Source organism: Hydrogenophaga sp. PML113, from assembly GCF_001777155.1.
GTDB lineage: Bacteria > Pseudomonadota > Gammaproteobacteria > Burkholderiales > Burkholderiaceae_C > Hydrogenophaga > Hydrogenophaga borbori.
The window spans coordinates 448,458-501,186 of the sequence record NZ_MIYM01000002.1 but is presented as its reverse complement, the minus strand read 5'-3'; the positions used below and the strand labels follow the sequence as shown (position 1 = coordinate 501,186).

58 protein-coding genes, 1 tRNA gene and 3 riboswitches (2 of these 62 only partly in view) are annotated in these 52,729 nt (G+C 69.9%); of the genes, 29 read left to right on the top strand and 30 right to left on the bottom strand.

Features of this window, described 5'->3' with window-relative positions; all coding sequences use genetic code 11:
- From BHU06_RS05735 to BHU06_RS05715, 5 genes are all read right to left on the bottom strand, one after another.
- Positions 1-381: the 5' portion of a dihydrofolate reductase gene (locus tag BHU06_RS05735; protein WP_070398172.1), read on the bottom strand. It extends 141 nt beyond the left edge of the window; 381 of the gene's 522 nt are visible here — the first part of the coding sequence; the start codon lies at positions 379-381; its stop codon lies beyond the left edge, outside the window.
- A 5-nt stretch (positions 382-386) separates the two neighbouring features.
- Positions 387-1,202 (bottom strand): thymidylate synthase, encoded by an 816-nt coding sequence (locus BHU06_RS05730; protein ID WP_070398266.1) that lies wholly within the window; start codon positions 1,200-1,202, stop codon positions 387-389.
- A 63-nt stretch (positions 1,203-1,265) separates the two neighbouring features.
- Positions 1,266-2,264 carry a lytic transglycosylase domain-containing protein gene (locus BHU06_RS05725; protein WP_254668119.1) on the bottom strand — a complete coding sequence of 333 codons (999 nt, stop codon included), beginning with the start codon at positions 2,262-2,264 and terminating at the stop codon, positions 1,266-1,268.
- On the bottom strand, positions 2,261-3,679 hold the full coding sequence (locus tag BHU06_RS05720) for an FAD-binding oxidoreductase (protein WP_070398171.1): 1,419 nt from the start codon (positions 3,677-3,679) through the stop codon (positions 2,261-2,263). Before BHU06_RS05720 ends, BHU06_RS05725 begins: the two co-directional genes overlap by 4 nt.
- A complete protein-coding gene (locus BHU06_RS05715; protein ID WP_070398170.1) occupies positions 3,676-4,119 on the bottom strand; it encodes a DUF2069 domain-containing protein in 444 nt (147 codons plus the stop codon). Before BHU06_RS05715 ends, BHU06_RS05720 begins: the two co-directional genes overlap by 4 nt.
- A gap of 38 nt (positions 4,120-4,157) precedes the next feature.
- Here BHU06_RS05715 and BHU06_RS05710 point away from each other — a divergent pair, with 38 nt between their 5' ends.
- Entirely contained in the window at positions 4,158-5,399 is a 1,242-nt protein-coding gene (locus BHU06_RS05710; protein ID WP_070398169.1) for a YihY family inner membrane protein, read from the top strand.
- A 13-nt stretch (positions 5,400-5,412) separates the two neighbouring features.
- Here the strand turns inward: BHU06_RS05710 and BHU06_RS05705 are convergent, their stop codons facing one another.
- The 3 genes from BHU06_RS05705 to BHU06_RS05695 form a co-directional block, all read right to left on the bottom strand.
- Positions 5,413-6,690 (bottom strand): cytochrome P450, encoded by a 1,278-nt coding sequence (locus tag BHU06_RS05705; RefSeq protein ID WP_070398168.1) that lies wholly within the window; start codon positions 6,688-6,690, stop codon positions 5,413-5,415.
- Positions 6,687-7,505 carry an alpha/beta fold hydrolase gene (locus BHU06_RS05700; RefSeq protein WP_070398167.1) on the bottom strand — a complete coding sequence of 273 codons (819 nt, stop codon included), beginning with the start codon at positions 7,503-7,505 and terminating at the stop codon, positions 6,687-6,689. The genes BHU06_RS05705 and BHU06_RS05700 overlap by 4 nt, the downstream gene beginning before the upstream one ends.
- 90 nt (positions 7,506-7,595) lie before the next feature.
- Positions 7,596-8,906: an O-acetylhomoserine aminocarboxypropyltransferase gene (locus tag BHU06_RS05695; RefSeq protein ID WP_070398166.1), complete on the bottom strand. Its 1,311-nt coding sequence runs from the start codon at positions 8,904-8,906 to the stop codon at positions 7,596-7,598.
- A gap of 183 nt (positions 8,907-9,089) precedes the next feature.
- On the opposite strand from BHU06_RS05695, the gene BHU06_RS05690 reads away from it, so the two are divergent.
- The 4 genes from BHU06_RS05690 to BHU06_RS05675 all read left to right on the top strand — a co-directional run bounded on the left by BHU06_RS05690 (position 9,090) and on the right by BHU06_RS05675 (position 13,000).
- The gene (locus BHU06_RS05690) at positions 9,090-9,569 is read left to right on the top strand and encodes a CBS domain-containing protein (protein WP_070398165.1); all 480 of its coding nucleotides are present in this window, start codon (positions 9,090-9,092) and stop codon (positions 9,567-9,569) included.
- Between the two features lie 383 nt (positions 9,570-9,952).
- Entirely contained in the window at positions 9,953-10,591 is a 639-nt protein-coding gene (gene catB, locus BHU06_RS05685) for a type B chloramphenicol O-acetyltransferase (protein WP_070398164.1), read from the top strand.
- Positions 10,592-10,728: 137 nt separating this feature from the next.
- Positions 10,729-11,829, top strand: coding sequence for a chorismate synthase (aroC, locus tag BHU06_RS05680; protein WP_070398163.1), 1,101 nt, complete (start codon positions 10,729-10,731; stop codon positions 11,827-11,829).
- Positions 11,822-13,000, top strand: a complete 1,179-nt coding sequence (locus BHU06_RS05675; protein ID WP_070398162.1) for an MFS transporter — start codon at positions 11,822-11,824, stop codon at positions 12,998-13,000. Before aroC ends, BHU06_RS05675 begins: the two co-directional genes overlap by 8 nt.
- Here the strand turns inward: BHU06_RS05675 and BHU06_RS05670 are convergent.
- From BHU06_RS05670 to aroE, 3 genes are read right to left on the bottom strand one after another with little or no spacing between them, the layout of a single operon-like run.
- Positions 12,957-13,847: a DMT family transporter gene (locus tag BHU06_RS05670; RefSeq protein WP_070398161.1), complete on the bottom strand. Its 891-nt coding sequence runs from the start codon at positions 13,845-13,847 to the stop codon at positions 12,957-12,959. The genes BHU06_RS05675 and BHU06_RS05670 overlap by 44 nt on opposite strands.
- On the bottom strand, positions 13,844-14,302 hold the full coding sequence (gene aroQ / locus BHU06_RS05665) for a type II 3-dehydroquinate dehydratase (RefSeq protein ID WP_070398160.1): 459 nt from the start codon (positions 14,300-14,302) through the stop codon (positions 13,844-13,846). The genes BHU06_RS05670 and aroQ overlap by 4 nt, the downstream gene beginning before the upstream one ends.
- Before the next feature lie 30 nt (positions 14,303-14,332).
- On the bottom strand, positions 14,333-15,157 hold the full coding sequence (aroE, locus tag BHU06_RS05660; protein WP_070398159.1) for a shikimate dehydrogenase: 825 nt from the start codon (positions 15,155-15,157) through the stop codon (positions 14,333-14,335).
- Positions 15,158-15,249: 92 nt separating this feature from the next.
- Here aroE and BHU06_RS05655 point away from each other — a divergent pair, with 92 nt between their 5' ends.
- Positions 15,250-15,915 carry a DsbA family oxidoreductase gene (locus BHU06_RS05655; protein WP_070398158.1) on the top strand — a complete coding sequence of 222 codons (666 nt, stop codon included), beginning with the start codon at positions 15,250-15,252 and terminating at the stop codon, positions 15,913-15,915.
- A gap of 19 nt (positions 15,916-15,934) precedes the next feature.
- On the opposite strand, the gene BHU06_RS05650 is transcribed toward BHU06_RS05655, so the two are convergent.
- From BHU06_RS05650 to BHU06_RS05635, 4 genes are all read right to left on the bottom strand, one after another.
- On the bottom strand, positions 15,935-17,044 hold the full coding sequence (locus BHU06_RS05650; RefSeq protein WP_070398157.1) for a mechanosensitive ion channel family protein: 1,110 nt from the start codon (positions 17,042-17,044) through the stop codon (positions 15,935-15,937).
- A gap of 94 nt (positions 17,045-17,138) precedes the next feature.
- Positions 17,139-17,381: a glutaredoxin domain-containing protein gene (locus BHU06_RS05645; RefSeq protein ID WP_070398156.1), complete on the bottom strand. Its 243-nt coding sequence runs from the start codon at positions 17,379-17,381 to the stop codon at positions 17,139-17,141.
- 25 nt (positions 17,382-17,406) lie between these two features.
- Positions 17,407-19,344, bottom strand: coding sequence for a radical SAM protein (locus BHU06_RS05640; RefSeq protein WP_070398155.1), 1,938 nt, complete (start codon positions 19,342-19,344; stop codon positions 17,407-17,409).
- A 58-nt stretch (positions 19,345-19,402) separates the two neighbouring features.
- Entirely contained in the window at positions 19,403-20,374 is a 972-nt protein-coding gene (locus tag BHU06_RS05635; protein ID WP_070398154.1) for a LuxR C-terminal-related transcriptional regulator, read from the bottom strand.
- A gap of 118 nt (positions 20,375-20,492) precedes the next feature.
- On the opposite strand from BHU06_RS05635, the gene BHU06_RS05630 reads away from it, so the two are divergent.
- From BHU06_RS05630 to BHU06_RS05620, 3 genes are read left to right on the top strand one after another with little or no spacing between them, the layout of a single operon-like run.
- Positions 20,493-23,387, top strand: coding sequence for a VIT domain-containing protein (locus BHU06_RS05630; RefSeq protein WP_254668118.1), 2,895 nt, complete (start codon positions 20,493-20,495; stop codon positions 23,385-23,387).
- The gene (locus BHU06_RS05625) at positions 23,384-23,881 is read left to right on the top strand and encodes a hypothetical protein (RefSeq protein ID WP_139146961.1); all 498 of its coding nucleotides are present in this window, start codon (positions 23,384-23,386) and stop codon (positions 23,879-23,881) included. Before BHU06_RS05630 ends, BHU06_RS05625 begins: the two co-directional genes overlap by 4 nt.
- A 19-nt stretch (positions 23,882-23,900) precedes the next feature.
- Positions 23,901-25,625, top strand: coding sequence for a hypothetical protein (locus BHU06_RS05620; RefSeq protein ID WP_175442800.1), 1,725 nt, complete (start codon positions 23,901-23,903; stop codon positions 25,623-25,625).
- Positions 25,626-25,676: 51 nt separating this feature from the next.
- Here BHU06_RS05620 and gcvP read toward each other — a convergent pair whose 3' ends face one another.
- The 5 genes from gcvP to BHU06_RS05595 form a co-directional block, all read right to left on the bottom strand.
- Positions 25,677-28,586 (bottom strand): aminomethyl-transferring glycine dehydrogenase, encoded by a 2,910-nt coding sequence (gcvP, locus tag BHU06_RS05615; protein ID WP_070398151.1) that lies wholly within the window; start codon positions 28,584-28,586, stop codon positions 25,677-25,679.
- A 26-nt stretch (positions 28,587-28,612) separates the two neighbouring features.
- Positions 28,613-28,990 (bottom strand): glycine cleavage system protein GcvH, encoded by a 378-nt coding sequence (gcvH, locus tag BHU06_RS05610; RefSeq protein WP_070398150.1) that lies wholly within the window; start codon positions 28,988-28,990, stop codon positions 28,613-28,615.
- Positions 28,991-29,009: 19 nt separating this feature from the next.
- A complete protein-coding gene (gcvT, locus tag BHU06_RS05605; protein ID WP_070398149.1) occupies positions 29,010-30,143 on the bottom strand; it encodes a glycine cleavage system aminomethyltransferase GcvT in 1,134 nt (377 codons plus the stop codon).
- 57 nt (positions 30,144-30,200) lie between these two features.
- Positions 30,201-30,304: riboswitch (glycine riboswitch) on the bottom strand.
- A 12-nt stretch (positions 30,305-30,316) separates the two neighbouring features.
- A riboswitch (glycine riboswitch) is annotated at positions 30,317-30,413 on the bottom strand.
- Between the two features lie 69 nt (positions 30,414-30,482).
- The gene (locus BHU06_RS05600; RefSeq protein ID WP_254668117.1) at positions 30,483-31,037 is read right to left on the bottom strand and encodes a hypothetical protein; all 555 of its coding nucleotides are present in this window, start codon (positions 31,035-31,037) and stop codon (positions 30,483-30,485) included.
- Between the two features lie 85 nt (positions 31,038-31,122).
- Positions 31,123-32,808: an electron transfer flavoprotein-ubiquinone oxidoreductase gene (locus BHU06_RS05595; protein ID WP_070398147.1), complete on the bottom strand. Its 1,686-nt coding sequence runs from the start codon at positions 32,806-32,808 to the stop codon at positions 31,123-31,125.
- Positions 32,809-32,942: 134 nt separating this feature from the next.
- On the opposite strand from BHU06_RS05595, the gene BHU06_RS05590 reads away from it, so the two are divergent.
- The 3 genes from BHU06_RS05590 to BHU06_RS05580 are packed head-to-tail and all read left to right on the top strand — an operon-like array spanning position 32,943 to position 35,125.
- A complete protein-coding gene (locus BHU06_RS05590; RefSeq protein ID WP_070398146.1) occupies positions 32,943-33,725 on the top strand; it encodes an SDR family oxidoreductase in 783 nt (260 codons plus the stop codon).
- Positions 33,726-34,706, top strand: a complete 981-nt coding sequence (locus BHU06_RS05585; protein ID WP_083292975.1) for a DMT family transporter — start codon at positions 33,726-33,728, stop codon at positions 34,704-34,706.
- Positions 34,703-35,125 carry a thioesterase family protein gene (locus BHU06_RS05580; RefSeq protein WP_070398144.1) on the top strand — a complete coding sequence of 141 codons (423 nt, stop codon included), beginning with the start codon at positions 34,703-34,705 and terminating at the stop codon, positions 35,123-35,125. The genes BHU06_RS05585 and BHU06_RS05580 overlap by 4 nt, the downstream gene beginning before the upstream one ends.
- Positions 35,126-35,174: 49 nt before the next feature.
- On the opposite strand, the gene BHU06_RS05575 is transcribed toward BHU06_RS05580, so the two are convergent.
- Together BHU06_RS05575 and BHU06_RS05570 are read right to left on the bottom strand one after the other, a co-directional pair.
- A complete protein-coding gene (locus BHU06_RS05575) occupies positions 35,175-35,471 on the bottom strand; it encodes a DUF5666 domain-containing protein (protein WP_070398143.1) in 297 nt (98 codons plus the stop codon).
- A gap of 113 nt (positions 35,472-35,584) precedes the next feature.
- On the bottom strand, positions 35,585-36,166 hold the full coding sequence (locus tag BHU06_RS05570; RefSeq protein ID WP_070398142.1) for a peroxidase-related enzyme: 582 nt from the start codon (positions 36,164-36,166) through the stop codon (positions 35,585-35,587).
- A 113-nt stretch (positions 36,167-36,279) separates the two neighbouring features.
- On the opposite strand from BHU06_RS05570, the gene BHU06_RS05565 reads away from it, so the two are divergent.
- Both BHU06_RS05565 and BHU06_RS05560 read left to right on the top strand, forming a co-directional pair.
- A complete protein-coding gene (locus BHU06_RS05565; protein ID WP_070398141.1) occupies positions 36,280-36,666 on the top strand; it encodes a carboxymuconolactone decarboxylase family protein in 387 nt (128 codons plus the stop codon).
- 35 nt (positions 36,667-36,701) lie between these two features.
- Entirely contained in the window at positions 36,702-37,670 is a 969-nt protein-coding gene (locus tag BHU06_RS05560; protein WP_070398140.1) for a Bug family tripartite tricarboxylate transporter substrate binding protein, read from the top strand.
- A 6-nt stretch (positions 37,671-37,676) separates the two neighbouring features.
- On the opposite strand, the gene BHU06_RS05555 is transcribed toward BHU06_RS05560, so the two are convergent.
- Positions 37,677-38,231 (bottom strand): PAS and helix-turn-helix domain-containing protein, encoded by a 555-nt coding sequence (locus tag BHU06_RS05555; protein WP_070398139.1) that lies wholly within the window; start codon positions 38,229-38,231, stop codon positions 37,677-37,679.
- A 93-nt stretch (positions 38,232-38,324) separates the two neighbouring features.
- On the opposite strand from BHU06_RS05555, the gene BHU06_RS05550 reads away from it, so the two are divergent.
- From BHU06_RS05550 to BHU06_RS05540, 3 genes are all read left to right on the top strand, one after another.
- Positions 38,325-39,026, top strand: coding sequence for a CoA transferase subunit A (locus BHU06_RS05550; RefSeq protein WP_070398138.1), 702 nt, complete (start codon positions 38,325-38,327; stop codon positions 39,024-39,026).
- Between the two features lie 2 nt (positions 39,027-39,028).
- Positions 39,029-39,664, top strand: a complete 636-nt coding sequence (locus BHU06_RS05545; protein ID WP_070398137.1) for a 3-oxoacid CoA-transferase subunit B — start codon at positions 39,029-39,031, stop codon at positions 39,662-39,664.
- A gap of 26 nt (positions 39,665-39,690) precedes the next feature.
- Positions 39,691-39,870, top strand: a riboswitch (yybP-ykoY riboswitch).
- A gap of 5 nt (positions 39,871-39,875) precedes the next feature.
- Positions 39,876-40,460, top strand: a complete 585-nt coding sequence (locus BHU06_RS05540; protein ID WP_070398136.1) for a TMEM165/GDT1 family protein — start codon at positions 39,876-39,878, stop codon at positions 40,458-40,460.
- Here BHU06_RS05540 and BHU06_RS05535 read toward each other — a convergent pair.
- Entirely contained in the window at positions 40,454-42,295 is a 1,842-nt protein-coding gene (locus BHU06_RS05535) for an integrin (protein ID WP_083292999.1), read from the bottom strand. The genes BHU06_RS05540 and BHU06_RS05535 overlap by 7 nt on opposite strands.
- A 126-nt stretch (positions 42,296-42,421) precedes the next feature.
- On the opposite strand from BHU06_RS05535, the gene gltS reads away from it, so the two are divergent.
- Together gltS and BHU06_RS05525 are read left to right on the top strand one after the other, a co-directional pair.
- The gene (gltS, locus tag BHU06_RS05530) at positions 42,422-43,651 is read left to right on the top strand and encodes a sodium/glutamate symporter (RefSeq protein ID WP_070398134.1); all 1,230 of its coding nucleotides are present in this window, start codon (positions 42,422-42,424) and stop codon (positions 43,649-43,651) included.
- 127 nt (positions 43,652-43,778) lie between these two features.
- The gene (locus BHU06_RS05525; protein WP_139146960.1) at positions 43,779-44,195 is read left to right on the top strand and encodes a hypothetical protein; all 417 of its coding nucleotides are present in this window, start codon (positions 43,779-43,781) and stop codon (positions 44,193-44,195) included.
- 16 nt (positions 44,196-44,211) lie between these two features.
- Here BHU06_RS05525 and BHU06_RS05520 read toward each other — a convergent pair whose 3' ends face one another.
- Complete coding sequence (locus tag BHU06_RS05520) at positions 44,212-44,508, bottom strand: I78 family peptidase inhibitor (protein WP_070398132.1); 297 nt, start codon at positions 44,506-44,508, stop codon at positions 44,212-44,214.
- Positions 44,509-45,113: 605 nt separating this feature from the next.
- On the opposite strand from BHU06_RS05520, the gene BHU06_RS05515 reads away from it, so the two are divergent.
- Genes BHU06_RS05515 through BHU06_RS05495 form a run of 6 tightly spaced genes read left to right on the top strand, consistent with a single transcriptional unit; the run spans position 45,114 to position 47,558 of the window.
- Entirely contained in the window at positions 45,114-45,452 is a 339-nt protein-coding gene (locus tag BHU06_RS05515) for a hypothetical protein (RefSeq protein ID WP_070398131.1), read from the top strand.
- 1 nt (position 45,453) lies between these two features.
- Positions 45,454-46,587: a phage/plasmid replication protein gene (locus BHU06_RS05510; protein ID WP_070398130.1), complete on the top strand. Its 1,134-nt coding sequence runs from the start codon at positions 45,454-45,456 to the stop codon at positions 46,585-46,587.
- The gene (locus tag BHU06_RS05505) at positions 46,562-46,951 is read left to right on the top strand and encodes a hypothetical protein (protein WP_175442799.1); all 390 of its coding nucleotides are present in this window, start codon (positions 46,562-46,564) and stop codon (positions 46,949-46,951) included. The genes BHU06_RS05510 and BHU06_RS05505 overlap by 26 nt, the downstream gene beginning before the upstream one ends.
- A 35-nt stretch (positions 46,952-46,986) precedes the next feature.
- Positions 46,987-47,151, top strand: a complete 165-nt coding sequence (locus BHU06_RS05500; protein WP_175442798.1) for a hypothetical protein — start codon at positions 46,987-46,989, stop codon at positions 47,149-47,151.
- Positions 47,129-47,332 carry a hypothetical protein gene (locus tag BHU06_RS22385; RefSeq protein WP_139146959.1) on the top strand — a complete coding sequence of 68 codons (204 nt, stop codon included), beginning with the start codon at positions 47,129-47,131 and terminating at the stop codon, positions 47,330-47,332. The genes BHU06_RS05500 and BHU06_RS22385 overlap by 23 nt, the downstream gene beginning before the upstream one ends.
- 4 nt (positions 47,333-47,336) lie before the next feature.
- On the top strand, positions 47,337-47,558 hold the full coding sequence (locus BHU06_RS05495) for a major capsid protein (protein ID WP_070398127.1): 222 nt from the start codon (positions 47,337-47,339) through the stop codon (positions 47,556-47,558).
- Positions 47,559-48,475: 917 nt separating this feature from the next.
- Here the strand turns inward: BHU06_RS05495 and BHU06_RS05490 are convergent.
- Positions 48,476-48,673 (bottom strand): hypothetical protein, encoded by a 198-nt coding sequence (locus tag BHU06_RS05490; RefSeq protein ID WP_070398126.1) that lies wholly within the window; start codon positions 48,671-48,673, stop codon positions 48,476-48,478.
- A 112-nt stretch (positions 48,674-48,785) separates the two neighbouring features.
- Between BHU06_RS05490 and BHU06_RS05485 the strand changes: the two genes are divergently transcribed.
- The 4 genes from BHU06_RS05485 to BHU06_RS05470 all read left to right on the top strand — a co-directional run bounded on the left by BHU06_RS05485 (position 48,786) and on the right by BHU06_RS05470 (position 51,284).
- Positions 48,786-49,109 (top strand): hypothetical protein, encoded by a 324-nt coding sequence (locus tag BHU06_RS05485; RefSeq protein WP_070398125.1) that lies wholly within the window; start codon positions 48,786-48,788, stop codon positions 49,107-49,109.
- A 2-nt stretch (positions 49,110-49,111) separates the two neighbouring features.
- Positions 49,112-49,411 (top strand): DUF2523 domain-containing protein, encoded by a 300-nt coding sequence (locus BHU06_RS05480; protein WP_070398124.1) that lies wholly within the window; start codon positions 49,112-49,114, stop codon positions 49,409-49,411.
- Positions 49,408-50,520, top strand: a complete 1,113-nt coding sequence (locus BHU06_RS05475) for a zonular occludens toxin domain-containing protein (protein ID WP_070398123.1) — start codon at positions 49,408-49,410, stop codon at positions 50,518-50,520. Before BHU06_RS05480 ends, BHU06_RS05475 begins: the two co-directional genes overlap by 4 nt.
- 179 nt (positions 50,521-50,699) lie before the next feature.
- Positions 50,700-51,284: a recombinase family protein gene (locus BHU06_RS05470; RefSeq protein WP_070398122.1), complete on the top strand. Its 585-nt coding sequence runs from the start codon at positions 50,700-50,702 to the stop codon at positions 51,282-51,284.
- Here BHU06_RS05470 and BHU06_RS22025 read toward each other — a convergent pair.
- The 4 genes from BHU06_RS22025 to BHU06_RS05455 all read right to left on the bottom strand — a co-directional run.
- Positions 51,281-51,532, bottom strand: coding sequence for a hypothetical protein (locus BHU06_RS22025; RefSeq protein ID WP_083292973.1), 252 nt, complete (start codon positions 51,530-51,532; stop codon positions 51,281-51,283). The genes BHU06_RS05470 and BHU06_RS22025 overlap by 4 nt on opposite strands.
- A 32-nt stretch (positions 51,533-51,564) precedes the next feature.
- Positions 51,565-51,638 (bottom strand) — tRNA-Gly (locus BHU06_RS05465).
- 27 nt (positions 51,639-51,665) lie between these two features.
- Positions 51,666-52,523 carry a sulfurtransferase gene (locus BHU06_RS05460; RefSeq protein WP_070398121.1) on the bottom strand — a complete coding sequence of 286 codons (858 nt, stop codon included), beginning with the start codon at positions 52,521-52,523 and terminating at the stop codon, positions 51,666-51,668.
- A 20-nt stretch (positions 52,524-52,543) separates the two neighbouring features.
- Positions 52,544-52,729: the 3' end of an MFS transporter gene (locus BHU06_RS05455; RefSeq protein ID WP_070398120.1), read on the bottom strand. 1,188 nt of this gene lie beyond the right edge of the window; the window shows 186 of its 1,374 coding nt (coding positions 1,189-1,374); its start codon lies off the right edge, out of view — the gene reads right to left on this strand; the stop codon is at positions 52,544-52,546.

Sequence of the window (52,729 nt, the reverse complement as noted above, 5' to 3'; positions counted from 1 at the left end):
GCCCTCGAAGTCGCGCGCGATCTCGGTCACCACCACGCGCTGCGCGCGCGGCAGGGCCTGGCGGTAGACCTCGGCGCCGCCGATCACCCAGACCTCGGGCGCGTCGGCGCACAGGGCCAGCGCTTCGTCGATCGAGCCCACCCGCAGGGCGCCCTCGGCCCACCACGACGGATCGCGCGTGAGCACGAGATTGCGGCGCCCCGGCAGCGGCCGAAAGCGCGGCGGCAGCGAGTCCCACGTCTTGCGGCCCATGAGCACCGGGTGGCCCAGGGTCTGGCGCTTGAAGTGCGCCATGTCCTCGGGCAGGTGCCAGGGCAGGGCGTTGTCCTTGCCGATCACGCCGTTCGCGGCGCGGGCATAGATCAGGTGGAGGCGCGGCATGGCGCTCAGACCGCGACGGGTGCCTTGATGGCCGCGTGGTGCTGGTAGTCCAGGATCTCGAAGTCCTCGAGCGTGTAGTCGAAGATCGAATCGGGGCGGCGCTTGATGCGCAGCGTGGGGTAGGGGTAAGGCGCGCGCGAAAGCTGTTCCTGCACCTGCTCGCGGTGGTTGCTGTAGATGTGGCAGTCGCCGCCCGTCCAGATGAACTCGCCCACCTCCAGATCGCACTGCTGCGCGAGCATGTGCGTGAGCAGGGCGTAGCTGGCGATGTTGAACGGCACGCCGAGGAAGATGTCGGCGCTGCGCTGGTAGAGCTGGCAGCTCAGCCGGCCGTCGGCCACGTAGAACTGGAAGAAGGCGTGGCAGGGCATCAGCGCCATCTTGTTCAGGTCGGCCACGTTCCAGGCGCTGACGATGATGCGGCGCGAGTCGGGGTTGGTCTTGAGCTGCTTGACCACCTCGGCGATCTGGTCGATGTGGCCGCCGTCGGGCGTGGGCCAGCTGCGCCACTGCACGCCGTACACCGGGCCGAGGTCGCCGTCTTCGCGCGCCCATTCGTCCCAGATGGTGCAGCCGCGCTCCTGCAGCCACTTCACGTTGCTGTCGCCGCGCAGGAACCACAGCAGCTCCACGATGATGGCCTTGGTGAAGACCTTCTTGGTGGTGACCAGGGGGAAGCCTTCCTTCAGGTCGAAGCGCATCTGGTGCCCGAACACGCTGACGGTGCCCGTGCCGGTGCGGTCGGTCTTGGGCACGCCCGTGGTGAACACGTGGCGCATGAAGTCTTCGTATTGGGAGCGGGCGGGGCGGGGGGCGGTCATGGGGGTGGCGCGGGAGAGGTGGCGCGGGTCGCCGGCATTGTGCACCGGCCCGCGCCGCTGCCGTCAGCGCTGCGCGGATACCGGCTGCAGCAGCAGGGGCGAAGGCGCCGTCAAGCGGGCGTCGAAGGGGTGCTCGGTGAGCGCGAAGAAGCGCTGGATGCGGCGCACGTAGTCGCGCGTTTCGGCGAAGGGCGGCACGCCGCCGTACTTGTCGACCGCGCCCTCGCCCGCGTTGTAGGCGGCCACGGCCAGCGGCACCTGGCCTCGGAAGTAGGACAGCAGCCAGCGCAGGTAGGCCATGCCGCCGCGGATGTTCTGCTCGGCGTCGAAGGGCTTGCTGACCGCGAAGCGCGCCGCGGTCTCGGGGATCAGCTGCATCAGCCCCTGGGCGTTCTTGTCGGAAAGGGCGTTGACGTTGAAGTTGGATTCGGCGCGGATGACCGCGTAGACCAGCCCGGGCTCCAGGCCGTAGCGCGGCGCGAGCTTGTAGACGATCTTCATGATGCGCTGCTGCTCGGCCGTGTCCACGTGGGCGCGGTAGGCGGTGGACAGGGCCTGCTTCTCCTCGGCCTGGCGCTGCTGCTCGGCCTGGTCGGCGGCGAGGCGGGACTCGCGCGCCTCGGCCTCGCGCACACAGTCGGGCTTGTCGGCGGGCACTCCAAGGCGCTGGAACATGGCCTCGGCCTTGTCGTCGCCCAACAGGGCGGCGCGCGCGAACCAGTGGGCGGCCAGGCCGTCGTTGCGCGGCACGCCACGGCCGTTGGCGTGGATCCAGCCGAGGTTCCAGGCCGATGGCGCGTCGCCGGCCAGCGCGGCCTGGCAGTACAGGCGCATGGCCGCCGCCATGTCGCGCGCCACGCCTTCGCCGTGCTCCAGCGCCACGGCCTGTTCGCGCCAGGCCTGGCGTTCGCTGGCGTCGGCCGCCGCCTGCGCGGGGCCCGCGAGCAGGCCCAGGGCGAGCGCGCCCAGGGCGAGCCGCGAGGCGCCCCGGGGCCGGTCGGGCCGGCCCGCGGGCACCGCTCCCTCGAGGGGGGCGCGCGACGCGTGGCGAAGGTGTGTCACTGGATCACTCGGCCGGGGTTGAGGCGGTTGTGGGGGTCGATGGCCTGCTTGATGCGGCGCATCAGCGCGAGCGCGACCGGGTCCTTGAAGTGCGCCAGGTGCTCCACCTTGAGGCTGCCCACGCCGTGCTCGGCGCTGATCGAACCATCGTAGCGAGCCACCGCGTCGAACACCAGTTGGTTGACCCGCGTTTCCTCCTGTTGGAGGAACTTTTTGGCATCTACGCCGGCCGGCGCCTGCACGTTGTAGTGAAGGTTGCCGTCGCCCAGGTGGCCGAAGTTGACCAGGCGCACACCCGGGATCTCGCGCGCCAGCCGGGCGTCGGTCTCGTCGCAGAAGGCGGGGATGCGCGACACCGGCAGGCTGATGTCGTGCTTGATGTTCAGGCCTTCCTGCGCCTGCGCGAGCGGGATGCTCTCGCGGATGTGCCACAGGCCATGCGCCTGGGCGATGGACTCGGCCACCACGGCGTCGCTCACCAGGCCCCGCTCGATGGCGGCCTCCAGCAGGCCTTCGAACTGGGTGCGGGCGTGGTCCTCGCCCTCGCTGTCGCTGTTTTCCAGCAGCACGCAGTACGGCGACTCCCGCCACAGGGGCACGCGCAATGGAGGCATGTGCCGGTCGACCAGTGAGAGCGCGAACTGGCCCATCACCTCGAAGCCGGTGAGCCCGGCGGCCAGGCGCTGCTGCGCCAGGCCCAGCAGATCGACGGCGGACTGCAGCGTGGGCACGGCCGCCCAGGCCGTGAGCCTGGCCGCGGGCGGCGGAAAGAGCTTGAGCGTGGCCGCGGTGATGACGCCCAGCGTGCCCTCGCTGCCCACGAACAGGTCGCGCAGGTCGTAGCCGGTGTTGTCCTTGCGCAGGCCAGTGAGGCCATGCCAGACCTCGCCATCGGGCGTCACCACCTCCAGCCCCAGGCACAGATCGCGCGCGTTGCCGTAGCGCAGCACCTGGGTCCCGCCGGCGTTGGTGGCCAGGTTGCCGCCGATGGTGCAACTGCCCTCGGCCGCCAGGCTCAGCGGGAACAGCAGGCCCTCGGCCTCGGCCGCCTGCTGCACGGACTGCAGCACGCAGCCGGCCTCCACCGTCAGTGTGAGATTGGCCCGGTCGATGGCGCGCACGGCGTTCATGCGCTGCAGGCTCAGCACCACCTGGGTGCCGCTGCCGTCGGGCACCGAGCCCACCACCAGGCCGGTGTTGCCGCCCTGGGGCACCAGGCTGGCGCCGTGCGCGGCGCAGGCGCGGACCACGGCGGTCACCTCGGCGGTGGCGCCGGGGCGCACCACCGCCAGCGCGTGGCCGTGCGCGCGCTGGCGCCAGTCGCGCTCGTAGGCGCTCAGGTCGTGGGTGTCGCGCGTGAGCACGTGGGTGGCGCCCACGGCCTCGCGCAGGGCGGCCAGCAAGGCGCCGCTCATGGCTGGCCGGCCGCGCGCTCGGCGGCCTCGTTGGCGGCGGCCACGTCGGCCGCCACGGCCTCGGGGCCGGCGGCGCGCAGGCGGATGCGTACGTGCAGCGCGCAGGCCACGAAGAGCAGCAGGCACAGCAGGGTCTGCCCGGCGGCCAGGGCGGTGGACAGGGCGCTTTCGCCGCTGGTGGCGCGCACCACGCCCTCGGTGAAGTACAGCCAGACCAGCAGGCTGAGCCAGCGGTAGGTGTACATGCGGTTCTTGAGCAGGCCGGCCAGCGGCAGGGTCAGCGGCAGCACCTTCAGCGCCCACCAGGAGCCGCCTTCGCGCAGCGGCGCCAGCCACAGTTCCCAGGCCAGGCCCAGCACGATCAGGCCGACGAGGCAGGCCACCGCGAGGCGGCGGGTGAAGGCCACGCGCGAAGCCGTGGTGGAGTCGATGGAAGGCATGCGGGCGGGGCGAAAAATGAGGCTGGCATGATACCGGCATGACCCTGTCCGAGCGCCTCGACACCCTGCGCGAACTGGCGCGCGACGCCTGGCACGGCGCGCTGCGTTTTCCCTGGCGCACCACGGCCATCACCCTGCGCGAGCGCTTCCGCGAGGACCGGCTGGGCATCACCGCCAGCAGCCTGACCTTCACCACCACCATCTCGCTGGTGCCGCTGTTCACGGTGGCGCTGGCCATTTTCAGCGCCTTTCCCATGTTCGATCGCCTGCAGCGCAACCTGCAGCGCAACCTGGTCGAAAGCCTGGTGCCCGAGAGCATCGCCCGCCCGGTGCTGATGTACCTGAACCAGTTCGCGGCCAAGGCCACGCAGATGGGCGGCGCGGGCGCGCTGGCGCTGCTGGTGACGGCGCTGGCGCTGATCCTCACCATCGACCGCAAGCTCAACGACATCTGGCGCGTGCGCCAGCCGCGCCCGGTGACGCAGCGCATCCTGGTGTACTGGGCCGTGTTAACGCTGGGGCCGCTGCTGCTGACGGCCAGCACGGCGGCGACCACCTACGCCATCGGCAGTGCGCGCCACGCGGCGGCGCTGCCCGCCCCGCTGGGCTTCCTGCTCGACTCGCTGCAGCTGCTGCTGGTGACCGGCGGCCTGGCGGCCCTGTACCGCTACGTGCCGAACACGCGCGTGCGCTGGAGCCATGCGCTGGCGGGCGGCTTCTTCGCCGCGGTGGCGCTGGAACTGGCGAAGGAGCTGCTGGCCTGGTACCTGAAGCAGGTGCCGACCTTTTCGGTGCTGTACGGCACCTTCGCCACGGCGCCCATCCTGCTGGTGTGGATCTACCTGGCCTGGGTGATCGTGCTGCTGGGCGCGGTGATCGCGGCCTACCTGCCGAGCCTGCTGCGGGGCGTGGCGCGGCGCGGCGATTCGCCGGGCTGGAACTTCCAGCTCGCGCTGGAGGTGCTGGCGCAGCTCGGCGCCGCGCGCGCCGAGGCGCCGCGCGGCCAAAGCCTGGAGGCGCTGGCCGCCTCCCTGCGCGTGGAGGCCCTGCAGCTGGAGGAGCCCGTGGCGGCGCTGGTCGCGCTCGACTGGCTGGGCCGGCTGGACGAGGAGGGCGAGCGCTACGTGCTGCTCATCGACCCCGACCACACGGCGCTGGGCCCCTTGATGGAGCGCCTGCTGCTGGCGCGCCAGGGCCCCACGGCGCGCCTGTGGGAGCAAAGCCGCTGGGCGGGGATGACCGTGGCCGAGGCCCTGCCGGAGGCGATGGCGCTGCGCTGAGGCTCGGCGCGCCTCAGCCCGCCGCGAACGGTGCCGCCAGAAACCCCCGGAAGCGCGCCCGCCCGCCGCGCGTGGGCGCGGCCGTGAGCCGGTAGTTCGGGAAGCGGTGCAGGAAGCGCCCGATGGCGATGCGGCCCTCCAGCCGCGCCAGGCTCAGGCCGGCGCACTGGTGGATGCCAAAGCCGAAGGCCAGGTGCTTGTTGGGCTCGCGCGCGATGTCCAGCGCCTCGGGGTCGGCGAACTGCGCCGGGTCGCGGTTGGCCGCGCCGATGCACAGCGTGACCAGCGTGCCCGCGGGCAGGTCCACGCCGCCGATGCTCACGTCCTTCACCGCGCGGCGGTTGCCGAGCTGGTTGGACGATTCGTAGCGCAGGAACTCGTCCACCGCGCGGTCCAGCACGGCCACCTCGTCCTCGCCGCCCAGGCGCTGCAGCAGCCGCTCGCGCACCGCGGGGTGCTCCTGCAGCGCCACCAGGGCGTTGCCGATCAGGTTGGTGGTGGTCTCGTGGCCGGCGTTGAGCAGGAAGATGCAGTTCTGCAGCAGCTCCACCTCGCTGAGCTGCTCGCCGTCCGCCTCGCCCTGGATCAGGCGCGTGAGCACGTCGCGCTCCGGGTCGCCCGGGGCCTGGCGGCGCGCGGCCACCAGGATGCGCAGGTAGTCGCACATCTCGGTCACGGCGCGGTGACCGCGCTCGGCATGGGCGGGGGTGATGGTGGGCTCCAGCGCCCCCAGGATGGCCAGCGACCAGTCGCGCAGCGGCCCGCGCTCGGCGTGCGGCACGCCCAGCAGGTTGCCGATGATCTCCACCGGAATGGCGGACGCGAAATCCTCGATCAGGTCGCCGCCCTCGTGCACGGCGATGCCGTCGAGCAGGCGGTCCACCAGTTCGATCAGACCGGCTTCCATGTCGGCGATGGCGCGGCGCGTGAGCGCGCCCATGATCAGGCGGCGCACGCGCGTGTGCAGCGGCGGGTCGTTGAACACCAGGCTGGTGGTGTGGTGCTCGAACAGCGGCGTGCCCAGGCCGTACTTGGGCGCGAACTCCACGTGCTTGTCGGAGCTGAACGAGGCCGCATCGCGGTAGACGGCGGCCAGGTCGGCCCAGCGCGTGAGGAAGACCGAGCCGTCCGGCATGCGGCGCACCGGGTCCTGCTCGCGCAGCGCGCGGTACACCGGGTAGGGGTTGGTGAAGAAGTCGGGCGGCAGGGCGCGCAGGTCGAAGGCCTGCGCGATGGCCTGCGCGCGCGCGTCGCCCATCGGCGGGGTGATGTGGTCGGCGGTGATCGTCATGCCTGGAGGAAGTCGCGGATCGCGAACAGCGTGGCGTCGGGGGTCTCGGTCATCTGGTGGTGTCCCACGGGCAGGGTGACCACCTTCACGGTTTTGCCGGCCGCCTGGGCGGCGTCGATCAGTGGCTTCGCGGCCTTGGCCTGGGTCATCTGATCCTGCGCGCCGAGCAGGAACAGCACGGGGCAGGTGAGGGCCTTCACCGCGGCCTCGCCGTGGGCATAGGTGTCGCAGGCCACGAAGCCGCGGTGGAACACGTTCACCTTCGGGTTGCTGCGCAGCACGCGCCGGCCCAGGGCCATGCTGGCGCCGTACACCCAGGTGCCCGGCCCCAGCGCCGAGGGCGGCGCGGCCAGGGTGCTGCGGCTGAAGACGTTGATCATGGCCAGCGCCTTCTCGGGCTGGTTCAGCGAGGCCTCGATCAGCGCCGGCGAGACCTTCATCGGGTAGGCCGTGCCGACCAGCACGGCGTGCGTGATGCGCTCCTTCAGCCGGCCCGCGGCCTCCAGCGCGATCAGCGAGCCCCAGCTGTGGCCCACCAGCGCGGCCTTCTGCACGCCGGCGGCGTCCAGCAGCGCGGCGACGAAATCGGCCGCCGCCTCCACGCTGGCCGGCGCCTCGCCCTGGCTGCGCGCGTGGCCCGGCAGGTCCACGGCGAGCACGTTGAAACCATGGTGGGCGAGGTAGCGGCTCTGCAGGATCCAGACGCTGTGGTCGTTCAGCACGCCGTGGATGAAGACCACGGTGGGCTGGGCGGCGTCGAAGGGCTTGCCGCCGGTGTAGCAGTAGGTTTTGGCGCCGTTGACGGTGAGTTCCATGTCAGGCCTTCCGCAGGGCCGCCCCAAGGGGGGGCTGTACCCCCTCGGGGGGCAGTGAATACACGAAGTGATGAACGTGGGGGCACATGCTCAGGCCCCCGTTTTTTCAGCGGCCTTGAGCGCGCGCTTGAGGTCGTCGATCAGGTCGTCGGCGTCTTCCAGGCCGATGGACAGGCGGATGGTGCCCGGGCCGATGCCCGCGCCCGCCAGGGCCTCGTCGCTCATGCGGAAGTGCGTGGTGCTGGCCGGGTGGATCACCAGGGAGCGGCAGTCGCCCACGTTGGCCAGGTGGCTGAACAGCTTGAGCGCCTCGATGAAGGCGCGCCCTTGGGCGCGCGAGCCTTTGATGTCGAAGCTGAACACCGAACCCGCGCCACGCGCGCCGAAGCGCAGCAGCCGGTTGGCCAGCGCGTGGCTGGGGTGCGACTCGATCAGCGGGTGGCCCACGCGGCCCACCAGCGGGTGGCTGGCCAGGAACTGCACCACCTTCTCGGTGTTGCCCAGGTGGCGCTCCATGCGCAGCGACAGGGTCTCGATGCCTTGCAGGATCAGCCAGGCCGTGTGCGGGCTCATGCAGGCGCCGAAGTCGCGCAGGCCCTCGCGGCGCGCGCGCAGCAGGAAGGCGCCCACCGTGGATTCCTCGGTGAACACCATGTTGTGGAAGCCGTCGTAGGGCGCGCTGAACTCGGGGAAGTGGCCGGCGGCGTCCCAGTCGAAGCCGCCGCCGTCGATCAGCACCCCGCCGATGACGGTGCCATGGCCGCTGAGGAACTTGGTGGCCGAGTGGTAGACCAGGTCGGCGCCCAGCTCCAGCGGCTTGACCAGGTAAGGGGTTGTCAGGGTGGAATCCACCAGCAAGGGCACGCGCGCCTCGTGGGCGATCTGCGCCACGGTGGGCATGTCCAGCACGTCCAGGCCCGGGTTGCCCACGGTTTCGCCGAAGAGCAGGCGGGTGTTGGGCCGGATGGCGGCGCGCCAGCCGTCGATGTCGCCGGGCTTGACGAAGGTGGTGTCGATGCCGAAGCGGCGCATGGTGTAGTGCAGCAGGTTCTGGCTGCCGCCGTACAGCGCCGTGCTGGCCACGATGTGCGAGCCCGCGCCCATGAGCGTGGCCACCGCCAGGTGCAGCGCGGCCTGGCCGCTGGCGGTGGCGATGGCGCCGATGCCGCCTTCCAGCGCGGCCATGCGCTGCTCGAACACCGCGTTGGTGGGGTTGCTCAGGCGGCTGTAGACGTGGCCCGCGCGTTCCAGGTTGAACAGGGCGGCGGCGTGGTCGCTCGACTCGAAAACGAACGAGGTGGTGAGGTGGATGGGCACGGCGCGCGCGCCGGTGGCGGGGTCGGGCGCGGCGCCCGCGTGCAGCGCGAGCGTGTCGAAGCCGGGGTCGGCGTGGCCTGCCATGGGGTGTTGTCTCCAGAAGAACCTGTCAGTGAAAACCGATACGCCGCCGGGCCGCCCCAAGGCGGATCAGCCCCCTCTGGGGGCAGCGACCCGCGCAGCGGCGGAGCGTGGGGGCACGATGATTGTGGGCTATATTGACCCACCCGCTCAGAGCGGAAGCGACACCCCCAGAGGAGACCCACCATGAAAGTCAGCGACATCCTGCGCGTCAAGGGCGGCACGCTCTACACCGTCTCGCCCGACGAACGACTCGACGTGGCCGTGCAAACCATGGCGCAGTTCGACATCGGTTCGCTGGCCGTGATGGAGCACGGCGAGCTGGTGGGCATGCTGACCTTCCGCGAACTGATCGAGACGCTGGCGGCCAACGGCGGCCAGCTGGGCGGCAAGATCGTGCGCAGCGTCATGGACGACCACCCCATGACCTGCACGCCCGAGACCGAGCTGGAAGCCGTGCGGCCCATGATGCTGGAGAAGCACACGCGCTACATGCCGGTGATGGAGGCCCGCATGCTCATGGGCGTCATCAGCTTCTACGACGTGGCCAAGGCCGTGGTGGACAGCCAGAACTTCGAGAACAAGATGCTCAAGGCCTACATCCGCGACTGGCCCGAGGAAGAGACGCCCGCGGACCCGCCGCCGCAGCTGCGCGTCGCGCGCTGATCGCCCACCGCACCCGTTCCGAGACACGACGGAGCCGGCCTCGCCCGGCCGGTGGTGTGGTCGTGCGTCATCGCCTGCGAAGTGGCGCGGGACCCGGTGTGCGTGGCGCAGCGCGCAGCCCGGGTGGGCGGGCTGAGGGCTGGGGCTGCGACGCTGGGGGCTTCGACGCGCAGCCCTTCGCTGCGCGAAGGGTCCCCTGCGGTGCTCGGCTGCGCGCAGGCGCCCCCATCGTCGCAGCCCCAGCCCTCAGCCATAGGCCGATGAGCGAGCGGAGAAGCCCCGACGCGGTCGGTGCGTCGCTGCCCCAGGGACGGACCGCTTTGCGTCGAAATGGATGGCGGCACACGACCGGGAGCGGTCGTGCATGAGCCGACAATCGGCTCATGCACGACAACTTCTTTGACAGTCCCTTCAAGGGCAAGCTCCTCTCGGAGCAGGTGGCCAACCCGAACATCGAAGTCGGCCGCTACAGCTATTACTCAGGCTACTACCACGGCAGATCGTTCGACGACTGCGCCCGCTATCTCTCGCCCGAGCCCGGTGGCGCGGCCGATCGCCTGCGCATCGGCAGCTTCTGCTCGATCGGCACCGGCGTGTCGTTCGTGATGGCGGGCAACCAGGGACACCGGTACGACTGGGTCTCCTCGTTTCCTTTCTTCTACATGAAGGAAGAGCCGGCCTTCGCCCGGGCGCTGGACGCGTGGCAGCCCGCGGGGGATACCGTGGTAGGCAACGATGTTTGGATGGGCGCCGAGGCGATCGTGATGGCTGGCGTGACCATCGGCGACGGTGCGGTGATCGCCAGCCGCGCCGTGGTGACGCGGGACGTCGAGCCTTACGCCATCGTCGGCGGCAACCCCGCGCGCACGATCCGCAAGCGCTTCAGCGACGAACGCATCGCGTTGCTGCTGGAGATGCGCTGGTGGGACTGGCCCATCGAGCGCATCCGCGACGCGATGCCGATGCTGTGCTCCGGCGATATCGAGGCGCTGCATGGATGGTGGCTGGCCGGCGCCGACTGACAGGTACGCGGGCGCGTCGTTTCCCTTACCCTGCGTGGGCTGGGCGATGCCCAGGACATGCTGCCGTGCCGCGGGGAACATCCCGGCCAGCGCCCCGGAAAAGGCCCGGCGAAGGCCTCGCCGATAATCGGCGGCCTATGAGCGGCAACACCCTTGGCACCCTGTTCCGGGTCACGAACTTCGGCGAATCCCACGGCCCGGCCATCGGCTGCGTCATCGACGGCTGCCCGCCCGGCATGGACCTGTCCGAGACCGACATCCAGGGCGACCTGGACCGCCGCCGCCCCGGCACCAGCAAGTTCGTCACCCAGCGCAACGAGCCCGACGCGGTGGAAATCCTCAGCGGCGTGTACGAGGGCAAGACCACCGGCACCCCCATCTGCCTGCTCATCCGCAACACCGACCAGCGCAGCAAGGACTACAGCGAGATCGCCCGCACCTTCCGCCCGGGCCACGCCGACTACACCTACTGGCAGAAATTCGGCGTCCGCGACCCGCGCGGCGGCGGCCGTTCTTCGGCCCGCCTCACCGCCCCCACCGTGGCCGCCGGCGCCGTGGCCAAGAAGTGGCTGGCGCAGAAATTCGGCACCCGCTTCCGCGGCTGCATGGTGCAGGTGGGCGAGTTCGTGATTCCCTTCGAGGGCTGGGAGCACGTGCCCCACAACCCCTTCTTCGCGCCCATGGCCGACGTCTCGGCCATCGAGGACTACATGAACGCCCTGCGCAAGCGCGGCGACTCCTGCGGCGCGCGCCTGCGGGTCACGGCCACCGGCATGCCCGTGGGCCTGGGCGAGCCGCTGTACGACCGGCTCGACGCCGACATCGCGCACGCCCTGATGGGCCTGAACGCGGTCAAGGGCGTGGAGATCGGCGCCGGCTTCGCCAGCGTGGCCGACTTCGGCAGCACGCACGGCGACAGCCTCACGCCCGAGGGCTTCGCGGCCAACAAGGCCGGCGGCGTGCTCGGCGGCATCAGCACCGGGCAGGACCTGGAGGTGCAGATCGCCATCAAGCCCACCAGCTCCATCCTGGTGCCGCGCGAGAGCATCGACATCGAGGGCAAGAGCACCGAGCTCATCACCAAGGGCCGCCACGACCCCTGCGTGGGCATCCGCGCCACCCCCATCGCCGAGGCCCTGCTGGCCCTGGTCGTCATGGACCACGCGCTGCTGCACCGCGCGCAGTGCGGCGACGTGCGCACGGACACACCGGACATCGCCGCGCGCGCCCGTGGCTGAGCGCGGCCGGCTCTTTGCCTTCTGCGCGCTGTCGGGCAGTTACTTCGCGCACATCGGTTTCTTCAATCCGTACCTGCCGCTCTGGCTCAAGGACCTGGGCTTCGGCCTGCTGGCCATCAGCGTGCTCACCTCGGTGCAGGCGGCCACGCGCCTGTTCGCGCCCTATGGCTGGGGCTGGCTGAGCGACCACACCGGCGAGCGCGTGCGCCTGCTGCGGGTGGGCGCCGGCGTGGCGCTGCTGTGCTCGCTGGGCCTGTGGTTCGAACTGAGCGGCCCGCTGCTGTTCGTGGTGCTGCTGCTGATGTTCACCCACACCAGCGGCATGATGCCCATGAGCGAGGCCGTGCTGGCCCAGCAGGTGAGCCGCGATGGCCGGCTGGACGTGCGCCGCTACGGCCGCGTGCGGGTCTGGGGCTCGCTGGGCTTCCTGGTCACGGTGCTGGCGGCCGGCGCCTGGTTCCAGGCCTTCGGCATGGGCAGCTTCGCGGCCTGGACCTCGCTCAGCCTGGCCGCCGTGGCGCTGAGCACCTGGCTGCTGCCCGACGCGCGCGAGCCCGCCGCGCACCAGGCCAGGGCCGAGCCGATCGGGCCCGTGCTGCGCCAGCCGCGCATGCGCTGGTTCTTCGCGGCCGTGTTCTTTCACGTGCTGGCGCACGTGTTCATCTACGTCTTCTTCTCGCTGCACCTGGACGCGCTGGGCTACCCCAAGTCGGCCATCGGCGCGTTCTGGGCCGCCTCGGTGCTGGTGGAGATCGGCTGGTTCCTCACCCAGGGGCGCTGGATGCCCGCCCTGTCTTTGCCGGGCTGGCTGGCGCTGGGCGGCGCGCTCACCGCGCTGCGCATGGCGGTCACGGCCGGGCTGCCGTCGGTGTGGCCGCTGCTGGCGCTGGCGCAGCTGGCGCACGCCATCACCTTCGCGGCGCACCACACGGTCTGCATCGCCTGGATCAGCGAGCACTTTCCGGGCCGCCTGCGCGGGCGCGGGCAGGCGCTGTACGCGGTGCTGGGCTACGGCCTGTCGGGCGTCACCGGCGGCCTGCTGGGCGGCCTGGTGTCCAGCCGCTTCGGCCTGGCCAGCGTGTTCTGGCTGGGCGCGCTCTGCGGGCTGGTGGCCGCCGCTTGCGCGCTCAGGGTGCGGGCGTTGACGCGAGCCAGCGGCGGAACGGGTTGAAGCCCGTCACCAGGCCCGTGGCCACCAGCACCAGCGCGCCGCCGATGAACAGGCCGCTGGAGAGCTCCTCGCCCAGGAACAGGTGTCCCCAGGTGACGCCGAAGATCGGGATCATGAAGGCCGGGCTGATGGCCGCCACCGGCGAAACGTGGCGCAGGATGCGCAGGTGGACCCAGTAGGCGGTGCCCGAGGTGACGATGCCCAGCACGCCCACCGCCATGAGCGCGGCCGGCGTGAACGTGGCCTGCGGCCAGGCCCAGGCCGCGCCGGGCAGCAGGAACACCAGGGCGCCGGCGTGCAGGCCGGCCGCGATGGCCAGCGGCTCCATGCGCGTGGTGGCGCGCTTCATCAGCGGCGTGGAGGCCCCGTAGCCGGCCGAGGCGGCGATGCAGGCCAGCACGGCCAGGATGGTCGGGCCATCGAGCCGCACCGGGCCCAGTTGCACGATGAGCCCCACGCCCACGAAACCCAGGGCGCAGCCGATGAGCTTGTGGCGCGTCAGCGTGTCTTCCTTCAGCCAGGCGGCGGCCAGGGTGCCGAACAGCACGGCCGTGGTGTTGAGCAGGGCGCTGTAGCCGGCCGGCAGGTACAGCGCGGCCCAGGCGTAGAGCAGGAAGGGCAGAACCACGGTGAGCGTGCCCAGCCCCAGCAGCTCGCGCCAGTGCTTCCAGGGCCAGCGCTGGCCCAGCGCGCGCATGACGATGGTGAGCACCACCAGCGCCAGCGCCACGCGGATGCCGGCCAGCGGCAGCGGCGTGAGCGCCGGCGTGGCGATGCGCAGGAACAGGAAGGAGGCCCCCCAGAGCGCCGACAGCCCAACGAGCTGGGCGAAGTGGCGGGTTTTCACCGGGCGGCGGCCTTGCGGACCAGCCCTTCGATCGCGAGTTCGTAGCCCGCGACGCCGAAACCGACCACGATGCCCGCCGCCACCGGCGACACGTAGGAGTGGTGGCGGAAGGCCTCGCGCGCGTGCACGTTGGAGATGTGCACCTCCATCACCGGCAGCGGCGCGACGCCGGCGATGGCGTCGTGCAGCGCGATGGAGGTGTGGGTGTAGGCGCCGGGGTTCATCACCACGCCCAGCAGCTCGCCGGCCTTGAAGCGCCGGCCGGCGGCGTGGATGGCGTCGATCAGCGCGCCCTCGTGGTTGCTCTGCAGCGCCTCCAGCGTGTGGCCCAGGCGCTCGGCGGTGGCGCGGCAGCTGGCCTCCACGTCGGCCAGGGTGGCCGCGCCGTAGGTGGCGGGCTCGCGCGTGCCGAGCAGGTTCAGGTTGGGGCCGTTGAGCAGCAGGATGGCGGGCATGGACGGGCTTTCCTTGTGATCCGACCGACTTTAAACCAGCGGCACCGACAGCCGTGCGATCACCTCGCGCGTGCCCGGGCGCACGCCGCGCCACCAGGCGAAGGCCTCGGCCGCCTGTTCCACCAGCATGCCCACGCCGTCGGCCAGCGCGTGCACCCCGGCCTCGCGCGCCTGCCGCAGGAACGGGGTCAGGCCCTTGCCGTAGACCATGTCGTAGGCGAGGGCGCCGGGCGCGAACAGGCCGCCGGGCAGGGGCAGGGCCTCGCCGGACAGGCCGGCCGAGGTGGCGTTGATCACCACGTCGAAGCGCTCGCCCGCGAGGTCCGCGTAGCCGCCGCTCTGCAGCGTGGCGTGGGCGGCGAAATCGGCGCGCAGCGCGTGCGCCTTGTCGGCCGTGCGGTTGGCCACGGCCAGCGCGGCCGGGCCCTGTTGCGCCAGGGGCAGCAGCGCGCCGCGCGTGGCGCCGCCCGCGCCCAGCAGCAGCACGCGCCGGCCCTTGAGCGCGTGGCCCAGGTTGCGCTGGATGTCATTGACCAGGCCGACGCCGTCGAAATTCTCGGCGCGGATGCGATCGCCCGGCTCGAAGCGCAGGGCGTTGGCCGCACCGGCCAGGCGCGCGGCCTCGCTCGGGTCGGTGGCCAGTTCGCAGGCCTGCAGCTTGAAGGGCAGGGTGACGTTGGCACCGCGCCCGCCCTGTTCGCGAAAGGCCCGCAGCGTGGCCGCGAAGCCGTCCAGCGGCGCCTCGATGGCGGTGTAGTCGATGTCCTGCCCGGTGGCCTGGGCGAAGGCGGCGTGGATCTGCGGGGACTTGCTGTGCGAGATCGGGTGGCCGATGACGGCGTAGCGGTCGGTCATGGGTGGGGCCTCGGGGCTAACACGCCCTGCGGACAGGGTCTTTGCGGGGAACCCGGCATTGTCTCGCAGCGCCGGGCGAGACAATTCGGCCCATGAACACCCCACGCCTCAAGATCGATTTCGTCTCCGACGTCTCCTGCCCCTGGTGCGCCATCGGCCTCGGCGGGCTGGAGCAGGCCCTGAGACGGCTCGATGGCCAGGTCGCGGCCGACATCAGCTTCCAGCCCTTCGAGCTGAACCCGGCGATGGGCGCCGAGGGCCAGGACATCGGCGAGCACCTGACGGAAAAGTACGGCAGCACGCCCGAGCAGCAGGCCCAGATCCGCGGGACCATCGCCGCGCGTGGCGCCGAGGTGGGCTTCAGCTTCAATCCCGCCGGCCGGGGCCGTATCTGGAACACCTTCGACGCCCACCGCCTGCTGCACTGGGCGGCCGAAGAGGGCGCGCCCGGGCGGCAGCACGCGCTCAAGAAGGCGCTGATGGCCGCCTGTCACACGCGCAGCGAGGCCATGGGCCACCACGATGTGCTGCTGGCCTGCGTGCGCGAGGCGGGGCTGGACGAAGCGCGCGCCCGGGCCATTCTGGCCAGCGACGAATTCGCGCAGGACGTGCGCGAGCGCGAGCAGTTCTACCTGTCGCACGGCATCCACGCGGTGCCGGCGGTGATCGTCAACGACCGCCACCTGATCTCGGGCGGTCAGCCGGCGGCGGTGTACGAGCAGGCGCTGCGGCAGATCGCGGCCGGGCAGGCGGAGTGATCGCGCGGCGGCGCGGGGCTCAGCGGGTCGGTTCGCGCGCCTCGCCGTCATGCGCCGGCGCTGCCGCAGGCGCCGAGGCCATGTCCAGTTCGGCGCGCAGGCGCGGCAAGTACTGCGGGTAGGCCCGCTGAAGAAAGTCCACCAGCTTTTCACGCACCTCGCAGCGCAGGTCCCAGGCCGCGCCGGCCGAGCCCGCCGTGACCAGGCAGCGCAATTGCAGGGCGCGTTCGCCGGCTTCCGTCACCTGCAAGAGGTTGAGTCGCTTGTCCCAGTGGGGCGAGGCCTCGCAGATGCGCTGCAACTCCTCGCGCAGAGGCGCCAGCGGCGTGCGGTAGTCCACCCACAGAAAGACGGTGCCGATGAGCTCGGATGTGGTGCGTGTCCAGTTCTGGAAGGGCTTCTCGATCCAGTACTGCAGCGGCACCACCAGGCGGCGCTGGTCCCAGATGCGCACCACCACGTAGGTTCCCGTGATCTCCTCGATCACGCCCCACTCGCCCTCGACGATCACCACGTCGTCGAGGCGGATCGGCTGGCTCAAGCCGATCTGCAGGCCCGCGATCAGGTTGCCCAGCACCGGCCGCGCGGCGAAGCCCGCCACCAGACCCGCCAGGCCGGCAGAGGCCAGCAGGCTGGTGCCGATCTGTCGCGCCTGTGGAAAGGTCATCAGCATGAGCGACAGGCCGATCAGCAGCACCAGGCCCTGCAGCGTGCGCGCGAGCACGCGCGTCTGTGTCTGGATGCGGCGCGCGTGCAGGTTGTCGGCGGTGCTGGTGGGGTTGGTGTCGATGACGCCCTGGGCCACGCCGCGCACCGCGTTGGACACCAGCCAGGTCACGGCGCCGATCAGCAGCAGTGCGCAGAGCTGCTGGGCACCGGCCAGGCCCGGCGCGTTGGCCGGCGTGCCTTGCAGCACGGCATTGACGGGCAGCAGCGGTAGGCCCCATTTCGCGGGTGAGCGGATGGCCCTGGCCACGCTGGCCGCGACGGGCGCATCGCGGGTGGCGCGGCGCACCAGGCGTTCGCCGATGCGAAAGGCCAGGCTGGCGAGCAGCACGCCGATCAGCATGCTGCCCAGCGAGGGCAGCCAGGTCAGCAGGGCGGGTGGCAGCCAGTTCAACGCGTCCATGCGGCCGCAGGTTAACCAGCGTGCCTATCCGCACGCAAGTCTGTGTGCTTTGAAAATCGCAGCAAGGAAGCCGCGCGCCAGATGGACGGCGCCCTCAGCGTCCCAGCTGCGCCAGCGCCGCCTGCAGGCCGGCCAGACCGCCCACGCGCTGGTCGTTGATGAAGATCTGCGGCATCTGGCGCACCGAGGGGCCGCATTTTTCGTAGAACGCGAGGCGCTCGGCCTCGTCGTCGATCTTGATCTCCTCGAAGTCCATGGCGCGGGACTTCAGCAGCATCTTGGCGGACTCGCACTGCGGGCAGGCGGACTTGGAATAGACGGTGATCTTCAGGCTCATGCGGGAAGTGTAGGGGGATGGCCGCTCAGGCCGCCTCGCGCTGCGCCAGCGCCCGCGCGATGCGTTGCTTCTTGACCGTGGGCCGTGGCACCGGGTGCGGCAGGTGCTCGAACCAGGCGCGCACGTCCTCGTCCAGCCCGCTGCCGTGCATGTAGTTGTAGAGCGCCTTGCGCAGGCCAATGCCCAGCGCGTCGTGGTCCACGCCGGTGGGGTCGATGAACCCGATGTCGTTCTTCGCGAAGCTCACCGGCGGCAGCGGCACCAGCTCGATGCCGTAGGCCTTCGGGTCCAGCCCCACGGGTGAGTGCACCGTGCAGGAGAAGCGGTGGAAGAAGCCGCTCTGGATGCAGCCATTGAGGAAGAGCTGGCGCACGTACTCCAGCGCGTCCACCGTGTCTTGCACGGTCTGCGTGGGAAAGCCGTACATCAGGTAGGCGTGCACCAGGATGCCGGCGTCGCTGAAGCCCTTGGTGACGCGCGCCACCTGGTCCACGGTCACGCCCTTTTTCATGAGCGCGAGCAGGCGGTCGCTGGCCACCTCCAGCCCGCCGCTCATGGCGATGCAGCCGCTGTCGGCCAGCAGCTGCGAGAGTTGGGGCGTGAAGGTTTTTTCGAAGCGGATGTTGCCCCACCAGCTGATGGCCAGGTCGCGGCGCAGCAGTTCCTCGGCCAGGGCTTTCAGGGCCTTGGGCGGCGCGGCTTCGTCGACGAAGTGAAAGCCGGTCTGGCCGGTTTCATCGACGATGCGTTCGATGCGGTCGACCAGGGTGCTGGCGGCGGCGGTCTCGTAGCGGCCGATGTAGTCCAGCCCCACGTCGCAGAAGCTGCACTTCTTCCAGTAGCAGCCGTGCGCCACCGTGAGCTTGTTCCAGCGCCCGTCGCTCCAGAGCCGGTGCATGGGGTTGAGCATGTCGAGCAGGCTCAGGTAATCGTGCAGCGGCAGGCCGTCCCAGGTGGGCGTGCCCACGTCCTCGAAGGGCACGTCGGGCTCGGCGAGGTTGAGGTACTTCACCGCGCCGCTGCCGGTGTCGCGCAGGAAGGTGCGCACCAAGCGCTGCGCGCTTCGCCGGCCCTGCAGGTGCTCGATGAGCGCGAGCAGCGGGCGCTCGCCCGCGTCCAGGGTGACGTAGTCGACGAAGTGAAACAGGCGCGCTTCCTTCAGCTCGCGCAGCTCGGTGTTGACGTAGCCGCCGCCGAGCGCGATCGGCAGCGCCGGCCAGCGCGACTTGATGGCCTGCGCGATGCGCAGCGCGCCATAGACCGCGCCGGGGAAGGGCACCGAGAGCAGCACCAGTTGCGGGTTCGCGCGCGCCACCGCGTTCAGGGCCAGCTCGCGCAGCAGTTCGTCCACCAGCGTGGGTGGCGCGGCCAGGGCCTGGGCCAGGGGCTCGAAGGTGGGCTGGCTGCTGGCCAGGGATTCCCCATAGCGCACGAAGGCGAAGCGCTCGTCCACCGCGTCGCGGACCACGTCGGCCAGGTCGTCGAGGAAGAGGGTGGCGATGTGGCGCGCGCGGTCGTTCGTGCCCAGGGCGCCGAAGGCCCAGCCCAGCGGGTCGCCGCTCTCTTCCTCGTTGAGGTGGCTGTACTGGTCCAGCGCCGCAAAGCGCGGGCCTTCGGGCAGCAGCTCGCGCGCGGCGATGCGGTGCGCCAGCGTGCTGTCGCGCCCCTGCAGGAAAGCGATGGTGGGCGCGATGGCGCGGCGGTGGCGCGCAAAGTCGTCGAGGAAGGCGTGCACGCTGGCGCTGCGCTGCCGCTCGGGCAGGGCCAGGGCGCGCTCGCGGATGGCGTCCAGCCCGGCGGGCGTGAACAGCCGCAGCACCAGGGCCAGGGCCAGGTCGGTCTGTTCGGCCTCGATGCCGCGCGAGCGCAGGAAGCCCGTGAGGTAGGCGGTGGAGGGGTAGGGCGTGTTGAGCTGCGTCATCGGCGGGATGACGCTGAGCACGCGGAAGGCGGAAGCGGTCATGGCAGGGCGGAGCCGGGCAGTGTACGGGGCCGCGGCCCGGGCGGCGCGGCGCCCCCGTTCAGTCGAGCGGGCGCAGCGCCTCGACCAGGCCGGCGATGTTGCCCACGCCCAGCTTGCCGTAGATGCCCTGGATCTGGTTGCGGATGGTGGCGGGCGCGCGCTCCAGCAGGCGCGCGATCTCCTTGTGGGTGTGGCCCTTGGCCACCAGGCGCGCGATCACCAGCTCGCGCGGCGACAGGTCGTCGGCCGCGCAGCGCGGGCGCGCGCCCAGGAACAGCAGGCCCTGTTCCACGCGGTGCCAGACCACGGCGCGCACGCCCAGGTAGCGGGCCTGGCCGCGCCGCAGGTGGTCCAGCAGGACGGGGGGCAGGGCGGTGCCGCCGTTCCAGGCGGTCCATTCGGCGCGCAGCGCGGACTCGAAGCCGGCGTCGGCGTGGTAGATCACGCCGTGCGGATCGGCGATGGCCGTGCCGTGCGCCGGCCGGCGCGAGGCCTCCAGCCGGTCGAGGTGGGCGATGCGGTTGAAGGCCAGGGCCTGCATCACGTGCGGCGACAGCGCGGCCAGCAGGCGCTGCTCGTCGCTGGCGCAGCGCGCGCGTTCGTCGGCCCGGAACAGGGTGAGCCAGTGCACGAAGCGCGTGCGTGGGTCGTGCTCGGAACTGATGAAGAAGTTGGCCTGCTCGAAGCGGCGGCCGTGCTCGCGCAGCGGCGCCTGTTCGCGGTGGTGGAACCAGTCGCGGGCGTTGAAGGCCAGCGTGGTGCGCGGCTGCAGGCCGGCGGCCACGGCGGCGGTGTCCAGGTGCTTGATCTGCTCGTAGCTGGCCAGCATCTCGGGCGGCTGCTCGTGCAGGTGGATGGTGTGGATGTGAATGCCGTCGGGCCGGCTGGTGGCCGTGCCCCACATCGAGGAGTCGAAGGGCAGCGCCTGGCGCAGATGCTGCAGCGCCGCATCCTGGAAGCGCTCCAGCGGCAGCTCGTGCGAGAGGCGGTACAGCGTCAGGACGAACTGGCTGAAGTCTTCGATGGACATGGGCGGGTGGACGGCGGCTCGGGCTGTGGTCTTCTTCGCGGGGGCGGTGCATTTGCACTATGCGGCCGACCCCGGGGGGCTTCCTAGAATGCCCGCGATGCCCGGGGATGATATGCCTGTGATCCGTTTTTCGCCGCCGCGCCTGGGGCGCTGGCTGGCCATCGGCGCGTCGGCGCTGCTCATCGCGGCCACGGCCATCGCCCAGGGGTTGCCTCCCGAGCCGCCCCTGCCGCCCATTCGCATCCTGGCGCCCGAGGCGCGGCAGCCGGTGCGGGTGCAGCGGGCCGTGGTGCGAACCGAGATCGTCGGCCTGGCGGCGGCCACGCGCGTGGAGCTGGAGCTGTTCAACCCGAACGCCGAGGCGCTGCAGGCCGAACTGCAGTTTCCCTTGCTGGACGGGCAGGTGGTGACGGGCTTTGCGCTCGACATCGGCGGCCAGCTGCGCGCGGCGGTGCCGGTGGAGAAGGTCAAGGGCCGCCAGGTGTTCGAGGACGTGGTGCGCGCCCGCGTGGACCCGGCGCTGCTGGAAGCCACCCAGGGCGGGCACCACAAGCTGCACGTGTATCCCCTGCCGGCCCGCGGCCAGCGCCGCGTGGTGCTGGAGATCCGCGAGTCCGTGCCCGCCAGCGCCCGGCCGGTCTGGCGCCTGCCGCTGCGCTTCGGCGGCGCGGTGGGTGCCCTGGACGTGGCGGTGCAGGTGGCCGGCGTGGCGCCGCGCGCGCTCTCGGCCACGCTGGGCGCCGAGCGCCTGGGCGCCACGGCGCACAACGGCGGCAGCCGCATCGCCTTCGGGCGGGTCACGCACCAGGGCCACGATGGATTGCGCCTTGCCCTGCCGGCCGCGCCGCGCGAACCCCTGGTGAGCACCGACACCTGGCAGGACCAGCGCTACTTCCTGGCCGAGCTGCCGGTGGCCGCATCGCGCTGGGCCCGCCCGGCACCGCGCCGCGTGGCCCTGCTGTGGGACGCCTCGGCCTCCGGCGCGCAGCGCGACCACGCGCGCGAATTCGCCGTGCTCGATGCCTGGTTCCGCCAACTGGGTGAGGTGCAGGTGCAGCTGGTGGTGGCGCGCAACGAGGCCGAGCCGGTGCAGACGCACACCGTGCGCGGCGGTGACTGGAGCGCCCTGCGCCAGCGCCTGCAGGCCCTGCCCTACGACGGCGCGACGCGCCTTCAGGCCCTGCAGCCGCCGGCCGACGCCGACATCGCCGTGCTGTTCTCCGACGGCATGGGCAACTGGGGCGCCGCCGGCCTGCCCAGCCCGGCCATGCCGCTGGTGGCCTTCTCGTCCTCGGCGGGCGCGGCGGCGCGCACCCTGCGCCACGCGGCCGAGGCCAGTGGCGGCGCCTACGCCGACCTGCAGGCCCTGGACACGGCGCAGGCCCTGCCACTGCTCACGCACGAGCGCCAGCGCGTAGTGGACGTGCAGGCCGAGGGCGCGCGCGACCTGGAGCTGGGCTCGGTTTACCCGCAGGGCGGGCGGATCGGCGTGGCCGGCGTGCTGACGCAGCCGCGGGCGCGCCTGCAGCTCACGCTCTCGGCGCCCGACGGCGCGCGCCAGGTCCGACGCCTTGAGTTGTCCGCCGACGGCGCGCCGCCGCCGGTGCGCGGCGCCACGCCGGTGGCCGTGGCCGCGCACCGCTGGGCCGGCTGGCGCATCGCCCGGCTGGAGGCCGACCTGGAGCGCCAGCGCCAGGCGATCCGCCGCCTGGGCCAGGCCTTCGGCATCGCCAGCACCGAGACCTCGCTGCTGGTGCTCGACACCGCCGAGGACTACGTGCTGTTCGACGTCGAGCCCCCGCCCGATCTGCGCGCCGAGTGGGACACGCTGATGCTGCACCGGCGCGAAGGCGCGGTGCGCCGCCAGCAGATCGCGCTGGCGAAGACGGTCGAGCGCTTCAACGAGAAGCTGGCCTGGTGGGAGAAGGCCTTCCCGAAGGACGCGCCGCCGCCGCCCCGGGTCGCGCCGGGCAGCGGCTCAGACAACCGGCGCGCGGCGCCCGCGGCCATGGCCCGTCCGCCGGCCCCCGCGCCCGCGCCCGCACCCGGTGGCGCGGCCCCGCAACCGGCGCTGCCGGGCGACACCACCATCGCGCTGCGCCCCTGGCAGCCCGACGAGCCCTACGCGCGCCGCCTGCGCGCCGCCAGGGACGAGGACCTCTATGCCATCTACCTCGACGAGCGCCCCGGCTACGCGAAAAGCTCGGCCTTCTTCCTGGACGTGGCCGACCTGCTGGTGGCGCGCGGGCAGAACGCCCTGGCGCTGCGCGTGCTGTCCAACCTGGCCGAAATGGACCTGGAGAACCGCCACCTGCTGCGCATCCTGGCCTATCGCCTGCAGCAGGCCGGCGCCGTGGCCGACGCGCTGCCCGTGCTGGAGCGGGTGCGGCGCCTGGCGCCCGACGAACCCCAGTCCTGGCGCGACCTGGGCCTGGCGCTGGCCCAGTCCGGCGAGGCGCAGCGCGCGGTCGACACCTTGGTGGAGGTCGTCTCGCGGGCCTGGAACGACCGCTTCCCCGACATCGAACTGATCGCGCTGGCCGAGCTCAACGCCATCGCCGCGCGCGCCGAGGCCACCGGCCGGCCGGTGGACCTGTGGCGCCTGGACCCGCGCCTGCGGCGCAACCTGCCGCTGGACCTGCGCGCCGTGCTGTCCTGGGACGCCGACAACACCGACATCGACCTCTGGGTGATCGACCCCAACGGCGAGCGCGCCTACTACGCCAACCGCCTCACCTACCAGGGCGGGCGCATGTCGCGCGACTTCGTCGGCGGCTACGGCCCCGAGGAGTTCTCGCTGCGCCAGGCCAAGCCCGGCACCTACACGGTGAAGGCGCAGTTCTATGGCCACCGCCAGCAGATCGTGGCGCCGGCCACCACGCTCATGCTGCGCCTGTCCACCGACTTCGGCCGAGCCACGCAGAAGGACCAGGACGTGGTGCTGCGCCTCAGCGGCCGGGGCGACGAGGTCACCGTGGGCACCTTCACCGTGGGCGAAGGCGCCAGGCCATGAGGCGCGCCGCAGTGGCCGCGCTGGCGGCGCTCGCGGCCGGGGTGGCGCTGGCGGGCGATGGCGCGCCGCGCTGGCAACTGCTGTTCTTCCATCCGTTTCGGCCGGGCGTGCTGCAGCAGTGCCAGGACGCCCACCGGCGCGAGGACTTCGGCCGCATGGCCGGTGTCGACGCCGCCGATCCTTTCAAGGCCTGGGTGGTGCAAGGGCCGTTGGAGCTGCGCTGGCGGGGCGGCCTGCTGTCGCTGGACGGCCCCGGCGCGCCGCGCGCGCACCCGCCCACCGACCTGTGCTTCACGCTCCGCGTCGACGGCCAGCCGCTGGTCTCGGGCGCGGTGGTGCCGGGCCAGTCGGCGCGGCTGCTGCGCTTTCCCACGCTGGTGCGGCAGTCCGGCGGCCCCGACGCCGCCGTCGAGCGCTACGAGCTGCTGCCGCATTTCCCCGCTTCCCTGAACGACCCCGTGCCGGCGGCCTGGGCCCTTCTGGGCCCGCGCTGATCTCCACGCCACACCCACGATGACCCATTCCCCTTTTCTTCGGCGCCTCCTGTTGGGTGCCGCCCTCGTCGGCGCCGCGCACGCGGCCCAGGCCCAGAACAGCGGCCAGAAAGAGGTGCTGACCGACCCGCAGGCGCGCCTGGACTTCGTGCGCGGGCTGCCCTACAGCGGCGAGCGGCCCACGCTCGCCGGCTTCAGCCCGGCCCAGCCCATCAAGGGCTTCGCGGCCCCGGCGGGCCAGCACGAACAGACCCAGGCCTACCGCAGCGCCAGCGGCTGTGTGGCCTTCTTCTTCCCGCCCGGTCCCGAGGTGGCCGACGTCGCGTTCAAGTGGAGCGGACCGGCCTGCAAGGGCCAGCCGGTCGAGGGCCGCGGCGAGCTGCAGATCCGCCGGCGCATGGGTGAGACCACGGCGGTGGCCGTGCTGCACGGCGAATTCAAGGGCGGCATGCTCACCGGCGAGGCCCAGAAGGCCTACTTCTATTTCGACGCCAAAGGCCAGGCCCTGCCGGGCGTGCACCTGATGGTGGGCAGCTTCGCCAACAGCGTGTTGCATGGCCCGGGCAGCGCACGCTGGAGCGGCGCGCCCGATGCGCGCCCCGCCGCCTGGTTCCGCGAAGGCCACTTCAAGGACGGCTCGCTGCAGGGCGAGGGCGTGCTCGCCCGCCTGCGGCCCTACCCGGGCGTCGAGGCCGAAATCCAGCGCCTGCGTTTCGACGAGGCCGGCGACATCTACATCGAGCAGGCCCGCGTGAACGGCGGCAAGCTGATCGAAGGCACGCTCTATTTCGAGGGCGACGCCCGGCCCTGGACTGTCGAGCTGGCGGTCTGGCGCAACGCGTCGGTGGAGGCCGCGCGCCTGCTGCGCACCGACCCGGCGAACCGGACGGTGCTGCTGGCCGCCTGCGAGAAGTGGCGTTTCGACGGCCCGCGCTTGTCGTGCGAACGCGGCTCGGTCAGCCACGGCACCATCGTCAGCTCCATCGGCACCTCGAACGGGGCCTTCGCCCTGCGCCTGCCCGTGCGCGGCGGCGAGGTGCCGTTTCGCCCCGGCGCCGATGCCCCGGTCAGCGTCGGCGTGGGGGACGGCGAGTTTCCCGTGCGCTGCGACGCCGAGCTGAGCCAGTGCAGCGGCCGGGGCGTGCTGCCGGTCGCGCTCAGCAGCCTGTACTGGCATGGCGACATCGAATGGCGCGACGGCGCGGTGCGCCCCGTTCAGGCCTCGCTGTACGCGCTGCGCGACAAGGACGCGCAGCCCAAGCCCGACAGCGACCGCCGCGTGGCGCGCTGCGACCGCTTCGATGACCCCTTGCGCTGCCGCGAGGGCAAGGTGTTCTGGGAGGACGGCGGGAGCTTCGACGGTGCCTGGTTCTACGAGGGCGCCCGGTTCGAGGCCGAGGACAAGGTTCCGCCGCGCTACGTGGCGCACGCCACGCAGAACATCGTGCCGCGCGGCTGGGGCACGCTCACCTACGCCACGGGCAACTGGGCCGAGGTGCGCATGGACGCCGACGGCGACATCGTCGACGTGGGCAAGTGCGACAAGCCCCGCGAGTCCGCCAGCTTCACCTGCCGCGTGGACGGTGGCACGGTGTTCTTCCGCGCCGAAGGCCGCGAGCACCGGGTGCGTGAGAGCGAAGCGCCCCCGCGATCGGTCTACACACCACCGGCCGGCGGCGGTGGCCGTTTCGAGCGCATACCGGTGCCGCAGCGCCCGGTCTATGTGCTGCCGGGCATGCGCTGATGGCCCGGTCCCTGCCGGGTCGCCTGACCCGGGCGCTGGCGGCCGCCCACCTCAGTCCGCCAGGTCCCCGATCGGCACGCAGCTGCAGAACAGGTTGCGGTCGCCGTAGACGTTGTCCACACGGCCCACGGGCGGCCAGTACTTGGCGTGTGCGCGCGTGTCCAGCACGGCGGCGCCGGTCTCGCGCGGGTAGGCGCGCGTCCACTCACCCTTGAGCAGGCTGGCCGCGGTGTGCGGCGCGTGCTTCAGGGGGTTGTCGTCCTGCGGCCATTCGCCTTTTTCGATGCGGCGGATTTCCTCGCGGATGGCGATCATGGCCTCGATGAAGCGGTCGATCTCCTCCAGCGTCTCGCTCTCGGTGGGCTCCACCATGAGCGTGTTGGCCACCGGAAAGGACAGCGTGGGCGCGTGGAAGCCGTAGTCGATCAGGCGCTTGGCCACGTCCTCGGCCATCACACCGCTGGTGTCTTTCAGGTCGCGCAGGTCGAGGATGCACTCGTGCGCCACATGCCCGTTGGCGCTCGCGTACAGCGTGGGGAAGTGGTCCTTGAGGCGCGCGCTGATGTAGTTGGCCGAGAGGATGGCCGTCTCGGTGGCGTGCCGCAGGCCCTCGGCGCCCATCATGCGGATGTACATCCACGAGATCGGCAGCACGGCCGCGTTGCCCAGCGGCGCGGCCGAGATGGCGCCCACGCCATTGACCGGCAGGCCACCCGCCGCGTGGCCGGGCAGGAAGGGCACCAGGTCTTGCACCACGCAGACCGGCCCCACGCCCGGGCCGCCGCCGCCGTGCGGGATGCAGAAGGTCTTGTGCAGGTTGAGGTGGCTCACGTCGCCGCCGAACTCGCCCGGCGCGGCCACGCCCACCAGGGCGTTCATGTTGGCGCCGTCCACGTAGACGCGCCCGCCGTGCTGGTGCACCAGGGCGCACAGCTCTTTCACCTGGGTCTCGAACACGCCGTGCGTGCTGGGGTAGGTGATCATCACCGCGGCCAGGTGCTTGGAGTGCTGCTCGCACTTGGCCTTCAGGTCGGCCAGGTCGACGTTGCCGTTCTCGTCGCACTTGGTGACCACGACCTGCAGGCCCACCATCTGCGCGCTGGCCGGGTTGGTGCCGTGCGCGCTGCTGGGGATCAGGCAGATGTTGCGGTGGCCTTCGCCGCGCGATCGGTGGTAGGCCTGGATGACCAGCAGGCCGGCGTACTCGCCCTGCGAACCGGCGTTGGGCTGCAGGCTGATGCCGGCGTAGCCGGTGGCCTCGCACAGCCAGTCGCGCAGTTGCCGGTCGAGCAGGGCATAGCCCTGGCGCTGGTCGGCCGGGGCGAAGGGGTGCACGTTCGCGAACTCGGGCCAGGTGATGGGGATCATCTCGCTGGTGGCGTTCAGCTTCATGGTGCACGAGCCCAGCGGGATCATGCTGCGGTCCAGCGCGAGGTCCTTGTCCGACAGCATGCGGATGTAGCGCAGCATGCCGGTCTCGCTGTGGTGGGTGTTGAAGACCGGGTGCGTGAGGAAGCCGCTGCTGCGGCGCAGGCCGTCGGGGATCAGCGGCTCCAGGCCTTTCTCGAAGGCCTCGACCGAGGGCAGGGCCTGGCCGTCCTTCGCGAAGATGGTCCACAGCAGGGCGATGTCCTCGCGTGTGGTGGTTTCGTCCAGCGTGACGATCACGTACTCGTCCCAGGCCTGGCGTAGGTTGGCGCCGTGGGCCACGGCGCGCGCCATGAGCGCGTTCGCCCGGGCCGGGTCCACGCGCAGGGCGAGGGTGTCGAACACACCCTGGTCGCCGTGGTGCGTGTCGGTGTAGCCCAGTTGGGCCAGGCCCTTGGCCAGGATGGCCGTGTACGCCGCCACGCGCTGCGCGATGCGCTTCAAGCCCTGCGGGCCGTGGTACACGGCGTACATGCTGGCGATCACCGCGGGCAGCACCTGCGCCGTGCAGATGTTGCTGGTGGCCTTCTCGCGGCGGATGTGCTGCTCGCGCGTTTGCAGGGCCAGGCGGTAGGCCGGCTGGCCATGGGTGTCCACGCTCACGCCCACCAGGCGGCCGGGCAGGCTGCGCTTGAACCCGTCGCGGCAGGCCATGTAGGCGGCGTGCGGGCCGCCATTGCCCATGGGCATGCCGAAGCGCTGCGTGGTGCCGACCACGATGTCGGCGCCCATCTCGCCGGGCGGCTTGATCAGGGTCAGGGCCAGCAGGTCGGCGGCCACGATGAAGGCGGCGTTCTTGCCGTGCACGGTGGCGGCGTCCGCCGTCCAGTCGTGCAGCCAGCCGCTGGAGGCCGGGTACTGCGTGAAGGCCGCGAAGTAGTCGTCGGCCGCCAGCATGGCGTCCCATTCCTCGCCCGACATGGCCACGCGCACCTCCAGGCCCAGCGGCGCCGCGCGCGTCTGGATCACCTCGATGGTCTGCGGGTGCGTGTCGCCCGACACCACGAAGGCATGGCCCTTGGCCTTCACGGAGCGCTTGGCCAGCGTCATGGCCTCGGCCGCAGCCGTGGCCTCGTCGAGCATGGAGGCGTTGGCGATGTCCATGCCCGTCAGGTCGGTGACCATGGTCTGGAAGTTGACCAGCGCCTCCATTCGGCCCTGCGAGATTTCGGCCTGGTAGGGCGTGTAGGCCGTGTACCAGGCGGGGTTCTCCAGGATGTTGCGCAGGATGACGCCCGGTGTGTGGGTGCCGTGGTAGCCCTGGCCGATGAAGCTCTTGAGCAGCTTGTTCTGGCGCGCGATGCCCTGGAGCTCGGCCAGCGCGGCGGCCTCGGTCAGCGGCGCGGGCAGCTGCATGCCCTGGCGGCGCGCGATCGGGCGCGGCACGATGCTGTCGATCAGCGCGCGGCGCGAGGCCTCGCCGATGACCGAGAGCATGTGGCGCTCGCCGGCTTCGTCGATGCCGATGTGGCGCGCGACGAATTCGCTGGCGTTTTCGAGTTCACCCAGGGGCTTGACGGAGGGCATGAGCATGGCGGGCCTCGGTGGCGGGGGAAAGGTCAGGCGTTGTCCTTGACGAACTTCTGGTAGGCCGGCTCGTCCATGAGCGGATCGAACTGGCCCATGTCCTTGATCAGGACCTTGAAGAACCAGCCCTTGCCCAGGGGGTCGCTGTTGGCCAGCGAGGGGTCGGCGCGCAGGGCTTCGTTGACCTCGGTCACCTCGCCGTCCAGCGGCATGTAGACGTCGGCCGCGGCCTTCACCGACTCGACCACGCCGGCGACCTCGCCCTTGGCGTAGCTGCGGCCCACCTCGGGCAGCTCGACGAAGACCACGTCGCCCAGCGCGTCCTGCGCGTGCAGGGTGATGCCGACGACGGCGGCTTCGTGGTCCTCGAGCTGGATCCACTCGTGGTCGGGGGTGTACTTGACGGTCATGGTTGTGCTCCTGCGGCGATCAGCCGCGGTGGTAACGGTTGGGAACGAAAGGCAGGGAGGCCACCTGCATGGGCACGGCCTTGCCGCGCACCAGCGCGTTCAGGCGCGTGCCCACGGCCGCGAAGGCCGGCGGCACGTAGCCCATGGCGATGGGCTGGTTGATGCTGGGGCCGAGCAGGCCGCTGGTGACTTCACCGAGGCGCTCGCCGGCCTCGCTCTGCAGTTCGGTGTGCTCGCGCACCGGCACCCGCTCCTGCGCGAGCAGGCCCACGCGCACACGCGACAGGGGCGCGCTGCCGTCGAGCTGCGCGAGCACGCGCTCGGCGCCGGGGAAGCCCCCCGCGCGCGCGCCGCCCGTGCGGCGCACCTTCTGCATGGCCCAGTTGAGCGCGGCCTCCACGGGCGTGGTGGTGGTGTCGATGTCGTTGCCGTAGAGGCACAGGCCGGCTTCCAGGCGCAGCGAGTTGCGCGCGCCCAGGCCGACGGGTTTCACCTCGGGCTGCGCGAGCAGGGCACGCGCGAAGACCTCGGTGTCGGCCGCGGCCAGCGAGATCTCGAAGCCGTCCTCGCCGGTGTAGCCGCTGCGCGTGGCGAACAGGGGCTTGCCCTGCCAGCTGAAGGCGCCGCCGGTCATGAAGACCAGCTTCTCCACGCCGGGCACCAAGCGCTGCAGGGCTGCCACGGCCCGCGGGCCCTGCAGCGCGAGCAGGCCGCGGTCGAACTGCGGCTCCACGGTGCAGCGCGCGCCGATGCGCTCGACGATGTGCTGGAGGTCGCCGTGCTTGCAGGCGCCGTTGACGATGACGAAGAGGTCGTCGCCCCGGTTCACGAACATCAGGTCGTCGATGACCGTGCCCTCGTCGCTGAGCAGCAGGCCGTAGCGCTGCTTGCCGGGCGCCAGGCCGATCACGTCCACCGGCATCAGGCTTTCGAAGGCGGCGGCGGCGTCGGGGCCGATGAGCCGCAGCTGGCCCATGTGCGAGACGTCGAACAGGCCGGCGGCTTCGCGCGTGTGCAGGTGCTCGGCCATGAGGCCCGCCGGGTACTGCACCGGCATGCTGTAACCCGCGAAGGGCACCAGGCGCGCGCCCAGTTCGAGGTGCAGCGCGTGCAGCGGGGTCTTGAGGAGGTCGGTGGGAGCGTCGGCGGACACGGCGGGTTCTCTGGCGGGGGCAGGCCCCTCGCGGGGCGGGACACGGGTTCATCCGTGCGCTGCCCCACTGTCCGCTTTACCTGAGAGATTCACGCGGGCGATGCCGCGCTTGCTCCTTCGGTGGACCCCATCGGGTGGGGCCTCTCTCCAGGGGGGATCGCCCGCCGGGTGGCGGGCGTTTGCCAGTCCTTTTGCCTGAGCGTTCGGGGCCTGGTCCGGCCCCTGCGCCTTCGGCGGTTCCCCGGGGGAACGCTCTCCTGACAATGCGGCGGATTCTAGCCGGGAACCCGGCGCGCACGGACAAGGCCGCCCGGCGTCCTCAGGGGCGCGAGGGCGCGCTCAGGCGTCCTGCGGGGTGGTCTCGGGCAGCACCTTGGCCAGGCGCTCGCTGATCGAGGCGGCGCGCTCGGCGCCCGCGACACGCTCGATCTCGGTGAGCATGTCCTGGCCCACGGCCAACATGCTCGCGGCGTCGCGCGCCTCGCGCAGCGCCTGGCGGAAGCGGTCGGCCAGGGCGCGGTCGCGCGCGGCGAACATGCGGTCGGACAGATCGAACAGGAACATGCGCGCGCTGGCCAGCGAACGCGGCCCGCTGAAGGTGTCCACCGAGCCGCGCGGTGGCGGCGGCACCGGGCGCGCGGGCGGCGCGGCCGGGGCTTCGTCGATCAGGTAGCCGTCGGCCAGCAGCGCCTCCACCATGGCGCGGCCTTCGCCGTGGAAGAGGGCGTTGAGTGAATCGGTGGACTTGCGGCCATCGGCCACCAGCAGGATGGCGCGCTCGCGCTGGCCCAGCGAGCGATGGCCCGGGAGCAATTCGGTGCGGCCTTTGTCGGTCTTGATGAGCATGGGCGGTGCGCAGGCGGCGGTGGACGCCGCACTCTGGGCGGGGCACATGACGCTCGCGTGTCACGCGGGCGTGAAAAAGCCGCCCGGGGGCGGCTTCGTGGCGATCGCGTGAGGGACGTCACACGTCCCTGCCTCACATGCCCGCGTAGTTCGGCCCGCCGCCGCCTTCGGGCGTCACCCACACGATGTTCTGCGTCGGGTCCTTGATGTCGCAGGTCTTGCAGTGCACGCAGTTCTGCGCGTTGATCTGCAGGCGGTCCTCGCCCGCATCGGTCTTCACGAACTCGTACACGCCGGCCGGGCAGTAGCGGCTTTCCGGGCCCGCGTACTTCGCCAGGTTCACCTGCACCGGCACCGTGCTGTTCTTCAGCGTCAGGTGCGCGGGCTGGTTCTCCTCGTGGTTGGTGTTGGAGACGAAGACGCTGGAGAGGCGGTCGAAGCTGAGCACGCCGTCCGGCTTGGGGTAGGCGATCTTGGGCATCTGGTCCGCGGGCTTGAGGTACTCGTGGTCGGGCTTGTCGCGGTGCAGGGTCCAGGGCGGCGCGCTCACGCCGATCTTGGGCAGGAACCACTGCTCGATGCCCGTCATCAGCTTGCCGATGGTCGGGCCCTTCTTGAACCAGGCCTTGAAGTTGCGGGTCTGCCAGAGCTCCTCGTGCAGCCAGCTCTTCTCGAAGGCCGCGGGGTAGGCCGAGAGCTCGTCGCTCGAACGGCCGGCCGTCACGGCCTCGAAGGCCGCCTCGGCACAGAGCATGCCGCTCTTGATGGCCGCGTGGCTGCCCTTGATGCGCGCGGCGTTCAGGTAGCCGGCGTCGCAGCCCACCAGCGCGCCGCCGGGGAACACCGTCTTGGGCATGGCCTGCGGCGTGCCGTTGTTGATGGCGCGCGCGCCGTAGCCCAGGCGCTTGCCGCCTTCGATGTGCGCCTTGATCGCCGGGTGCGTCTTCCAGCGCTGCATCTCCTCGAAGGGCGAGAGCCAGGGGTTGCTGTAGTCCAGCCCGATGACGAAGCCCAGCGTGACCTTGTTGTCCTCCAGGTGGTATAGGAAGCCGCCGCCGAAGGTGTCGTCCGTCATGGGCCAGCCGGCGGTGTGCACCACCAGGCCGGGCTTGGCCTTGTCGGCCGGAACCTCCCACAGCTCTTTGACGCCGATGGCCCAGCTCGACGGGTCCTTGCCCTTGTCGAGGTCGAACCTGGCGATGAGCTGCTTGCCCAGGTGGCCGCGCGCGCCCTCGGCGAACACGGTGTACTTGGCGTGCAGCTCCATGCCGAGCTGAAAGGCCTCGGTGGGCTCGCCGTCCTTGCCGATGCCCTGGTTGCCCGTGGCCACGCCCTTGACGGAACCGTCGTCGTTGTAGAGCACCTCGGCGGCGGTGAAGCCGGGGAAGATCTCCACGCCCAGGGCCTCGGCCTGCTCGGCCAGCCACTTCACCACGTTGCCCAGGCTGATGACGTAGCAACCCTCGTTGTGGAAGTTGCGCGGCATCAGGAAATCGGGCGTGCGGCTCGACCCCGTCTCGCTGAGCATGAGCAGGTCGTCGCCCGTGACAGGCTGGTTCAGCGGCGCGCCGCGCGCTTTCCAGTCGGGGAACAGCTCGTTGATGGCGCGCGGGTCCATCACCGCGCCCGAGAGGATGTGCGCGCCGGGTTCGGAGCCCTTCTCCAGCACGCAGACGTTGACCTCCTTGCCTTGCTCGGCGGCCAGCTGCTTCAGTCGAATGGCGGTGGACAGGCCGGCCGGGCCGGCGCCGACCACGACCACGTCGTACTCCATGGCTTCGCGGGGACCGAACTGGGCCAGGATCTGATCATGCGTCATGGGGGGTCTCGCTCATAATGTTTGGCAACCTCCGGCCACCCTCCTTTGCGAAGGGCTCGTGTCCCGGAGCGGACCGCATTTTATGCGGCGACCGCACAAAATCGAACGACCGTTCACATTTGGGGAGACTGAGCATGGCCTACACCCTCGACCTGTCGGGCCGCGTGGCCCTGGTCACCGGCGCGTCCAGCGGGCTGGGCGCGCAGTTCGCCAAAACCCTGGCCCAGGCCGGCGCCGCCGTGGTGCTGGCCAGCCGCCGCACCGACCGCCTCATGAACCTGCGCGCGCACATCGAGGCCAGCGGCGGCGCGGCGCACGTGGTGGCGCTGGACGTGACCGACATGGCCTCCATCAAGGCCGCCATCGCGCACGCCGAGACCGAGGTCGGGCCCATCGACATCCTGGTCAACAACTCGGGCGTGAGCACCACGCAGCGCCTGCAGGACGTGGACGAGGCCGACTACGACTTCGTCTTCGACACCAACACCAAGGGCGCCTTCTTTGTTGCGCAGGAGGTGGGCAAGCGCATGATCGCGCGCGCCAAGGGCGCGGCGCCGGGCACCTTCGTCGGTGGGCGCATCGTCAACATCGCGTCCATGGCGGGGCTGAAGGTGCTGCCGCAGATCGGCGTGTACTGCATGAGCAAGGCCGCCGTGGTGCAGATGACCAAGGCCATGGCGGTGGAGTGGGGCCGCTTCGGCATCAACGTCAACGCCATCTGCCCGGGCTACATCGACACCGAGCTCAACCACGAGCACTGGAAGACCGAGCAGGGCAAGAGGCTCATCGAGATGACGCCGCGCAAGCGCCTGGGTCAGGCGAGCGACCTCGATGCGCTGCTGGTGATGCTGTGCGCCAACGAGAGCCATTTCGTGAACGGCGCGGTGATCGCCGCCGACGACGGCTTTGGCGCCTAGATGGAATCCCCCCGCGCCGCCTTCGGCGTCACCCCCCAGGGGGCAACACCGGCGGCCCGGCAGAGCCGGTTCCTCGGTGTTTCTGGATTGGGCCTGCTTACCGGCCTGGGCGCCGGCGCCTTCTGGGGCACCACCTTCGTGGCGCCGCTGGTGCTGCCCGAGTTCGGCACGGTCGATCTCACGGTGGGCCGCTTCCTCGCCTGCGGTCTGCTGTCGCTGGCGCTGCTGCTGTGGGCCGCGCTGCGCGGGGGCGCGCGCTGGCCCACGGCGCCCCAGGCCTGGGCCGCGCTGGGCCTGAGCCTGCTGGGCTACACGGGCTATTACCTGCTGCTGGTGCTGGCCATCCAGGCGGCGGGCGCGGCGCTGCCGGTGCTCATCATTGGCACCATCCCGCTGTGGGTGATGCTGCTGGGCAAGCCGCAGGGCCTGCGCTGGCGCGCGCTGCTGCCCGGGCTGCTGCTGACGGCCGCGGGCATCGCTTTGATGGTGCGTGCCAGCGCGCATGGCGGGGAGGCCGGCGCCGGCTCCAGGCTGTGGCTGGGCGTGTCGTTCGCGCTGCTGGCCACCGCGTCCTGGACGGCCTACGGCCTGCTCAACGCGCGTTGGCTGGCGCGCCACCCCGAGGTGAACTCCACGCTGTGGGCCAACTGGCTGGGCGTGGCCGCCGGCCTGGGGGCGCTGGGCATCGCGGCGGTGGCGGGCAGCGCACCGGCCGAACTCGTCGCCCAGCCGCGCTTCGGCCTGTTTGTGGCGGTGTGCCTGGTCACCGGCATCGGCGCGGCCTGGGTGGCCTCGGTGCTGTGGAACATGGCCAGCCGGCGCCTGAGCCCCAGCCTGGCCGGACAACTCATCGTGAGCGAGACCGTCTTCGGCCTGCTCTACACCTTCGCCTGGAACGGGCAGTGGCCGGTCGCCATGCAGTGGCTGGCGTGCGCGCTGTTCGTGCTGGGCATCCTTGCCTCCATCCGAGCCCACCGATGAAATTCGAACTGCCCGAGAAGAAGAAACAGGTTCACCGCATGCGCATCCCCATCCGCTGGGGCGACATGGACGCGATGGGCCACGTGAACAACACGGTCTATTTCCGCTACCTCGAAACCATCCGCATCGAGTGGATGCAGTCCATCGGCTGCCAGCCCGATCCGCGCGGCGAGGGGCCGGTGATCGTCAATGCCTTCTGCACCTTCCACAAGCAGCTGGAATTCCCTGGCGAGGTGATCGCCACCATGTACGTGAGCGACACCGGCCGCACCAGCTTCGAGAGCTGGTGCACGCTCACGCGCGCCGACGACCCCGAGACGGTTTACGCCTCGGGCGGCGCCACCACGGTGTGGGTGAACTTCCCTCAGCAGAAGTCCGCGCCCATCCCGGACAGCCTGCGCCAGCACCTGGAAGGCTGACCCGGGGTGGCTGGCCGCGCCGTGGCCGTGCCGCGGCGGCCGCGCGCGCTCACTGCTTGTTCTTCTTGAACTCGATGTCGTCGGCGTACAGCCGGCCGTCGCGGCGCTTGATGTCCACTTCCACGTAGTGGCCCTCGCGCAGGTCTTCGAAGCGCTTGTAGTCGTTTTCGTAGTCCGTTTTGTCGGTGACGTAGACCACTTCGCTGTTGATCGTGAAGCTGCGCGCGCTGTGGTCGATGGACTGGATGCGGCCTTTCAGATCCTCGGCGTGCGCGGCGCCCACACCCAGGGCGAGGGCCGAGGCAAGCAGGAAGGCGCGGACGCGGAACGTGTGGCTGAGCGGCATGGTGAACCTCCGAAGTGATGACGAGGTATTGAAACGCCCGGCCGCCGGGTGTTCCGTTTTTTTTGGTTGCCTGGCGGTATCGGCCCGTAAAGGGGGCCTTGTCCTACAGGGGCTCAGGCCGCCGGCTTGGCCTTGGGCACGCGCCCGAGCAGGTAGAACTCGGGGTTGGGCGCCATGCCCGTGACGTTGGCCATGCGGTTGGACAGACCGAAGAAGGCCGTGATGGCGGTGATGTCCCAGATGTCCTCGTCGTCGAAGCCATGCGCGTGCAAGGCCTGGAAATCGGCCTCATCCACCTCGTGCGAGCGCTCGCAAACCTTGAGCGCGAAGTCGAGCATGGCGCGCTGGCGCGGCGTGATGTCGGCCTTGCGGTGGTTCACGGCCACCTGGTCGGCCACCAGGGGCTTCTTTTCGTAGATGCGCAGGATGGCGCCGTGCGCCACCACGCAGTAGAGGCACTGATTGGCCGCGCTGGTGGCGGTGACGATCATCTCTCGATCGCCCTTGCTGAGGCTGCCCGTCTCCTTGAGCATGAGCGCGTCGTGGTAGGCGAAGAAGGCGCGCCATTCCGCCGGGCGTCGCGCGAACGCGAGAAAAACGTTCGGGACGAAGCCCGATTTTTCCTGTACCTCGCGGATGCGGGCCTGGATGTCTTCGGGCAGGCTGTTGAGGTCGGGCAAGGGGTAGCGGGCCATGGCGTGTCTCCTGTGCTGGGGGTATCGACGGCCACCAGTATCCCCGAGCCGCCGAACGCGCCGCGCGCGCGTGGTGCGGTATCGTTGCGCCGCCCTGAACCCACGGAGCCCGCATGAACCTGCCCGACGACCCCGAATTCCAGCGCGGCCTGGCCGCGCGCACCGACGTGATGGGCGAGGCCTTCGTGGCCAGCGCCCTGGGCAGCATGACCCCGTTCACCGAGCCCATGCAGCACCACATCACGCGCCGCGCCTGGGGCGACGTCTGGCAGCGTGGCGTGCTGGACCGCAAGACCCGCAGCCTGATCACCGTGGCCATGCTCACCGCCCTGGGCAAGCAGCACGAGCTCAAGGGCCACGTGCGCGGCGCGCTCAACAACGGCGCCACGCCCGAGGAATTGCAGGAGGTGCTGCTGCACGCCGCCGTGTACTGCGGCATCCCCACCGCCGTGGACGCCTTTCGCACCGCCGCCAGCGTGGTCGACGGCGAGCCGCGCTGAAGTTTTCGTCCTTTCTTTTCTACCGGAGGTTTTCCATGTCGCGATCCTTCCCCCTGACCCGCCGCGTGGCGCTGCTGGCCGCCCTGGCCCTGGGCACCGGCCTGGCACAGGCCCAGTCCAATGTGCGCATCCTGGTGGGCTTCCCACCCGGCGGCGGCACCGACGCCATCGCGCGCATCCTGGCCGAGAAGCTGCAGCCCGAGCTGGGCCAGGCGGTGGTGGTGGACAACAAGCCCGGCGCGGGCGGCCAGCTGGCGGGCCAGGCCCTGAAGGCCGCGCCGGCCGACGGCAGCACCGTGTTCCTCAGCCACGACCACAGCGTGAGCATCCTGCCGCTGACCATGAAGAACCCGGGCTTCGACCCGGCGAAGGACTTCGTGCCCGTGGCCGGCTTCGCCACCTTCGTGAACGCGGTGGCGCTGTCGGGCGGCACGCCCGCGCGCGACTTCAAGGCCTGGATCGACAGCGTGAAGGCCGCCGGCGGCAAGGCCACCGTGGGCATTCCGGCGCCGGCCTCCACGCCCCAGTTCGCGGTGCAGGTGATCGGCAAGCGGTACGGTCTGGACCTGGTGGCCGCGCCCTACCGGGGCAGCGCGCCCATGATGGGTGACATGCTGGGCAACCAGATCCCGGCGGGCGTGGGCTCGGTGCCCGACTTCATTGAAAACCACAAGGCCGGCAAGCTGCGCGTGGTGGCCGTGATGGGCACCCAGCGCCAGGCCGCGTTGCCCGAGGTGCCCACCTTCAGCGAGCTGGGCATCAAGGGCTTCGAGGACATGCCGTACTACGGCATCTTCGCGCCCGCCGGCACACCGGCGGCGGCCGTGGACAAACTCGGCGCGGCGGTCCAGAAGGTGATTGCCTTGCCCGACGTGCGCGAGAAGCTCTCGGCCATGGGCCTGACGGTGGGCTACATGAGCGGCGCCGAACTCGGCAAGCGCGAGGCCGCGTACCGCGAGGTCTGGGCCCGCATCATCAAGGACAGCGGCTACCAGCCGCAGTGAGGCCCCTCAGCCCGCCATCAGCCGGTGCACCAGGTCCGGCGTGCTGTGCGCCTGGTACTTGCGCATCAGGCGCGCGCGGTGCACCTCCACCGTGCGGTGGCTGATGGCCAGCAGCTTGCCGATCTGCTTGCTGGTGAGCCCGTCCATGATCAGCGCGGCGACCTCGCGCTCGCGCGCCGTCAGTTCGGCGCGCACCGGCCGGTGCGAGCTCAGGTCCTCGAAGCTCCAGATGCCCGCCGCGTGCGGCGCGCCGCGGTCCACCGCGCGGCCCGTCACGTGGCACCAGAAAATCTCGCCCGCCTGGCGGCCGCCCACGCGCTTCATGAGGCGGTTGTCGGCGTAGGTGCCGCTGCGGCCCAGCAGCGGCGCCATGCGCGCGCCCAGGCGCTCGTACTCGTCGGCGCTGGGGTAGAGGATCTGGAAGCTCTGGCCCACCAGTTGCTCGCGCGTGGCGCCGAACATCTCGCACAGGGCCTGGTTGCAGTCGACCATGAAGCGCTCGCGCGACAGCGCCAGCCCCACGGGGGCCAGGTCGAAGGCCAGCCGGTAGTCGATGTCCATCGTGGTTGCCCTTTACGAAATACTACGTAATTCGCTACGTAGTATCGTTGCGCTTTCCCGCATTCCCAGCACGACTCCCCGGAGGCAATCCCCGTGAACAAGATCTACCCCAGCGCGACCGCCGCGCTCCAGGGCGTGGTCGCCGATGGCCAGCTCATGGCCGTGGGCGGTTTCGGCCTGTGCGGCATTCCCGAAGCGCTCATCGACGCCCTGCGCGACAGCGGCGTGAAGAACCTCACCGTCATCTCCAACAACGCGGGCGTGGACGGTTTCGGCCTGGGCAAGCTGCTCGACACGCGCCAGATCAAGAAGATGATCAGCAGCTACGTGGGCGAGAACAAGGAGTTCGAGCGCCAGTACCTGGCCGGCGAACTGGAGCTGGAGTTCACGCCCCAGGGCACGCTGGCCGAGAAGCTGCGCGCCGGCGGCGCGGGCATCCCCGCCTTTTTCACCAAGACCGGCGTCGGCACCATCGTGGCCGAGGGCAAGGAACTGCGTGAGTTCGATGGCGAGACGTATGTGATGGAGCGCTCGCTGGTGCCGGCCGTGTCGCTGGTGAAGGCGCACCGCGCCGACAAGAGCGGCAACCTGCAGTTCCGCTACACCGCGCGCAACTTCAACCCGGCCGCGGCCATGGCGGGCAAGGTCTGCATCGTGGAGGTGGAGGAGATCGTCGAGACCGGCGCCATCCACCCCGATGAGGTGCACCTGCCGGGCATCTACGTGCACCGCATCGTGCACAACCCGAATCCCGAGAAGCGCATCGAGAAGCGCACCATCACCGAAAAGGCCTGACCATGCCCTGGACCCAAGACCAGATGGCCGCGCGCGCGGCACAAGAGCTCGAGGACGGCTTCTACGTCAACCTCGGCATCGGCATCCCCACGCTGGTGGCCAACCACACCGGCACCAAGGAGGTGTGGCTGCAGAGCGAGAACGGCATGCTGGGCATCGGCCCCTTCCCCACGGAAGACCAGGTCGACGCCGACCTCATCAACGCCGGCAAGCAGACCGTGACCACCATCAAGGGCTCGTCGATCTTTGGCAGCCACGACAGCTTCGCCATGATCCGCGGCGGCAAGATCAACCTGTCCATCCTGGGCGCCATGCAGGTGAGCGAGAAGGGCGACCTGGCCAACTGGATGATCCCGGGCAAGATGGTCAAGGGCATGGGCGGCGCCATGGACCTCGTGGCCGGCGTGCCGCGCGTCATCGTGCTGATGGAGCACGTGGCGAAGAAGAAGGACGGCAGCGAGGACCTGAAGATCCTGCCGCAGTGCACGCTGCCGCTCACCGGTGTGGGCGTGGTGGACCGCATCATCACCGACCTGGGCGTGATGGACGTGACCCCGCAGGGCCTGAAGCTCGTGGAGCTGGCGCCCGGCGTCACGCGCGAGTTCATCCAGTCCAAGACCGGCGTCACCCTGGTCTGATGCGCATGGCGGGTATACTCCCGCCCGCACCCGTCATCGGGGAGTAGCCGCCCGGCGCGCCACGCGCCGGGGCTCGCGTCAACAGACTTGGCCCGCAGGCCATGGCGCGAGCAGCCTTCCAGCCTGGCAAGACCTTTGACCGCACCGCCTCCGCACGCGCCGGGGAGGCGCTGCGGTCTTTGGTTTGTTCGCCGGCCGTTGGAGTCCCCCCTTGGAAGCTTTCCTCCTGTCCACCGGCATCGTCGCGCTCGCCGAAATGGGCGACAAAACGCAATTGCTGTCGCTGGTGCTCGCCGCGCGGTTCAAGAAGCCCTGGCCCATCGTCGCGGGCATTCTCGTGGCCACCCTGCTCAACCACGCGCTCGCGGGCGCGGCCGGGGCCTGGGTCATGGCCGCCGTGGGGCCTGTGGCCATGCGTTGGGTGCTGGGCCTGTCCTTCATCGCCATGGCGGCGTGGATGCTGATTCCCGACAAGCTGGATGGCGACGAGGTGAAGGCTTCGCGCGGACTGGGCGTGTTCGCCGCCACGGCCTGGGCCTTCTTCCTGGCCGAGATGGGCGACAAGACGCAGATCGCGACCATCGCCCTCGGCGCGCAGTATGAGCCCCTGTTCGCGGTGGTGATCGGCACCACGCTGGGCATGATGATCGCCAACGCGCCGGTGGTGTTCTTCGGCGAAGCGATCACGCGCCGCGTGCCCATCAAGCTGGTGCACGCGGTCGCGGCGCTGATCTTCGCGGTGCTGGGTGTGCTCGCCCTGCTGGGAGCGGGCCCGGCCTTGACCGGCGCTCAGTAGAGGTAGGCGGCCCCGCTGCCGGCGACGCTGTTGTCGGCCGGGTTGCCGTTGACGCCGGTGGCGCTGCTGGATTCGTTGACCGCGCCCACCGCCAGTGTCAGGGGGCGGCCGCCCGAGCCGCCACCCAGCGCCACGCTGCCGCCGAACTGGTCGTTCGCGTCCGGGTTGGACGCCTTCACATAGGCCTGCTGCGCCCAGGTGCTGCCCTGGCGGGCGAAGGTGTAGACGGCGCCGCTGTAAGCGAGGCTGTCGTCGGTTTGAATGCCGTTGAGGCCCGCGGCATGGCTGCCCTCCTGCCACGCCCCCACCGCCAGGGCGTTGCCATCGTTGGACAGCGCGACCGACACGCCGAACTGGTCACCGCTGCCGGCGTTGGAGGCCTTCACGTAGGCCTGCTGCGCCCAGCCTGTGCCGTTGTAGGTGAAGACGTAGACGGCGCCGAAGTCCGGGCCGTTGTTGACGTGCTGGTTGCCGTTGATGCCGGTGGCGCCGCTCTGTTCGGCGGGCGCGCCCACCGCGAGGGTGGCGCCGTCGCCCGAGAGGGCAAGGCCGGTGCCAAAGGCGTCGCCTGTCTCGCCGTTGGAGGCTTTCACGTAGGCCTCCTGGCTCCAGGTGGCACCGCCGCGCCGGAACATGTAGACGGCGCCGGCGTTGGGCGCGCTGTTGTCGGTTGGGTCGGGGTTGGCAACGCCGTTGGAGAAGCCGTCTTCGCCGGGGGCGCTCGCGGCTAGGACGTTGCCGTCGTTGGACAGCGCGACCGATGCGCCGAACAGGTCGCCGCTGCCGGCGTTGGAGGCCTTCACATAGGCTTGTTGCGCCCAGCCGATGCCGTTGTGGACGAAGACGTAGACGGCGCCGAAGTCCGGGCCGTTGTTGGTGTGCTGGTTGCCGTTGATGCCCGTGGCGTTGCTTTGCTCGGAAGGCGCGCCCACCGCGAGGGTGGCGCCGTCGCCCGAGAGGGCGAGGCCGGTGCCAAAGGCATCGCCCGCCTCGCCGTTGGAGGCCTTCACGTAGGCCTCTTGGTTCCAGGCCGCGCCGCTGCGCCGGAACACGTAGACGGCGCCCGCGTTGGGCGCGCTGTTGTCGACCGGGTCTGGGTTGGCGACGCTGTTGGAGAACCCGTCTTCGCCCACAGCGCTCACGGCCAGCACCGCGCCATCGGCGGACAGGGCCAGATGGTCGCCGAACATGTCGCCCGCGTCGTGGTTGGACGCCTTCAGGTAGGCCTGCTGCACCCAGCCGCTGCCGCTGCGCGCGAACACGTAGACCGCGCCGCTGTTGGGGGAGCCGTGGTTGAGTGGGTCGGGTGTGCCGGTCGTGCCCGTGGCGTCGCTGCCGTCCCCGCTGGCGCCCACGGCCAGGGTGTTGCCGTCGCCGGACATTGCCACACGGGCGCCGAAGCCCATGTTCTGGCTCTGTGCGGAGGCCTTCACGTAACCGATGGCGCCCGCGAGATGCCCGCTGGCGTCGACGCTGGCGCGGTTGGCGCAGCCGTTGGCGTTGCAGACCTGCAGCGCGTAGCGCGCATTGACGCGCGCCGGCAGAAATACCTCGTGGTCGTACGCGCGGGTGCCGGCGGGCAGGGTGGCCACGGCCGTGTAGCCCGACTGGCCGTCCGGGTCCTCGAGCAGGACGTAGCTGGTGGCGCCGGCCACCGCGGCCCAACTGAAGTGAAAGGTCTTGACGCTTTGCGGCGTGAGGCTCAGCGCCGCAGAGCCGCCTCCGCCATCCGATGGCGATCCGCCGCCATCGACGACATGCCCGCCGCAGGCGGTCAGGAGGCAAGCGGCCGTCCACACGGTCGCGCAAGACAAGTACCTTTTGAACGTGTTCATCTCGATGGCCCCGATGGGAAAAGAGAAGGGCATTGAAAGAAAAACCCCGACGGAAAGCCATTCACCGGACGGCCTAGTGAGGGCTGTGCCGGGGCATCGGCCGCCCTTTTGGCTAGCATCGGTTCCATGCTTCCCCCGCACTGGCGCACCACGCACGAGATCGACGCCTTCGTCACGCTGACGCTGGCCATCCTGTTGCTGTTCATCGGCAAGGGCCTGATGCGGCGGTACGAGTGGCTGCGCCGCTTCAACATCCCGGAAGCGGTGGTGGGCGGCATGCTCTGTGCGCTCGTGGTGTGCGCGCTGTACTACCTGCTGGACGTGCGCATGGTCTTCACGCTGGGCGCGCGCGACATGCTGCTGCTGTACTTCTTCGCCGCCATCGGCATGGGCACGGACGTGCGCACGCTGCGCGAGGGCGGCCGCCCGCTGCTGGTGCTGCTGGCGCTGGCCAGCGGCTTCATGCTGCTGCAGAACGGGCTGGGCATGGCGGTGGCCGGCGCCTTCGGCATGGACCCGCGCGCGGGCCTGATGGCGGGCTCCATCTCGCTCACCGGCGGCGTCGGCACCACGCTGGCCTGGATGCCGCATTTCACCGACACCCTGGGCATCGCCGAGGCCGGCGAACTGGGCCTGGCGGCCAACATGGTGGGCATGGTGGCGGCCTGTCTGGTGGGCGGGCCGATGGCCGCCTGGCTGATGCGGCGCCACCGCATCGCGCCCTCGGGCGCGGCCGAGGTGGAGGTGGGCCTGCGCTACCAGGACGAGCCGCACGCGCGGCTGGACTACCAGGGCGTGCTGCTGGCCCTGCTGTGGCTCAACCTGGCGCTCATGCTGGGCGAGGGCCTCAACTCTCTGGTGGCGCTCACGGGCCTGAAGCTGCCGGGCTTCGTGGGCTGCCTGATGGCGGGCATCGCGCTGCGCGGACTGGGGCAGTGGTTGTCACCGAACGGCGAGCGCCTCTGGGACTGGAGCGGCATGCGCCTGGGCGTGGCGCTGATCGGCGACGTCAGCCTGGGCCTGTTCCTCACCATGGCGCTGATGGGCCTGCAGCTGTGGGTGCTGGAGCCGGTGATGGTGTTCATGACCACGGTCATGGCGCTGCAGATCGTGCTGGCCGTGGGCTTCACGGCGCTCGTGGTGTTCCGCTGCATGGGGCGCGACTACGAGGCCACGGTGATCTGCTCGGGCTTTGGTGGCATTGCCCTGGGCTCCACGGCCACGGCCATCGCCAACATGAGCGCCATCGTGCGGGTGTACGGCGCCGCGCCGCGCGCCTTCCTCGTGGTGCCGCTGGTGTGCGGTTTCTTTATCGACCTGGTGAACGCGCTGGTGATCGGGGTACTGGCGCGCTAGCTGGCGCGGGCGGCCGCTGACCGGGCGCGGGGGGCGCCTAGGCATTCGGATGTAGAGCATCCAAACGATGTACGGGTAGGGGGTGTGGGCATAAGGTGCAGACCTCACGGCTTCCAGCGACCACGCCATGCAAGCGCCCAGCAAAACGCCCATCAGGATCGGTGTCCATGCCTTGCCCGAGGCGGTTCGGGTGCGTTTCGCGGCCCTGTTCCCGGTCGCCATGTCGCGCAGCACCACGCAATGGGCGCTGGTGCGCCCGGCCGATGCCGAGGTGCTGGTGTGCCATGGCCCACCGCCGCGAGGCGCCCAGCTGGTGAACCTGTGCGTCGGGCCGACCCCGGGGCTGGCCTGGGGTGCCTGCCCGGTGCAGCTGGAGGCGGGCTTTCGCGTGCTGTCGCTCATTGCCGCCCTGGAACAGGCCGCGGCGCTGGTGCGCCCGGCGCGCGAGGCCCGGCAAGCGCCGGCCCGCCGCAACCTGGCGGCGTTCGAGGAATGGCTGTCGGAGCTGCGGGAGGAGAACCTGCCGTCCGCCACGGCCTACTGAGGCGGCCCGGCCGCGTTCAGCCGCAGAAGGCGCGGACGATCATGCCGGTCTTGGGGTCCGCCTCGATCGTGACCCGCTCTTGGCGGTAGTCCAGGGTCACGGGCTGGCCGGGGGCGATCTGCCGCACCAGGCTTGCGCCGGTGAGCTGGCGGGCCTGGTCGTCGCTGACACGGTCCTTGCCGGCGAGCGCTTGCGCGGCATCGGGCCGGCAGGCGCCCGGGGTGGCTGGTGCGCTGGGCATGGGGCTTTGGCAGGCCGCGAGGCCCAGGACGGTGAGTGCGGCGGCGCCGGTGGCGAGCGGTTTCAGCTTCATGGCAAGGCCTCCCGGCTCAGGTGGCGGCGAGCGGCGGGCATCGCGGATGGCGCGACAGCGCTCGCGGCAGACGGTGGTGGAGCGGGTGAAGGGAATCGAACCCTCGTATGAAGCTTGGATTGTATTTTTGCTTGTCCTTACGTTGAGTAAGGGGTAGGGTGACGCGGCTTACATAACGTAAGGAGTCGCCATGCCCCCTTCTCTGTCTCCCCGCCAGGTTCTCGATGCTGAGTACCGGGCGGCCTCTCGTGTTCGTTCCCTCCCACCGCCAAAGCGCCCCGCCTCAACCGTGGCGGCTCGGGCGGTGCGCCAGGTGGGAGGGAACACCCATCCGAACCGCCTCGCGTGGCTGCAGATCGCGCTGTTCCTGCTCGATCGGAAGGTGTGCCCATGAAGCTCACCGCCAAGCACTCCCAGGTGGGCTACGTCGGTCCCGAGTCGCGCGTCAGCTGTCGCCATTGCAAGCATGTGCGAGATCTCGAAGATCGCCCTGGCTTTCAAGCCCGTTTGCGCTGCGTCCACCATGAGGTTGAGGTTCGTGGCGCTGGTGTCTGTCCGGATTACGCGGGCCAGTATGGCAACAGCCCCCAGGTTGGGGCGCGAGCATGAGCGCCCCCTACACCCATGCCGACCACGCCACGGCGTGCGGCGAAGCGGCCCGCATGGGCCTCTGGCTCTCCAATCGCCCTGTGCAGGTCCGCATGCACGGTGTTGGCCGTTGCGCGGTCATCCTGGACGCCTGGACCACCGCCGACGGCAAAGACATGTGGAAGCTGCGTGTCGAGGGCTACGGTGTCGGCAGCTTCCCCGTGGATCGTGTGCGCGCTTGTGGCCAGCTGGACGCCCACTGCGTTTGCGAGCCGTCCTGGTGCCCGATTCAAGGCCAGGCCGCAGGCCTGGCAGCGGATGCGCGCAGCGCGCCGCAGACAGGCCGGAGGCCGTGAGGTGCTGGTAACACCTCACTCTAGTCTCACCGGTGAGACTGCACCGGTCGACAAGCTCTTTCCGCTGCCCCCTCTTGCGAAGTGGTACCCGGCCCCGCCGACCAAGTTTCAGTCCGTCGGCTTCTGCGATTGGATCAGCGTCTACCAGACCCATTACGAGGGCTTGCCCCGCATCTGCGATGGCGCTTTTCTGCGTATCGATGAACACGGCCAGGTGGTCAACACCACGTTGCGCAAGGTTCAGGTCGAGGGCTCGCATGAGACATCGGTGTTCATCCGCTGTGATGGGCAGACGGTGTGGTTCGAGGGCAATGCGTCGCGCTTCCGTCGGCCCGATAACGTGTTCGGCTATTCGCTGCGCCAGTGCATCGAGCGCATCAACGCGCTGCTGGCTGAGTACGAGCTACCGGGCTTCAGCGATGGCGATCGCTTCATCACGAACTGGAAGGGCCAGCCTCGCAGTGCCTGGACTGGTGCACGCATCACACGCGTGGACCTGACGGAGAACTTCGCCACCGGCGGCCAGGCTGATGCTCAGCACTTCATGCGTTGGCTCGCCGGCCAGCAGGCCAGCCGCATGAAGACCAGCACCTACGGTGATGGCGAGACGGTGGACTTTGGGCGTGGCTCACGTCGCGTGTACAGCAAGGTCTACGTGAAGGCCTCCGAGATCAGGCGGCACGCGGCCGGCGATGAGTACCTCCTTCGCCTGGCTGACTGGTGCGACAGCGTGGGCCTGGTGCGCATGGAGAGCACCTACAAGGCTACCAAGCTCCACGCGATGGGGTGCAACTACCTCGGAGGCTTCGACATGAAGCAACTCGAAATCGATTTTGAGGAGCGCAAGAGCGTCTTCACCCGCGCAAAGGCGGACGTCGAGGAGGTCGTAGACCTGCCCGCGCGTTTCGTCGCTGTGTACCGCATGTGGGAAGCCGGCGATGACCTGACCACGCGCATGAGCCGTGCGACGTTCTTCCGCTATCGCAAAGCGCTGCTGCCCTACGGCGTTGACATCGCCATCAAGTCCAACGTGGTCCCTTTTCGTAGCAAGACCCGGGTGATCCAGCTCGGCCCGGTCTCGCCGCCTGACTGGTACGAGCTGCCTGAGATTGAAAGGAAACGATATGTTGGTTGAAGTCATTGGCCTCAAGGCCTTCCGGGGCACGCTCGACGGCAAGCCCATCGACAGCGCTTCGCTGTTCACGCTCGTGCGCCTGGACGAGCGTTACAACAAACAAGAGGGCCGCGATCTGAATTGGAAGCTCGGCCATGCCATCGAGGAATGGAAGCTGCCCAGCGCGGACCACGCTTTCCGCCTGGCGCATTTGAAGCCCTCGATGACGAACCCGATCAAGGTGCGGCTCGAAGTCGAGCGCGTGAGCAACGGCCGCGAGTCTCGCGAGATCGTCACCGAGGCCTTGCCTGTGGATCGTTCGGGCAACCCGCTGCCCGATCCCCTGGTGCCATCGAAACCGGTCGCTAAGGCCGTCACGGCGTGATGACTGACGCCGAGCGCCACCTGATGACGGCTCGCATGCTGAGCCTGTTCTCCTTCGTCTGGTTCGTGCTGTTCGTGGCTGCTGCCGTGGTGGCTTACGACCAGTTCGAGCGAGCCGATGAGGCGGTCCAAATCGCCTTTTTGCGCGTGTCGCGCTCCGTGACCTGCGAGGCCCCCGATGGACCCGCAACAGGTCATTGAGTGCGCAACCGCGTGCACCGTCACTGTGGTGCATGTCATCTCAATTCCGCCCTTCGACCTCTCTCTTGAGGAAGCGGGGCAGATCAGCGGCGCGGTCCTGCTGGTGTGGGCTGTCGGAGCGGTCTTCCGCGAAGTGGCTCACATGATTGATCGCAAAACCTCATCAACTGAACAGGAGTGAATCCATGAAATCGCAACTGCAACGCTTCGGCGCCCTGGCGCTGGTGACCCTGCTGAGTGCGGGCCCCGTGCTGGCCCAGGAAACCGGCCAGCCGCAACCGGACGTGACCGAGGTGGCCGCCTACATGATCGGCGCCATCGCGACCATCGCGGTCATCGGCAACGCCAAGCTGATCGTCAAGGGTGCCATGGCGGTCTTCCGCTGGGCCGGCTCGATGATCCGCTGACGCTGGTCATCACCCTCATGTCCGGCCGGCATGAGGGGCTTCACCAAAGCCCCATGGTGGGGCTTCGTTGAGGTGCTCAATGGGCTTCTACTACCTTCTTGCGATCCTCCCGGCGGCATGGCTCATCTTGTCCGCTTGATCGCGCACGGCGCTGCGTGGGTCTTTGCGTGCTGGTGGTTGCTACAGCCGCTTGCCTCGTTGGCCTACCCTGCTTCTTCGAACGCTGGTACGCCCGCGTCGACGAATAGCACTGTATGCACCGTTGCGCCGTGCTACAGCTATCAAGCCCGAAACGGCAAACCTTTTCTCAACTCTCCGCTTGCTGCGGCTCAGAGCACCGTCGGTGATTCGTCTATCGGTGGTTGCGGGACTATCGTCACGGCGACGGCTACCGGTGTCGGTAACACTGCACGATGGAGCGCTACGTGCACTGCTGGGTCGATTCCTAGTGTCGCCATGTACAACGTGACGACGCGCACGCCTGACGCTGTTTCCTACAGCTGCCCCGGTGGTGGTACGTTGAGCGGGACGAGTTGTCTTTGTCCCGAGGGTTACGACGATAGCGGTACGGCGTGCGTTGAAGCTGTCGATCCAGCGCAAGAGTACTGCAATGAGGTGAGTAGCAACCCGGCTGTTGGCGTCTCGTCGCCTCGGCCTGCCGGTACTTCTGGTCTTGATAGCTACACCACGTGCTATTCGAATCAATACAGTTTGTATGCCTGCTCGGGAACGATGGAGCCCGAAATCTGTGGCACAGCTGTCGATGGCAAGACCCATTGCACGGGCAAGGTTACGTTCACGGGTAGCGTGCCGTGTACGGGCACCACTACCCCCGAGGCGCCTACGGACATCCCTGCGCCGCTACCCGAAGCGCCGCCCCCTGGTCAGTGCCCTGGCGAAGTCAACGGTGTGGCGGTTTACGTCCCCTGCAGCAATACGAGCAGCACCAGCACGAAGACAAACGAGACAACGGACAGCAACGGCACCAAGCAAATTAGCGAGACCCGGAATACGACGTGCAATGCGGCCGGTAGCTGCACGACGACGGTTACGACGACGACTACGGTGAACGGTGGATCGCCGAGCACGTCCACCAGCACCACCACGCAGGACAAGGGCGATTTCTGTTCAGAGAACCCGGGCTCTCGCGAGTGCGGCCAACAGTCGAGCTTCGCTGGTGCATGCGCTAGCGGCTTTGTGTGCCAGGGTGATGCGGTGCAGTGCGCTATGGCGAAGGAGCTTCACGCGCAGTGGTGCCGCGACAACCAGGTCACCGATGAAAGCGCGCTGTACAACGCGAGCAAAGGTGCGGAGGGCGACCAGACGGGCGACCTGCCCGGCAACGAGACGATTCCCTTCGGTCCCAGCAGCTACGACGATAGCGATGCCATCGGCGGCGCGGCGTGCGTCACGGACCTGACCATCGAACATGAATGGCTGTCGGCCACCTTGCCGCTCAGCATGATCTGCGGCCCGCTGCTGTGGTTCAAGAATGCTTTGCTGTTCATCGGTGGCATCGCGTGGCTGCTCATCGTCTTCCGTAGGAGGTAACCATGCCTGTGTTCCTGGCCTCGCTGCTCGGCGGCCTTATCTCGATCATCGGCTCGGCTGTGCCTCGCGTACTGGTGGCGCTGGGCATCAGCGTTGTCACTTACTCTGGCCTGTCCGTCACGCTTGGCTTCGTTAAGGAACAGGCGCTCAGCGCTCTCGACGGCCTGCCGGCCGATATGGTGGCGCTGCTCGCTTACATGGGTGTTGGCCAGTTCATCAACATCATCACCAGCGCCTTGCTTGCGCGGATGGTGCTCGATGGCCTTCAGGGCGACACCATGAAACGGTGGGTCAAGAAATGATCCGCAGCATGCGGCGGCAACGCGGCTTCCTGTACCTCACCACGGGTTCGAACGGCACTGGCAAGACCCTGTTCACGCTTCTCGATGTGCGTGAGCTGCAGCTCAAGACCAATCGCCCGGTGTTCTACAAAGGCTTCACTCCAAAGCAGCCGATTCATGACTTTGGGTGGAAGCCCTTCGAGCCCGACAAGTGGCAGGACTTGCCCGATAGCTCGATCCTCATCATCGACGAGTGCCAGGACGATTTTCCAGTTCGTGGCCCTGGCAAGCCGCCCGACTGGATCGGCGCCATCCTCTCCGAGCACCGCAAGCGCGGCTTTGACTTCTTCCTGCTCACGCAGCATCCGATGAACATCGACGCCTTCATCCGGCGTACGGTCGCTAGCCCGGGCTGGCATCGCCACTTCAAGGCGAGCTTCATGGGCGACAGTAGCAACGAGCTCAAGTGGACGACGGTCAAGACCCAGCCCGAGGCGCCAGGCAGTGGCAAATCGGGCTTTGTGACCAAGCGGCCTTTTCCGAAGCACGTTTACGACTGGTATGAGAGCTCCAGCGATCACACCGCGGTGAAGAAAGTCCCGTTCCGGCTCATCGCGGCCGGCATCGGCATCGTCGCGGCCATTGCCATGTTCGCTTACGTCGCCTGGGGGTTCTATGGTCAAGCCAAGGGGGAAGGGGTACCGAAGTCCCAGCAGCATCAACAGGCCGCGCCTTCTCGGCCAGTTGCGTCGTCTCCTGTGGCTGCTCCTGCGCGAGCTGCTGAAGCGCGTGGGTCGATGACGGCCGTCGAGTACGCCGCCCGCTACGTCCCGCGCGTGGAAGGGCTCCAGCACTCTGCACCGGCCTATGACCAGCTGACCACTATCCGGCACGTTCCCCGGCCCGCTGCGTGCGTCGAATCGCCCAGCCAGGGGTGCAGGTGCTGGACCCAGCAGGCAACGCCCTACGCGACCTCGCAGGCTATTTGCCGGCAAATCGTGGCTACGGGCATCTTCCTGGATTTCGATGACCAGGCGGCCGAGCGTGAGCGCCAGGAACAGCGCCGCCAGAGCCAGGGCACTGCGCACCTGGTAGCTGGGGACAACATGGGGCCCCTGAGGGCCGAGTAGGCCCGCGCCGCAGGCCAGGGGTCGGGGGGCTGGGGGCGAAGCGCCCCAGGTCAACGTGTCCCTGCAGCGGCCCATGCCCGACGACAGATCTGTTCCCCCAAGCTGGGGCTTTTCTGGCGATCACCTACCAACCCGGGCCGATAGGCTGAGCCGCTACAACAGCAAGGAGGACCAGGCGGATGCTCATCGGCTATGCGCGTGTCTCGACGCTTGATCAGGACACCAGGCTCCAGCTCGACGCTCTCAGGGCGGCGGGCGTGCGGCAGATCTACCAGGACAAGGGCAGCGGCGTCGGGCCGAGGCCTCAGCTGCAGGTCGCTGTTGACCAGCTCAAGCCGGGCGACACGCTGGTGGTGTGGAAGCTCGATCGCATCGCGCGCAGCCTGGCGGATCTGCTGACGGTCATCGACCGTCTCAAGCGGGCCAGGGCGACCATCAGGAGCCTGACCGAGCCCATCGACACCTCGAACCCCATCGGGGAGTTCACGCTCCAGGTACTGGGCGCCGTCGCCCAGCTGGAGCGTTCGATGATCCGGGAGAGGGTGATTGCGGGACAGATCGCTGCGATGCGCCGCGGCGTAGTGATTGGCGGTCGCCCAAAAAAATTGAGCGACCAGCAGGTCGCTCAGGCTAAGAGGATGAGAGATAAGGGGCTTACCTGGCCCGCGATAGGGGAGCGCCTCGGCGTTTCGAACACAACCGCCAGGCGGGCCGTGGTCGGTGATGACCGCGACCGGATGGTGGTCCTGCGCCAGTACCTTTAGTGCACGTCGTAGCGCTCAAGCATGCGGTCTTTGCAGGCGCTTTCGCGTTCCCCTTCCAGGGCGGCGACGATTAGCCACCGTTCCACGTTCTCACCGAGTTGCTCGGCGAGTGCGCCAGCGATTGCGGGGCTTAGGCACCCGCGACTTCTGGCCACATAGAGCGCGGCGTCCGATAGCCCAAGGCGTCGTTGCCATTCGGCCGCTGACGCGCTTTCGAGGGCTTTGTCCAAAAGTTCGATGCTCTTCATGGGCCTAACCTGTTGTAAGTTGGCTACACATTTGGAGCGGGTGAAGGGAATCGAACCCTCGTATGAAGCTTGGGAAGCTGCCGTTCTGCCATTGAACTACACCCGCATCGGGGCGGATTCTAGCGTCCCGCGCTCAGGCCGCCCCGGTGGCGATGGGCGCGCCGGGCCGGCTGCACCACTCGCTCCAGGAGCCCGGGTAGAGCATCGAGCCGCCCAGGCCCGCGATCTCCATGGCCAGCAGGTTGTGGCAGGCGCTGACGCCGGAGCCGCATTGGTTCACCACGGCCTCGGGTGGGTGGCCATCCAGCACGGCCTCGAATTCGGCGCGCAGCGTGGCAGCCGGTTTGAAGCGGCCGTCGGCCTGCAGGTTGTCGCGGAACAGGCGGTTGCGCGCGCCGGGGATGTGGCCGCCCTGGGGGTCCAGGGTTTCGTTCTCGCCGCGGAAGCGGTCGGGCGCGCGCGCGTCCAGCACCAGCCAGCGCGGCGCGTCGATGTTGGCGCGCAGCTGCCCGTAGTTCGCTGTCGCGGCGAGCGAGGGGCGGGCCTTCAGCGCCGCGGGCGTGGGGCGTGGCGGCACGTCCGCCGTCACCGGCTGGCCCGCGGCCTTCCAGGCGCCCAGGCCGCCATCGAGCACGGCCACCGCGCCATGGCCGATCCAGCGCAGCATCCACCACAGGCGCGAGGCGTACACGCCGCCGCTGTTGTCGTAGGCCACGACCCGCGTGTCGGTGCCGATGCCCAGCGCGCTCATGGCCTGCAGGAACACCAGGGGCTCGGGCAAGGGGTTGCGGCCGTTGTCGCCGGTGCGCTGGCCGGACAGCGTGCGCCCCATGTGCACGTGGTGGGCGCCGGGGATGTGGCCCGCCTCGTAGGCGCGGCGCCCGATCTCGGGATCGCTGGTGTCGCTGCTGCAGTCGAGCACGGTGGGCGGGTTCGGCGAGCGCAGGGCGGCGGCCAGGTCGTCGGCGCTGATCAGGGTGGTGTGGTTCATGGCGAAACGCAGAGGGAGGGTCAGGCCTTGTGGCCGCTGAGCTGGCTGCCCGCGTCGCGCGGCAGGCGCAGGCAGGCGGGCGTGGCCAGGGCGCCGATGAGGGCGAGCATGAGGAAGGCGATGCCGTAGTCGACCGGCGCGGCCTCGGCCCGGCCGGCGCCGCGCGCCGCCAGCGACACCACCACCGAGGACAGCGCGATGCCGAC

Excerpts from the sequence above, each read along its gene's own strand:
- BHU06_RS05730 (WP_070398266.1), bottom strand. The coding sequence starts at position 1,202 with ATGACCGCCCCCCGCCCCGCCCGCTCCCAATACGAAGACTTCATGCGC.
- BHU06_RS05720 (WP_070398171.1), bottom strand. The coding sequence starts at position 3,679 with ATGAGCGGCGCCTTGCTGGCCGCCCTGCGCGAGGCCGTGGGCGCCACC.
- BHU06_RS05715 (WP_070398170.1), bottom strand. The coding sequence starts at position 4,119 with ATGCCTTCCATCGACTCCACCACGGCTTCGCGCGTGGCCTTCACCCGC.
- BHU06_RS05710 (WP_070398169.1), top strand. The coding sequence starts at position 4,158 with ATGACCCTGTCCGAGCGCCTCGACACCCTGCGCGAACTGGCGCGCGAC.
- BHU06_RS05705 (WP_070398168.1), bottom strand. The coding sequence starts at position 6,690 with ATGACGATCACCGCCGACCACATCACCCCGCCGATGGGCGACGCGCGC.
- BHU06_RS05700 (WP_070398167.1), bottom strand. The coding sequence starts at position 7,505 with ATGGAACTCACCGTCAACGGCGCCAAAACCTACTGCTACACCGGCGGC.
- BHU06_RS05695 (WP_070398166.1), bottom strand. The coding sequence starts at position 8,906 with ATGGCAGGCCACGCCGACCCCGGCTTCGACACGCTCGCGCTGCACGCG.
- BHU06_RS05690 (WP_070398165.1), top strand. The coding sequence starts at position 9,090 with ATGAAAGTCAGCGACATCCTGCGCGTCAAGGGCGGCACGCTCTACACC.
- catB (WP_070398164.1), top strand. The coding sequence starts at position 9,953 with ATGCACGACAACTTCTTTGACAGTCCCTTCAAGGGCAAGCTCCTCTCG.
- aroC (WP_070398163.1), top strand. The coding sequence starts at position 10,729 with ATGAGCGGCAACACCCTTGGCACCCTGTTCCGGGTCACGAACTTCGGC.
- aroQ (WP_070398160.1), bottom strand. The coding sequence starts at position 14,302 with ATGCCCGCCATCCTGCTGCTCAACGGCCCCAACCTGAACCTGCTCGGC.
- aroE (WP_070398159.1), bottom strand. The coding sequence starts at position 15,157 with ATGACCGACCGCTACGCCGTCATCGGCCACCCGATCTCGCACAGCAAG.
- BHU06_RS05655 (WP_070398158.1), top strand. The coding sequence starts at position 15,250 with ATGAACACCCCACGCCTCAAGATCGATTTCGTCTCCGACGTCTCCTGC.
- BHU06_RS05650 (WP_070398157.1), bottom strand. The coding sequence starts at position 17,044 with ATGGACGCGTTGAACTGGCTGCCACCCGCCCTGCTGACCTGGCTGCCC.
- BHU06_RS05645 (WP_070398156.1), bottom strand. The coding sequence starts at position 17,381 with ATGAGCCTGAAGATCACCGTCTATTCCAAGTCCGCCTGCCCGCAGTGC.
- BHU06_RS05640 (WP_070398155.1), bottom strand. The coding sequence starts at position 19,344 with ATGACCGCTTCCGCCTTCCGCGTGCTCAGCGTCATCCCGCCGATGACG.
- BHU06_RS05635 (WP_070398154.1), bottom strand. The coding sequence starts at position 20,374 with ATGTCCATCGAAGACTTCAGCCAGTTCGTCCTGACGCTGTACCGCCTC.
- BHU06_RS05625 (WP_139146961.1), top strand. The coding sequence starts at position 23,384 with ATGAGGCGCGCCGCAGTGGCCGCGCTGGCGGCGCTCGCGGCCGGGGTG.
- BHU06_RS05620 (WP_175442800.1), top strand. The coding sequence starts at position 23,901 with ATGACCCATTCCCCTTTTCTTCGGCGCCTCCTGTTGGGTGCCGCCCTC.
- gcvP (WP_070398151.1), bottom strand. The coding sequence starts at position 28,586 with ATGCTCATGCCCTCCGTCAAGCCCCTGGGTGAACTCGAAAACGCCAGC.
- gcvH (WP_070398150.1), bottom strand. The coding sequence starts at position 28,990 with ATGACCGTCAAGTACACCCCCGACCACGAGTGGATCCAGCTCGAGGAC.
- BHU06_RS05600 (WP_254668117.1), bottom strand. The coding sequence starts at position 31,037 with ATGTGCCCCGCCCAGAGTGCGGCGTCCACCGCCGCCTGCGCACCGCCC.
- BHU06_RS05595 (WP_070398147.1), bottom strand. The coding sequence starts at position 32,808 with ATGACGCATGATCAGATCCTGGCCCAGTTCGGTCCCCGCGAAGCCATG.
- BHU06_RS05590 (WP_070398146.1), top strand. The coding sequence starts at position 32,943 with ATGGCCTACACCCTCGACCTGTCGGGCCGCGTGGCCCTGGTCACCGGC.
- BHU06_RS05585 (WP_083292975.1), top strand. The coding sequence starts at position 33,726 with ATGGAATCCCCCCGCGCCGCCTTCGGCGTCACCCCCCAGGGGGCAACA.
- BHU06_RS05580 (WP_070398144.1), top strand. The coding sequence starts at position 34,703 with ATGAAATTCGAACTGCCCGAGAAGAAGAAACAGGTTCACCGCATGCGC.
- BHU06_RS05575 (WP_070398143.1), bottom strand. The coding sequence starts at position 35,471 with ATGCCGCTCAGCCACACGTTCCGCGTCCGCGCCTTCCTGCTTGCCTCG.
- BHU06_RS05570 (WP_070398142.1), bottom strand. The coding sequence starts at position 36,166 with ATGGCCCGCTACCCCTTGCCCGACCTCAACAGCCTGCCCGAAGACATC.
- BHU06_RS05565 (WP_070398141.1), top strand. The coding sequence starts at position 36,280 with ATGAACCTGCCCGACGACCCCGAATTCCAGCGCGGCCTGGCCGCGCGC.
- BHU06_RS05560 (WP_070398140.1), top strand. The coding sequence starts at position 36,702 with ATGTCGCGATCCTTCCCCCTGACCCGCCGCGTGGCGCTGCTGGCCGCC.
- BHU06_RS05555 (WP_070398139.1), bottom strand. The coding sequence starts at position 38,231 with ATGGACATCGACTACCGGCTGGCCTTCGACCTGGCCCCCGTGGGGCTG.
- BHU06_RS05545 (WP_070398137.1), top strand. The coding sequence starts at position 39,029 with ATGCCCTGGACCCAAGACCAGATGGCCGCGCGCGCGGCACAAGAGCTC.
- BHU06_RS05535 (WP_083292999.1), bottom strand. The coding sequence starts at position 42,295 with ATGAACACGTTCAAAAGGTACTTGTCTTGCGCGACCGTGTGGACGGCC.
- gltS (WP_070398134.1), top strand. The coding sequence starts at position 42,422 with ATGCTTCCCCCGCACTGGCGCACCACGCACGAGATCGACGCCTTCGTC.
- BHU06_RS05525 (WP_139146960.1), top strand. The coding sequence starts at position 43,779 with ATGCAAGCGCCCAGCAAAACGCCCATCAGGATCGGTGTCCATGCCTTG.
- BHU06_RS05520 (WP_070398132.1), bottom strand. The coding sequence starts at position 44,508 with ATGAAGCTGAAACCGCTCGCCACCGGCGCCGCCGCACTCACCGTCCTG.
- BHU06_RS05515 (WP_070398131.1), top strand. The coding sequence starts at position 45,114 with ATGAGCGCCCCCTACACCCATGCCGACCACGCCACGGCGTGCGGCGAA.
- BHU06_RS05500 (WP_175442798.1), top strand. The coding sequence starts at position 46,987 with ATGCTGAGCCTGTTCTCCTTCGTCTGGTTCGTGCTGTTCGTGGCTGCT.
- BHU06_RS22385 (WP_139146959.1), top strand. The coding sequence starts at position 47,129 with ATGGACCCGCAACAGGTCATTGAGTGCGCAACCGCGTGCACCGTCACT.
- BHU06_RS05495 (WP_070398127.1), top strand. The coding sequence starts at position 47,337 with ATGAAATCGCAACTGCAACGCTTCGGCGCCCTGGCGCTGGTGACCCTG.
- BHU06_RS05485 (WP_070398125.1), top strand. The coding sequence starts at position 48,786 with ATGGCGAAGGAGCTTCACGCGCAGTGGTGCCGCGACAACCAGGTCACC.
- BHU06_RS05480 (WP_070398124.1), top strand. The coding sequence starts at position 49,112 with ATGCCTGTGTTCCTGGCCTCGCTGCTCGGCGGCCTTATCTCGATCATC.
- BHU06_RS05475 (WP_070398123.1), top strand. The coding sequence starts at position 49,408 with ATGATCCGCAGCATGCGGCGGCAACGCGGCTTCCTGTACCTCACCACG.
- BHU06_RS05470 (WP_070398122.1), top strand. The coding sequence starts at position 50,700 with ATGCTCATCGGCTATGCGCGTGTCTCGACGCTTGATCAGGACACCAGG.
- BHU06_RS22025 (WP_083292973.1), bottom strand. The coding sequence starts at position 51,532 with ATGAAGAGCATCGAACTTTTGGACAAAGCCCTCGAAAGCGCGTCAGCG.
- BHU06_RS05460 (WP_070398121.1), bottom strand. The coding sequence starts at position 52,523 with ATGAACCACACCACCCTGATCAGCGCCGACGACCTGGCCGCCGCCCTG.